Origin of the sequence: Bacillus sp. V3-13, assembly GCF_002860165.1 — a bacterium.
Taxonomy (GTDB): Bacteria; Bacillota; Bacilli; order Bacillales; family Cytobacillaceae; genus Bacillus_BJ.
On sequence record NZ_PGUZ01000005.1, the window covers coordinates 1 to 57,671 of the forward strand.

Annotated in this window: 60 protein-coding genes (1 of these 60 running past the window's edge); 21 read left to right on the forward strand and 39 right to left on the reverse strand. The window is 44.8% G+C overall.

The window, feature by feature from the left end:
* Positions 1-108 precede the first annotated feature (108 nt).
* The 5 genes from CU633_RS02030 to speE form a co-directional block, all read right to left on the reverse strand.
* Positions 109-288 carry a XapX domain-containing protein gene (locus CU633_RS02030; RefSeq protein WP_101658066.1) on the reverse strand — a complete coding sequence of 60 codons (180 nt, stop codon included), beginning with the start codon at positions 286-288 and terminating at the stop codon, positions 109-111.
* A gap of 153 nt (positions 289-441) precedes the next feature.
* Positions 442-2,112 (reverse strand): arginine--tRNA ligase, encoded by a 1,671-nt coding sequence (argS, locus tag CU633_RS02035; RefSeq protein WP_101658067.1) that lies wholly within the window; start codon positions 2,110-2,112, stop codon positions 442-444.
* On the reverse strand, positions 2,109-2,552 hold the full coding sequence (locus tag CU633_RS02040) for a DUF1934 domain-containing protein (protein WP_101658164.1): 444 nt from the start codon (positions 2,550-2,552) through the stop codon (positions 2,109-2,111). The genes argS and CU633_RS02040 overlap by 4 nt, the downstream gene beginning before the upstream one ends.
* A gap of 128 nt (positions 2,553-2,680) precedes the next feature.
* Complete coding sequence (gene speB, locus CU633_RS02045; RefSeq protein ID WP_101658068.1) at positions 2,681-3,553, reverse strand: agmatinase; 873 nt, start codon at positions 3,551-3,553, stop codon at positions 2,681-2,683.
* A 71-nt stretch (positions 3,554-3,624) separates the two neighbouring features.
* The gene (gene speE, locus CU633_RS02050) at positions 3,625-4,452 is read right to left on the reverse strand and encodes a spermidine synthase (RefSeq protein ID WP_101658069.1); all 828 of its coding nucleotides are present in this window, start codon (positions 4,450-4,452) and stop codon (positions 3,625-3,627) included.
* 241 nt (positions 4,453-4,693) lie between these two features.
* On the opposite strand from speE, the gene CU633_RS02055 reads away from it, so the two are divergent.
* On the forward strand, positions 4,694-6,763 hold the full coding sequence (locus CU633_RS02055; RefSeq protein WP_101658165.1) for a transglycosylase domain-containing protein: 2,070 nt from the start codon (positions 4,694-4,696) through the stop codon (positions 6,761-6,763).
* Between the two features lie 166 nt (positions 6,764-6,929).
* Here the strand turns inward: CU633_RS02055 and CU633_RS02060 are convergent, their stop codons facing one another.
* Positions 6,930-7,445 (reverse strand): YwhD family protein, encoded by a 516-nt coding sequence (locus CU633_RS02060; RefSeq protein ID WP_101658070.1) that lies wholly within the window; start codon positions 7,443-7,445, stop codon positions 6,930-6,932.
* Positions 7,446-7,475: 30 nt separating this feature from the next.
* Positions 7,476-8,132 (reverse strand): site-2 protease family protein, encoded by a 657-nt coding sequence (locus CU633_RS02065; protein ID WP_101658071.1) that lies wholly within the window; start codon positions 8,130-8,132, stop codon positions 7,476-7,478.
* 276 nt (positions 8,133-8,408) lie between these two features.
* On the opposite strand from CU633_RS02065, the gene CU633_RS02070 reads away from it, so the two are divergent.
* Positions 8,409-8,594 carry a 2-hydroxymuconate tautomerase gene (locus CU633_RS02070; protein ID WP_101658072.1) on the forward strand — a complete coding sequence of 62 codons (186 nt, stop codon included), beginning with the start codon at positions 8,409-8,411 and terminating at the stop codon, positions 8,592-8,594.
* 27 nt (positions 8,595-8,621) lie between these two features.
* Here the strand turns inward: CU633_RS02070 and CU633_RS02075 are convergent, their stop codons facing one another.
* From CU633_RS02075 to CU633_RS02085, 3 genes are all read right to left on the reverse strand, one after another.
* A complete protein-coding gene (locus tag CU633_RS02075; RefSeq protein WP_101658073.1) occupies positions 8,622-9,131 on the reverse strand; it encodes a YwgA family protein in 510 nt (169 codons plus the stop codon).
* Positions 9,132-9,226: 95 nt separating this feature from the next.
* Entirely contained in the window at positions 9,227-10,525 is a 1,299-nt protein-coding gene (locus tag CU633_RS02080; RefSeq protein ID WP_101658074.1) for an HD domain-containing protein, read from the reverse strand.
* Positions 10,526-10,759: 234 nt separating this feature from the next.
* Entirely contained in the window at positions 10,760-10,984 is a 225-nt protein-coding gene (locus CU633_RS02085) for a DUF1450 domain-containing protein (protein WP_101658075.1), read from the reverse strand.
* A gap of 274 nt (positions 10,985-11,258) precedes the next feature.
* On the opposite strand from CU633_RS02085, the gene CU633_RS02090 reads away from it, so the two are divergent.
* Positions 11,259-11,996 carry an RsfA family transcriptional regulator gene (locus CU633_RS02090; protein ID WP_101658076.1) on the forward strand — a complete coding sequence of 246 codons (738 nt, stop codon included), beginning with the start codon at positions 11,259-11,261 and terminating at the stop codon, positions 11,994-11,996.
* Between the two features lie 140 nt (positions 11,997-12,136).
* Here CU633_RS02090 and CU633_RS02095 read toward each other — a convergent pair whose 3' ends face one another.
* Positions 12,137-12,982, reverse strand: a complete 846-nt coding sequence (locus CU633_RS02095) for a lipoate--protein ligase family protein (RefSeq protein WP_101658077.1) — start codon at positions 12,980-12,982, stop codon at positions 12,137-12,139.
* A 144-nt stretch (positions 12,983-13,126) separates the two neighbouring features.
* Positions 13,127-14,101 carry a phosphate acetyltransferase gene (gene pta / locus CU633_RS02100; RefSeq protein ID WP_101658078.1) on the reverse strand — a complete coding sequence of 325 codons (975 nt, stop codon included), beginning with the start codon at positions 14,099-14,101 and terminating at the stop codon, positions 13,127-13,129.
* Positions 14,102-14,391: 290 nt separating this feature from the next.
* On the opposite strand from pta, the gene hemQ reads away from it, so the two are divergent.
* Entirely contained in the window at positions 14,392-15,138 is a 747-nt protein-coding gene (gene hemQ, locus CU633_RS02105) for a hydrogen peroxide-dependent heme synthase (RefSeq protein WP_101658079.1), read from the forward strand.
* Between the two features lie 201 nt (positions 15,139-15,339).
* Positions 15,340-15,834, forward strand: coding sequence for a spore coat protein GerQ (gene gerQ / locus CU633_RS02110; protein WP_257958410.1), 495 nt, complete (start codon positions 15,340-15,342; stop codon positions 15,832-15,834).
* 60 nt (positions 15,835-15,894) lie between these two features.
* Here the strand turns inward: gerQ and CU633_RS02115 are convergent, their stop codons facing one another.
* The 3 genes from CU633_RS02115 to CU633_RS02130 form a co-directional block, all read right to left on the reverse strand.
* Positions 15,895-16,266: a DUF423 domain-containing protein gene (locus tag CU633_RS02115; protein WP_101658080.1), complete on the reverse strand. Its 372-nt coding sequence runs from the start codon at positions 16,264-16,266 to the stop codon at positions 15,895-15,897.
* Positions 16,267-16,292: 26 nt separating this feature from the next.
* Positions 16,293-16,568 carry a YwdI family protein gene (locus CU633_RS02120; protein WP_101658081.1) on the reverse strand — a complete coding sequence of 92 codons (276 nt, stop codon included), beginning with the start codon at positions 16,566-16,568 and terminating at the stop codon, positions 16,293-16,295.
* 318 nt (positions 16,569-16,886) lie between these two features.
* Entirely contained in the window at positions 16,887-17,564 is a 678-nt protein-coding gene (locus tag CU633_RS02130; RefSeq protein ID WP_101658083.1) for a uracil-DNA glycosylase, read from the reverse strand.
* A 202-nt stretch (positions 17,565-17,766) separates the two neighbouring features.
* Here CU633_RS02130 and CU633_RS02135 point away from each other — a divergent pair, with 202 nt between their 5' ends.
* Complete coding sequence (locus CU633_RS02135) at positions 17,767-18,099, forward strand: general stress protein (protein ID WP_101658084.1); 333 nt, start codon at positions 17,767-17,769, stop codon at positions 18,097-18,099.
* Positions 18,100-18,305: 206 nt separating this feature from the next.
* Here the strand turns inward: CU633_RS02135 and CU633_RS02140 are convergent, their stop codons facing one another.
* The 11 genes from CU633_RS02140 to fdhD all read right to left on the reverse strand — a co-directional run bounded on the left by CU633_RS02140 (position 18,306) and on the right by fdhD (position 30,115).
* Positions 18,306-19,325 (reverse strand): thiazole biosynthesis adenylyltransferase ThiF, encoded by a 1,020-nt coding sequence (locus CU633_RS02140; protein ID WP_101658085.1) that lies wholly within the window; start codon positions 19,323-19,325, stop codon positions 18,306-18,308.
* A gap of 73 nt (positions 19,326-19,398) precedes the next feature.
* On the reverse strand, positions 19,399-19,632 hold the full coding sequence (gene moaD, locus CU633_RS02145) for a molybdopterin converting factor subunit 1 (RefSeq protein ID WP_101658086.1): 234 nt from the start codon (positions 19,630-19,632) through the stop codon (positions 19,399-19,401).
* The gene (locus CU633_RS02150; RefSeq protein ID WP_101658087.1) at positions 19,625-20,089 is read right to left on the reverse strand and encodes a molybdenum cofactor biosynthesis protein MoaE; all 465 of its coding nucleotides are present in this window, start codon (positions 20,087-20,089) and stop codon (positions 19,625-19,627) included. The genes moaD and CU633_RS02150 overlap by 8 nt, the downstream gene beginning before the upstream one ends.
* A gap of 31 nt (positions 20,090-20,120) precedes the next feature.
* The gene (locus CU633_RS02155) at positions 20,121-22,040 is read right to left on the reverse strand and encodes a molybdopterin biosynthesis protein (protein WP_101658088.1); all 1,920 of its coding nucleotides are present in this window, start codon (positions 22,038-22,040) and stop codon (positions 20,121-20,123) included.
* Between the two features lie 12 nt (positions 22,041-22,052).
* A complete protein-coding gene (locus CU633_RS02160; protein ID WP_101658089.1) occupies positions 22,053-23,282 on the reverse strand; it encodes a molybdopterin molybdotransferase MoeA in 1,230 nt (409 codons plus the stop codon).
* Entirely contained in the window at positions 23,279-23,902 is a 624-nt protein-coding gene (mobA, locus tag CU633_RS02165; protein ID WP_101658090.1) for a molybdenum cofactor guanylyltransferase, read from the reverse strand. The genes CU633_RS02160 and mobA overlap by 4 nt, the downstream gene beginning before the upstream one ends.
* A gap of 20 nt (positions 23,903-23,922) precedes the next feature.
* Positions 23,923-24,726: a formate dehydrogenase accessory protein FdhE gene (locus CU633_RS02170; protein WP_101658091.1), complete on the reverse strand. Its 804-nt coding sequence runs from the start codon at positions 24,724-24,726 to the stop codon at positions 23,923-23,925.
* A gap of 103 nt (positions 24,727-24,829) precedes the next feature.
* Positions 24,830-25,507, reverse strand: coding sequence for a formate dehydrogenase subunit gamma (locus tag CU633_RS02175; RefSeq protein WP_180954826.1), 678 nt, complete (start codon positions 25,505-25,507; stop codon positions 24,830-24,832).
* On the reverse strand, positions 25,494-26,318 hold the full coding sequence (locus CU633_RS02180) for a 4Fe-4S dicluster domain-containing protein (protein ID WP_101658093.1): 825 nt from the start codon (positions 26,316-26,318) through the stop codon (positions 25,494-25,496). The genes CU633_RS02175 and CU633_RS02180 overlap by 14 nt, the downstream gene beginning before the upstream one ends.
* Positions 26,319-26,320: 2 nt before the next feature.
* Positions 26,321-29,299 (reverse strand): formate dehydrogenase-N subunit alpha, encoded by a 2,979-nt coding sequence (gene fdnG, locus CU633_RS02185; protein WP_101658094.1) that lies wholly within the window; start codon positions 29,297-29,299, stop codon positions 26,321-26,323.
* Between the two features lie 54 nt (positions 29,300-29,353).
* On the reverse strand, positions 29,354-30,115 hold the full coding sequence (fdhD, locus tag CU633_RS02190; protein WP_101658095.1) for a formate dehydrogenase accessory sulfurtransferase FdhD: 762 nt from the start codon (positions 30,113-30,115) through the stop codon (positions 29,354-29,356).
* Between the two features lie 395 nt (positions 30,116-30,510).
* Here fdhD and pdxK point away from each other — a divergent pair, with 395 nt between their 5' ends.
* The 3 genes from pdxK to bshB2 all read left to right on the forward strand — a co-directional run bounded on the left by pdxK (position 30,511) and on the right by bshB2 (position 32,591).
* Entirely contained in the window at positions 30,511-31,329 is an 819-nt protein-coding gene (gene pdxK / locus CU633_RS02195) for a pyridoxine/pyridoxal/pyridoxamine kinase (protein ID WP_101658096.1), read from the forward strand.
* A 215-nt stretch (positions 31,330-31,544) separates the two neighbouring features.
* Positions 31,545-31,895 carry a YojF family protein gene (locus tag CU633_RS02200; protein ID WP_101658097.1) on the forward strand — a complete coding sequence of 117 codons (351 nt, stop codon included), beginning with the start codon at positions 31,545-31,547 and terminating at the stop codon, positions 31,893-31,895.
* 30 nt (positions 31,896-31,925) lie between these two features.
* Positions 31,926-32,591 (forward strand): bacillithiol biosynthesis deacetylase BshB2, encoded by a 666-nt coding sequence (bshB2, locus tag CU633_RS02205; protein ID WP_101658098.1) that lies wholly within the window; start codon positions 31,926-31,928, stop codon positions 32,589-32,591.
* 33 nt (positions 32,592-32,624) lie between these two features.
* On the opposite strand, the gene CU633_RS02210 is transcribed toward bshB2, so the two are convergent.
* Positions 32,625-33,107, reverse strand: a complete 483-nt coding sequence (locus tag CU633_RS02210) for an SRPBCC family protein (protein ID WP_257958413.1) — start codon at positions 33,105-33,107, stop codon at positions 32,625-32,627.
* 173 nt (positions 33,108-33,280) lie between these two features.
* Positions 33,281-34,027, reverse strand: coding sequence for a Crp/Fnr family transcriptional regulator (locus CU633_RS02215; RefSeq protein WP_101658099.1), 747 nt, complete (start codon positions 34,025-34,027; stop codon positions 33,281-33,283).
* A gap of 224 nt (positions 34,028-34,251) precedes the next feature.
* Here CU633_RS02215 and CU633_RS02220 point away from each other — a divergent pair, with 224 nt between their 5' ends.
* From CU633_RS02220 to CU633_RS02265, 10 genes are all read left to right on the forward strand, one after another.
* Entirely contained in the window at positions 34,252-34,719 is a 468-nt protein-coding gene (locus CU633_RS02220; protein ID WP_101658100.1) for a cytochrome C, read from the forward strand.
* A 21-nt stretch (positions 34,720-34,740) separates the two neighbouring features.
* On the forward strand, positions 34,741-36,615 hold the full coding sequence (gene nosZ / locus CU633_RS02225; protein WP_101658101.1) for a Sec-dependent nitrous-oxide reductase: 1,875 nt from the start codon (positions 34,741-34,743) through the stop codon (positions 36,613-36,615).
* A 55-nt stretch (positions 36,616-36,670) separates the two neighbouring features.
* Complete coding sequence (locus CU633_RS02230; RefSeq protein ID WP_308314685.1) at positions 36,671-37,246, forward strand: hypothetical protein; 576 nt, start codon at positions 36,671-36,673, stop codon at positions 37,244-37,246.
* On the forward strand, positions 37,243-38,580 hold the full coding sequence (nosD, locus tag CU633_RS02235) for a nitrous oxide reductase family maturation protein NosD (RefSeq protein ID WP_101658103.1): 1,338 nt from the start codon (positions 37,243-37,245) through the stop codon (positions 38,578-38,580). Before CU633_RS02230 ends, nosD begins: the two co-directional genes overlap by 4 nt.
* On the forward strand, positions 38,544-39,341 hold the full coding sequence (locus CU633_RS02240; protein WP_101658104.1) for an ABC transporter permease: 798 nt from the start codon (positions 38,544-38,546) through the stop codon (positions 39,339-39,341). The genes nosD and CU633_RS02240 overlap by 37 nt, the downstream gene beginning before the upstream one ends.
* Positions 39,338-40,027 carry an ABC transporter ATP-binding protein gene (locus tag CU633_RS02245; RefSeq protein WP_101658105.1) on the forward strand — a complete coding sequence of 230 codons (690 nt, stop codon included), beginning with the start codon at positions 39,338-39,340 and terminating at the stop codon, positions 40,025-40,027. Before CU633_RS02240 ends, CU633_RS02245 begins: the two co-directional genes overlap by 4 nt.
* The gene (locus CU633_RS02250; RefSeq protein WP_101658106.1) at positions 40,011-40,913 is read left to right on the forward strand and encodes a FixH family protein; all 903 of its coding nucleotides are present in this window, start codon (positions 40,011-40,013) and stop codon (positions 40,911-40,913) included. Before CU633_RS02245 ends, CU633_RS02250 begins: the two co-directional genes overlap by 17 nt.
* A gap of 135 nt (positions 40,914-41,048) precedes the next feature.
* On the forward strand, positions 41,049-41,771 hold the full coding sequence (locus tag CU633_RS02255) for an ABC transporter ATP-binding protein (protein WP_101658107.1): 723 nt from the start codon (positions 41,049-41,051) through the stop codon (positions 41,769-41,771).
* Positions 41,771-42,796, forward strand: coding sequence for an ABC transporter permease (locus tag CU633_RS02260; RefSeq protein ID WP_101658108.1), 1,026 nt, complete (start codon positions 41,771-41,773; stop codon positions 42,794-42,796). The genes CU633_RS02255 and CU633_RS02260 overlap by 1 nt, the downstream gene beginning before the upstream one ends.
* Before the next feature lie 79 nt (positions 42,797-42,875).
* Positions 42,876-43,529 carry a TetR/AcrR family transcriptional regulator gene (locus CU633_RS02265; RefSeq protein ID WP_101658109.1) on the forward strand — a complete coding sequence of 218 codons (654 nt, stop codon included), beginning with the start codon at positions 42,876-42,878 and terminating at the stop codon, positions 43,527-43,529.
* 149 nt (positions 43,530-43,678) lie between these two features.
* Here CU633_RS02265 and CU633_RS02270 read toward each other — a convergent pair whose 3' ends face one another.
* From CU633_RS02270 to ybaK, 4 genes are all read right to left on the reverse strand, one after another.
* The gene (locus CU633_RS02270) at positions 43,679-44,755 is read right to left on the reverse strand and encodes a PQQ-dependent sugar dehydrogenase (RefSeq protein ID WP_101658110.1); all 1,077 of its coding nucleotides are present in this window, start codon (positions 44,753-44,755) and stop codon (positions 43,679-43,681) included.
* A gap of 35 nt (positions 44,756-44,790) precedes the next feature.
* Positions 44,791-45,666, reverse strand: coding sequence for a Cof-type HAD-IIB family hydrolase (locus CU633_RS02275; RefSeq protein ID WP_101658111.1), 876 nt, complete (start codon positions 45,664-45,666; stop codon positions 44,791-44,793).
* A gap of 148 nt (positions 45,667-45,814) precedes the next feature.
* On the reverse strand, positions 45,815-46,942 hold the full coding sequence (locus CU633_RS02280) for a PRK06851 family protein (RefSeq protein ID WP_101658112.1): 1,128 nt from the start codon (positions 46,940-46,942) through the stop codon (positions 45,815-45,817).
* Between the two features lie 103 nt (positions 46,943-47,045).
* Positions 47,046-47,531 (reverse strand): Cys-tRNA(Pro) deacylase, encoded by a 486-nt coding sequence (ybaK, locus tag CU633_RS02285; RefSeq protein WP_101658113.1) that lies wholly within the window; start codon positions 47,529-47,531, stop codon positions 47,046-47,048.
* Positions 47,532-47,718: 187 nt separating this feature from the next.
* Between ybaK and CU633_RS02290 the strand changes: the two genes are divergently transcribed.
* Together CU633_RS02290 and CU633_RS02295 are read left to right on the forward strand one after the other, a co-directional pair.
* Positions 47,719-49,260 carry an FAD-dependent oxidoreductase gene (locus CU633_RS02290; RefSeq protein WP_257958416.1) on the forward strand — a complete coding sequence of 514 codons (1,542 nt, stop codon included), beginning with the start codon at positions 47,719-47,721 and terminating at the stop codon, positions 49,258-49,260.
* 151 nt (positions 49,261-49,411) lie between these two features.
* Positions 49,412-50,986, forward strand: coding sequence for a sensor domain-containing diguanylate cyclase (locus tag CU633_RS02295; protein ID WP_101658114.1), 1,575 nt, complete (start codon positions 49,412-49,414; stop codon positions 50,984-50,986).
* Positions 50,987-51,042: 56 nt separating this feature from the next.
* Here CU633_RS02295 and CU633_RS02300 read toward each other — a convergent pair whose 3' ends face one another.
* The 7 genes from CU633_RS02300 to CU633_RS02330 all read right to left on the reverse strand — a co-directional run.
* Positions 51,043-51,936 (reverse strand): NAD(P)/FAD-dependent oxidoreductase, encoded by an 894-nt coding sequence (locus tag CU633_RS02300; protein ID WP_101658169.1) that lies wholly within the window; start codon positions 51,934-51,936, stop codon positions 51,043-51,045.
* A 173-nt stretch (positions 51,937-52,109) separates the two neighbouring features.
* On the reverse strand, positions 52,110-54,089 hold the full coding sequence (locus CU633_RS02305; RefSeq protein WP_101658115.1) for a TRAP transporter permease: 1,980 nt from the start codon (positions 54,087-54,089) through the stop codon (positions 52,110-52,112).
* Positions 54,082-54,531 (reverse strand): DUF1850 domain-containing protein, encoded by a 450-nt coding sequence (locus tag CU633_RS02310; protein ID WP_180954827.1) that lies wholly within the window; start codon positions 54,529-54,531, stop codon positions 54,082-54,084. The genes CU633_RS02305 and CU633_RS02310 overlap by 8 nt, the downstream gene beginning before the upstream one ends.
* A gap of 104 nt (positions 54,532-54,635) precedes the next feature.
* On the reverse strand, positions 54,636-55,628 hold the full coding sequence (locus CU633_RS02315; RefSeq protein ID WP_257958417.1) for a TAXI family TRAP transporter solute-binding subunit: 993 nt from the start codon (positions 55,626-55,628) through the stop codon (positions 54,636-54,638).
* 147 nt (positions 55,629-55,775) lie between these two features.
* Positions 55,776-56,504, reverse strand: coding sequence for an amino acid ABC transporter ATP-binding protein (locus tag CU633_RS02320; protein ID WP_101658117.1), 729 nt, complete (start codon positions 56,502-56,504; stop codon positions 55,776-55,778).
* Positions 56,501-57,145, reverse strand: coding sequence for an amino acid ABC transporter permease (locus CU633_RS02325; RefSeq protein ID WP_101658118.1), 645 nt, complete (start codon positions 57,143-57,145; stop codon positions 56,501-56,503). The genes CU633_RS02320 and CU633_RS02325 overlap by 4 nt, the downstream gene beginning before the upstream one ends.
* Before the next feature lie 63 nt (positions 57,146-57,208).
* On the reverse strand, positions 57,209-57,671 hold the 3' portion of the coding sequence (locus tag CU633_RS02330) for a transporter substrate-binding domain-containing protein (protein WP_101658119.1). 320 nt of this gene lie beyond the right edge of the window; the window shows 463 of its 783 coding nt (coding positions 321-783); its start codon lies off the right edge, out of view — the gene reads right to left on this strand; the stop codon is at positions 57,209-57,211.

Consider the following 57,671-nt stretch of genomic DNA (forward strand, 5'->3'; position numbering starts at 1 on the left):
TCTTGACACTTACTCGGGTTGGACTTTCACCAACTAGCAATTAACGGCTTGCTGGGCACGCGCCAACCTAAAAAGAGACTGGCCTTTTCGCGCCAGTCTCTTTTGTGATTATTTAGTGAGGTTTTGAATCCACGGCGTGATCATTTCAAATACTTTAAAGCCCAAGTAAATCCCGACGATCCCTGTTATGCCAGCCAGTGCCGGCGGTGCTGGGATCGGCAGCTTGAATAACGCAAAAATAAAGCCGACTATAAACCCCGTAAGCAACGCCAAAAAAACAACTTTCATATTTTTTCCTTCCTCTCATCGCTGCTCATATGGCAATTCTATTTGAAGCTAAGCTTATCGTTCCCTTTATTGCAAAATTCGATTAAAGCTTAAGCTGCACCCAAGCTTCGGCATACTAAAGGCTTCCGCGGCAAACGGAAGCCCGATTTAATTCTACATTTTTTCCGGTGCTGAAACGCCGATTAAGGCAAGGGCATTTCTTAACGCGATTTGAACCGATTTCACTAAAGCCAATCGCGCTTTTGTCAGGGCTTCCTGTTCTGGATCAAGCACCTTTTCGGCATTATAAAAGCTGTGGAACGCTGAAGCCAGTTCGAAAATATAGTTTGTAATCCGATGCGGCATCCGTTTTTCGGCAGCCTCTGCGACAGCCTGCGGGAATTCACCCAGCTTTTTCAAAAGATCGATTTCTTTTTCGGCTTGAATGAGCGAGAAATCCGCCTCATCTGTATACGTCAGCCCATTTTCGACAGCCTGGCGCAAAATGCTGCTGATGCGGGCATGCGCATATTGGGCATAGTATACAGGATTTTCATTCGACTGGGATACGGCCAGGTCAAGATCAAAGTCCAAATGGGTATCGGGACTTCGCATCGCGAAGAAGTATCGGGTCGCATCGAGGCCGACCTCATCAACAAGGTCACGCATCGTGACGGCTTTGCCTGTCCGCTTGCTCATCTTCATCTTCTCGCCATTTTTATAAAGGTGGACGAGCTGGATAATCTCCACCTCGAGGGCATCCCGCTCGTAACCGAGCGCTTGAATTGCCGCTTTCATGCGCGGGATATAGCCATGGTGATCGGCTCCCCATATATTAATCAGCTTTTCAAACCCTCTCTCAAGCTTATCTTTGTGGTAAGCAATATCCGGTGTTAAATACGTATAGGACCCATCCTGCTTGATCAACACCCGGTCTTTGTCATCGCCAAGCTCGGTGGAACGGAACCAGACAGCGCCATCCTGTTCATATATATAGCCGTTATCCTTCAGTGTTTGCAGGGCGGCCTCAATTTTACCATTATGGTACAAAGACGTCTCTGAATACCAGACATCGAATGAGACCCGGAAGTTTTCAAGATCATTCTTCAGCTTTTCCATCTCATACTTCAATCCGTATTCGCGGAAAAAATCGAATCTTTCCTGCTCGTCTGCAGTAACATATTTATCGCCAAATTCCCCGGCCAGCGCTTTCCCGATCCTGATGATATCTTCTCCGTGGTAGCCATCCTCAGGCATCGGCTTGTCCAGCCCAAGCGCCTGGAAGTAACGGGCTTCCACCGAGAGGGCCAGATTGTTGATTTGATTGCCGGCGTCATTAATATAATATTCACGGGATACATCATAACCCGCTTTTGCCAATATGTTGCACAGCGAGTCACCAACAGCGGCACCCCTTGCATGGCCAAGATGGAGATCACCGGTTGGATTGGCTGAAACGAACTCGACCTGGATTTTCTGGCCGTTTCCGGTATTCGTTTCGCCATATTTATGATCCTGATCAATAATGGTTGGAATCAAGCCGGTCAGGTAGCTGTTATTCATGTGAAAATTAATAAAGCCGGGTCCCGCAATGTCTATTTTCTCAATCGAGGCTTTTGAACGGTCAAAATGGCTGATCAATTCTTCCGCAATGGCACGCGGAGCTTTTTTAGCGATTCGCGCCAGCTGCATCGCCATATTCGTCGAATAATCGCCATGCGTTTTTTCTTTTGGAATTTCCAAAACGACGTCGGGAACATCCTGTTCCGCTGCCAGATTGGCTTTTACAACCGCGGCTTTTATTTCTTGCTTTAGCTTGCTTTGGACTTGCTCAACTATGTTCATTGCCCTTCCTCCTCGTATGTAATCGTCATTTGGTAGGTCCCGGCCCTGGCACCCTCCATGAAAAAATCGTATAACAGTTCGAGCGACCCGGAGCGAATCTGGTCATGAAAGATATGGTCCAGTCGTTTCACAGTGGCCGAGGTTCGGAAAGTTCCGTACGGGGTTTCATAGCTGCCCGCTCGATTTTGGCCGCGGCTCAGTGCGAGCCTCATTTTGACGGCACCGCTTCTTAAGATCAGCGCATCGCTTTCAGCTATTTTTACAATCGTTTTTATTTGGCCTTCTTCCATTGCCTCTTCATATTGAAGATAGGTGTCGTTATCCTTGTGAAAGTGTTTGCCAAACGTGGTCAGTTCATAAGTCTCCTGATCGTTGTCCTGGTGAATCACTGTTTTTACGTTTATTTTAACAGGCATTTGTTCCGCTGGGTTGTTCGGCAACGGCAACACGTCCTTTTTCCTCTTTATTATAACTTTATAAGTATAATTATTCTCCTCTAAAAGTGCAAGGAAGCCTCCGTTTTCCGCAAAAAAAAAACGAAGACGATTCGTCTCCGTTTTACTTTTTCTTATTTAATCCAGCCGAGAATCATTTCGCGAAGAAGCTTGCTTGCCGTGTTGGCTGTTTGCTCGGACGGGTCGTAGATCGGGGCGACTTCGACGAGGTCGGCACCCACAACATGAACATCTGATCCGGCAATTTCGTGGATGGACGCGAGCAGTTCCCTTGATGTTATTCCGCCAGCATCGACTGTTCCGGTTCCCGGCGCATGGGCGGGGTCCAATACATCAATATCAATCGTGACGTATACAGGGCGGCCGGCAAGCTTCGGCAGGATTTCCTGTAACGGCTTATGAACTTCAAATTTTGAAATATGAAGGCCGGCTTCTTTGGCCCAGTCAAACTCCTCTTTCATTCCGGAACGAATTCCAAAGGAATAAATGTTCCCGGGACCGATTAATGCCGCTGCCTTCCGAATCGGTGTGGCGTGGGAAAGAGGCTCGCCTTCGTAATGCTCGCGCAAATCTGCATGGGCGTCCATATGGATAATGGCAAGATCCGGATATTTTTTGTACATCGCTTTTATGACCGGCCATGATACTAAATGCTCGCCGCCCATTCCGAGCGGAAACTTTCCGTCGGCAAGAATCTTCCCGACAAACTCTTCGATCGCTTCAATGCTTTTTTGCGGATTTCCGAATGGCAGCGGAATATCTCCGGCATCAAAGTATTTAACATCGTCAAGCTCCCTGTCGAGATATGGGCTGTACTCTTCAAGACCGATTGACACTTCCCTGATCCGGGACGGGCCAAACCGGGAGCCGGGGCGAAAGCTGACTGTCCAATCCATCGGCATTCCATAGATGACGGCTTTGCTTTCTTCATAATCCGGATGGCTCTTAATAAAGACATTGCCTGAATATGCTTCATCAAAACGCATGCAAAAAAACCCCACTTCATATGTAATCCGGACGGCCCTCTATCGTATCGCCGTCCTGCCTGAAAATTTTCCTACTTTGTTAAGTCGCTGACGAACTTTGGCAATACGAAGGCTGCTTTATGAAGCTCTTTCGTATAATACTTCGTATCGATTTCATGAAAGCGGTCGTCGCTTACCTCGAGTGGATCATACTTTTTCGATCCGATCGTAAACGCCCATAACCCGCTTGGATATGTCGGGATATTCGCTGTATAAAGCCGGGTAATCGGGAATATTTCTTTGACGTCTTTTTGGACACTGCGGATCAGGTCCGCCTTAAACCACGGATTATCTGACTGCGCGACAAAAATGCCATCTTCTTTCAACGCTTTTGAAATTCCGGCATAAAACCCTCTTGTAAACAAGTTGACAGCAGGTCCGACTGGCTCTGTCGAATCAACCATGATGACATCATATTCATTCTCACTTTCGGCGATATGCATAAAGCCGTCGCCAACCTTGACTTCGACGCGCTCATCATCAAGCTTGCCGGCGATTTCGGGCAAATATTTTTTCGAGTATTCAATGACTTTACCGTCAATATCAACGAGTGTCACTTTTTTAACGCTTGGATGCTTCAACACTTCGCGAACGACACCACCGTCACCGCCGCCGACGACAAGGACATTTTCAGGGTTCGGGTGCGTAAATAAAGGCACATGCGCCACCATCTCATGGTAAACAAATTCATCCTTGACAGAAGTCATTACCATATCGTCAAGAAGAAGCATATTGCCCCATTCTTCTGTTTCGACCATGTCAAGCTTTTGAAAGTCGGTTTGTTCTGTATGTAAAGTGCGTTTTACCTTCATCGTAATTCCAAAATTGTCTGTTTGTTTTTCTGTAAACCAAAGTCCCATATTGATCATCCTTTCTTTATTAAGCTTTCATCTATGTATAACACCGGCTGGACTTTATTTATAATGTTCCCCAACCGGTTAATTACAAACATGAGAAAAAGTATAGAGGAATCTAGCAAAATTGCAAGGAAAAAATATTGTTTTTTCATAGGCAATGTTTAAAACCCGGCTGTTTTTTTCATACTGATAATAGCTTCGTGGCTGAGCATTTTTATTATGAAAAAACAGGGGGGTGATTCCCATCGAGATTATGACCGACCGGCGGCTGCGCAAAACAATCAAGTACGTAAGAGCTTTTTTGATCATCAGTTTAATAGCAATTGCCTTCATGCTTGTTCTTATTGCCGGTATATTGGGATATGCAAAAATATTGGGAGCGCCGCCGCTCGCAGTCCCGCAATCGACATTGTATTACGCGGATGATGGAACCGTTATTGGTGAAAGCAACAGCGGCCAGAAACGCTATTGGGTTCCGCTTGAAGATATTGCCCCTGCGTTGATTGAAGCAACGGTCTCGATTGAGGATAAAAGCTTCCGTGACCATCATGGTTTTGATTACAAACGAATCGCCGGTGCGGCCCTGGCTGATCTAAAAGCACTTTCCAAAGTGCAGGGCGCAAGCACGATTACCCAGCAATATGCGCGAAACTTGTTTCTTGAGCACGAGAAGACGTGGAAACGAAAAATTCTTGAGGCCTTTTATACGATTCGTTTAGAAATGAATTATTCAAAAAAAGATATTTTGGAAGGATATTTAAATACGATTTATTATGGAAACGGTGCATACGGAGTCGAAGCCGCAAGCCAATTTTATTTTGGCAAAAGCGCCGGTGAATTATCCGTAGGCGAAGCGGCTTTGCTCGCAGGAATTCCGAAGGGTCCCGCTGTTTATTCCCCGTTTGCATCAATGGAAAAAGCAAAGGAACGGCAAAAAGTGATATTAAACTCAATGGCCGAGGACGGCTATCTGGAGAAAGAAGCAGCTGAGCAAGCCGCAGCTGAGCCATTTACACTTAAGGGACAACATCTCCATTTACAAACCGAAACCGCTGCATATTTCCAGGATGCAGTCAGGAACGCGTTGAAAACCGAGTTGAAGCTTGATGACCGCACGATTGCCCTTGGCGGTCTCAAAGTGTATACAACCCTTGATCTCGAACAGCAGGAAATCGCGGAAAAGACCGTTGAAAAACTGATTTCAAAGGAATCCGGGATTCAGCTTGGTCTTGTCGCGATGAATCCAGGCAACGGCCATGTTAAAGCCATGGTCGGGGGCAGGGATTACCGCCAAAGCCCTTTTAACCGGGCCGTGCAGGCAGTGCGCCAGCCCGGCTCAACGATCAAGCCGTTGCTGTATTACCAGGCACTTGAAGAGGGATTCACACCTTCAAGTACAATGAGAAGCGAAAAAACAACCTTTCAATTTGGAGACGGGATGGCGGATTACACACCGCACAATTATAACAACCTTTACGCAGACAGCGATATTACGATGGCCCAGGCACTGGCGCTTTCAGACAACGTATTTGCCGTAAAAACCCATCTCTTATTGGGAGAAAAATCGCTTGTTGAGACAATAAAGGATTTTGGCATCTCTACTAAAATGTCGGATGTACCATCCCTTGCTCTCGGGACTTCCGGAGTGCGCGTCATTGAAATGGCCAATGCATACAGCCTGCTTGCCAACGGCGGAAAAAAGGTATCTCCCGTGTTCATTAAACGAGTCGAAAACCACCGCGGTGAACTGATTTATGAGCATCAAAAAGCGAAGGAAACGATTCTCCGCCCGGATCTTGCTTTTGTGATGACCCATATGATGACCGGTATGTTTGACAGGAAGCTTAACGGCTATACGACCGTAACAGGGGATACGATCATTAAGGACATGACCCGGTTGTATGCAGGAAAATCAGGTTCCACCGATACGGATAGCTGGATGGTCGGCTTTGCCCCGCAGCTCGTTACAGCGGTCTGGACAGGGTATGATAAAGGGAAACCGATTGAGCTCACCGCCGAAAAATCGTATGCGAAAAACGTCTGGGTCCATTTTATGGAACAGGCACTGGAGGATGAGCCAATCAAAGCGTTCAAACCCCCAAAAGGGGTTGTCGGCGTACATGTGAATCCCGCAAATGGAAAGCTGGCGACGGAAGACTGTCCAGTAAAGCGGTTAACCTATTTCGTGGCTGGTACTGAACCGGTCGATTATTGTACAGACCATATTGAAGATGGAAACAATGGATCAGGGGAGCCGAAACATCCGAAAGCAAAAGCCCCATGGTACAAGCGAATATTTGAATGGATACCGTAATTTTTTACGCATGGAAAACCCCCGGGAGATGGTTCCCCGGGGGTTTTCCTGTCCTAGTTCTAACGTGTTCACGTTGATAAATAGTTTACTTTTTTTATGAAAATTGGGCAAGTACTTATGGCCATTAGTTCACCAATTTGTCACAGATTCGACAAATAACTGGTATTTATTGTGCGCTGTTTAAACCGGCCCGCAGCACCGGTTCCGAGCGGTTCCACATACCTTCATCGTGGTTTTTCAGGAAGTTTGCTAAAACCTCTTTTGACCTGTCGTCCATATGCTCAACGATGATGTGGCGCTTAATCGATTTATCCAAACGGTTGACATGCTCCGGGAGCGATTTGTAACCCCGTCTGATCGCCCGGTCAACTGTCATTTCACAGGCTGTCACCCCGGCATAGTACGGTCCTGCTTCTTTCCTGTCTATCGTTACCCAAACGAGCCAATATGGTTTGCCGTTTGGAACCTCTTCCTTGTTTGCAAGGAACTTGATTCCTTTTTCGACAGCACTTCTGGCATGCATCGCGCCAACATCTACGGCGGCTTCGCCTGCTTCTACATCAATAATGACCGGCGAAACATTGTCAAGGCTTAAAGATCCTGTACCAAAACCGCCGTGTCCATCGGTTGGGTCACTTTTAATAATATTAAAACCGATCGATTTCTTTTTCTTCTCTTCCATATGTGCATCCTCCTTGTAACAGGTCCCTTATCATAGAAATAACTGATAAAAAAACTGGTCAAGCCCGTTAAAAATCGCTGGAAAAAAGATATTAAAAACGGGTTGAATCGTATAATCACCGAGCGGTGTAATGACCAGGATAATAAAAATTAGCGAACCGTATGCTTCGAACTGCGTCATTTTGGCACGAAGATTCCGGGGTGCCAGGTCTTCAATAATCCGGTAGCCGTCCAATGGCGGAAGCGGCAGTAAATTGAATATAAACAGCATTAAGTTTAGCCGGATAAACATTTCGAAAAACTCGGGGATGAACGCCGGCACACTGTTGGCCAGGCCGGCTCCGGCCAAACCATACAATAGGGCAAAGCCAATCACTGTGAGCACGAGATTGCTGAGCGGACCGGCAAATGAAACAGTGATGCCGGCAAGCCTTGGGTTTTTAAAGAAAAACCGGTTGACCGGAACAGGCCGGGCCCAACCGAACCCCGCAATAAAAATCAAAATCGTTCCGATGGGATCGAGGTGCTGAACCGGATTTAAAGTCAGCCTGCCCTGTTTTTTTGCGGTCTCATCACCAAATTTATAGGCTGTATATGCGTGGGCAAATTCATGTACCGAAAAAGCAATGATAAGCGCTGCCGCCACATAGGGAATTTTCTCGAGTGGAAAGGCAAGAAATTGTTCCAATGATCCCGTCTCCTTTATGCACGTTTCGTTCTTTTGTGCGTTCGTAATTCAATCATTTCGCCCGCTCTAATCTTGCTTTAAGTGGTACAAGATAGGAAATCACAATTATAAGTAAAGTATACATGAAACCTGGCTTAAAGTGAAAAAGGGAGATAACGAAAAACCCTTGGCAAACTTTGATGAAGGTTAGGAGGGGAAATAATCCCGTTCGATATGGTAAAATCGTAAAAACGGACAAAATCGGCCGTGAATAAAATCATTTGGAGGAAACCAACCATGCCATATGTCACCGTTAAAATGCTGGAAGGAAGAAGTGAAGAGCAAAAAAAGGCGTTAGTCGAAAAAGTTACCGAAGCTGTTAGTGAAACAACCGGTGCTGCACCCGAGAAAATTGTTGTTTTTATCGAAGAAATGTCGAAAAACCATTATGGTGTCGCCGGAAAAAGGTTAAGCGACGAATAGGCTGGGTAATAAAAAAGCTAAGCTCCCTTATTGGAGTTTAGCTTTTTTCTTTAGATTTTCAATATACTGATAGGCACTTTCAATTTCTTCTTCTGTATAGTGCTGCGTGCTTTTAAGCGTAATTACTTTTTCGCTGACCTCAGCCCGTGAAAGATTATCAAAATACAATACAGTCGAAACAAGCTCAAGAAATCTAGCATTCTGGCTGTTCATATCAATTAGGCAATCTTCAAGGCAGGGTATGACCACTTCATTGGAACTCAAAAATTCTTTCCCTGACTCTGTTAAAGAATAGCGGTATTGATAATAGCCGCCCGTTTTCTCTTTCTGCTCATTCAGAAACCCCATATTGCACAGTTCCTCCACTCTTAGAGTAAGCTCCTCCGAATATGGTCCGTAAAAATGAAACTGGAATCTTTCCTGAAAAGGAAACGATACTTTCTTGGCAATATAAATGATTTTCTGCAGTTTTTTTCTGCCGGTTATTTCTTCAGCAACTGAAACTGCATACATTAATTTAGCATGGTCTTTTAGCAAATCCGTCATCTCCTACTTCAATTCATGCAGATGTCCTTTTATATGTAGAGCGTTATGTAATGAGCCTGCAATCACTGCAACTCCTGGAATTTTTCCTATAGTTCGAGAAGCTCGCGAATGTGTTGTTTAACATTCTGGTTCGCAGTCTCATCCATTAGCAAATCTTCCGGAAAATAGAGCTTATGGTCGGTTCTTCTTTTTCCAGATACGGATTCAACAATTTCCGAGAGCCTTGACAGTTCGCGAATTTCACCGTTTTTCAATTGCAGATGAATCGGCAGCCTTTCCTCCTCTTCGCCCGGGCGATAGAAATCATATGGAAGATCTGAAGAAGAGTCGACCACCAAATAATATTCCGGATCAATTCCTGCCTCCATGAACAAAGAAGACAACTCATTAAGCTTTTTGTATTCTTTTGCAGGATCGAATTCTATATATTTAAAGAGGTTCCGGTTCATAAAGCGCCTGCAAAGATCGCTTAAAATTTCATCCTCTTCATCCTGCCATATTTGAAAATAGTAAAAAAATACAGCTTCATCCAACTTCAAGTAATCTTCGAGAGTCACTTTCCCTTCAAAAAGGGAATAGAAATGGACGGGATCGAACTTAAAAGAGTAGGATTGTTCATGCAGATCCTTGGCCCGGTGAAGGATTTTGGTGAGGACCACTTCGGCGCTTCGCGTTACTGGATGAAAATAAACCTGCCAGTACATTTGGTAGCGGCTCATAATATAGTCTTCCACCGCGTGCATTCCGCTCTGTTTAAAAACGACCTGGTCCTCGCGCGGCCGCATGACCCGGAGGATCCGTTCCATATCAAAATGGCCGTAGCTAACTCCCGTATAATAGGCATCACGCTGGAGGTAATCCATCCGGTCAGCATCAATCTGGCTTGAAATCAAACTGACAACCAGTTTGTTTTGATATGTTTTCGCAATCACTTCAGCGACTTTTTTCGGAAAATCGCCGGCTACTTTCGCTAACACGTGATTGACTTCTGTATCCCCCAAGAGAATCTGCCGGGTAAATTGTTCATGATCAAGGCCAAATACCTTTTCGAAAGAATGGGAAAACGGGCCATGTCCCAAATCGTGCAGGAGTCCGGCACACAATGAAAGCAAGCGCTCGCCACTGTCCCACTCCGGCCTTCCAGTAAATACACCGTCAACGATGCGGCGGATAATCTCATAAACTCCGAGAGAATGATTAAAACGGCTGTGCTCAGCACCATGGAACGTTAAATACGTCGTTCCCAGCTGTTTAATCCTGCGGAGGCGCTGAAACTCCTTCGTGCCAATCAAATCCCAGATCACCCGGTCGCGAACATGAATATAGCGGTGAACCGGGTCTTTGAACACCTTTTCTTCACTTAATTTCTCAGCCGAATAAGCCATTCTTTCGCCTCTCTCTATGTATCCGTTCTATGGGGCGAAAATCCCCATGCTCATGGAAGCTTATATATTGATATTATATCCGGTTTTTTCCGGCAAATCACCTTGTATTTCTGCAAAATCCGACATATTTCTGGAAAATTAAACAAGCACTGCGAAAATAAGCCCTTATTTATAAATTCGTTAAAATAAAAAATCACCTGAGGACCAATCTCCAAAGGTGATTTATTTATTTATTTATTTATTTAGCTTCTTTTGTATTTTTTCGATTAATTCAGGTTCTGTTAAGGCAGCCAAAGGGCGGTTATTTACAAAAGCGAATGTTTTTTTTCGGCCTGGCCCACAATAGGATTGGCAACCAATCTCGATTTTCGCTTCTGGATCCACTTCTTTTAAATGAGGGATCAGCGTCTTTAAGTTTACTGCCTGACAATCGTCGCAAACACGAAATTCGTTTGCCATCTATTTTACAACCCTTTCCCCGGTAAGCATAAAACCTTGTTACTGACTAAAGGGTATTTTACATTTTATCGCAGCTTAATGCAAGCCGAAAACATGAATATAGCAGGGTGGAACTGCTATTTTTTCCAGTATAATTAGCTATTTCTATCGAAACAGAAAAATATTTTATTAAAAAATCTACTATCCTTTCAACTCCTTTGTATAAAAACGGAAAAAGTCGGAAAAGATTAGATTAGAACATGAATTATGCAAAGATGTAAAAGGGAGTGTAGAAATGAAAATTCGTCAAGATGCATGGACAGAAGAAAATGATTTATTGCTGGCGGAAACCGTTTTGCGCCACGTCAGGGAAGGCAGTACCCAATTAAACGCTTTTGAAGAGGTCGGGGACAAACTTAATAGAACATCCGCAGCGTGCGGTTTTAGATGGAATGCAGTCGTCCGCCTCCGTTATGAAAAAGCGCTTCAGCTCGCAAAAAAGCAACGTAAACAAAGGCAAAGAATTCTCGGAAAAGACCAGAGCGGCAAGAAAAAGCTGCTTTACAATCCTCCAGTCCCGACGATAGATGTGTTTACACCTGTTGAAACGGGAGAGCCGGTTGAAACAGCTGATTCTGCCGAAATTGTGGAAACGGTCGAAACCCACGAAGCATATGTCCCTGAATTTGATTACGCGCCTGCTGTTTCAGCCGGCACAACCACAGCACTTAATCTGGATATGGTCATTGCCTACTTGCAAAACTTAAATAGTTCGAATTTGCACGTTGACATTTTAAAGAGCGAGAATGAAAGATTAAAACGGGAAATTGCCGAATTGAAAAAGGCCAATGAAGAGTTGACCGGAAAAATCGAACATCTTGAACAGGATACGGTTACGATTCAGGAAGATTACGAGATGTTAATGAAAATTATGAATCGAGCCAGAAAACTCGCGTTATTTGAAGAAGAAGAACGTCCAGCCACAAAATTTAAGATGGATAGAAACGGCAACCTTGAAAAGGTTGCAGAATAACGCCGAAATAGGATCACGTTATTTTATTTTTAAACTTAATAGAAACGTGGAGATGGAGAGAGGCAGCACATGCCGATTCCAAGAAAAGCCGTGAACTTTTACTGTTCACGGCTTTTCTGATCTTAGATTTGGATACTCCGTTACACCGGGTGCGCAAGAATTTTATGATTGCGTTCAGCCACTCTCATGTAGTAACTCTCAAAAAGTGGAATTTCTTCCGGGGTAAGCTGGCCGCTGGTGAGCTGTTCGCTCTGTTGTTTCAATACTTTCATAAAGCGCAGCATCACTTCCGGCACCGTCAGGCTTACACCGAGCAGCTCCGAAAGGGAGGCCATGACAAGAGGGTCAATTTCCGGATATTGAAACTTTGTTGGCACGCCCTTTTTAGCCTTTGAATAAAATTCTTTAAGCAGCACCGCCCTTGCTGCACCGCTGCCCGAAATACATAAATAGATTTGAACTGCAACCCCGTTTCGAATGCGGCGCTGGGAAATTCCCGCGAACTTCTTGCCGCCAATGCTTAAATCATAGCTGCCGGGACAATAAGAACCGGCAATTTCTCCCGCCTCGATATTTTTGTTAAAACCGGCAAACATCTCTTTGATGAGGAGCCAGACCGCCTCATATCCGCGATTGATATCAATCCCTTTTTCCGTATCCGGGACAATAAGCGACAGGTTTAGGACCCCTTCGTCAAGAACAACCGCCAAACCTCCCGAATTCCGGACAATAGATTGATAACCTGCCGATTCCAGAAAATCGATGCCAGCCTGCAGAAAAGGAAGCCTGCTATCCTGTATCCCCAAAACGACCGTATTATGATGGACCCACGCTCTCGCGGTTGCCGGCGATGAACCTGATCCAACAGAAGCACATAATGTATCATCCATGCCAAACGATTGAAGGGCGTTAAAATGGACCCCGACACTCGATTGGTCAATTAATCTCCATTGTTTTTGACGCAATAATCCAAGCGCCTCTTCCATTTCTGTTACTCCTTTTAAAAATACATACTATCCCGTTTATTATATCATAGACCCCTGCAAAACCCTGTACACAGGACCTCTTCCATTTATATAAAAGAGCCAGCCTTTTCGGGGGCTGACTCAGTTTTGGTTTTCATTTGTTAATTATTGAAGTGTCTGGGCAGCCGTAATCAAGGCAAGCTTGTATACATCTTCCTCATTACAGCCGCGCGACAAGTCGTTTACCGGGCGGTTCAGTCCCTGCAGGATCGGGCCGACCGCTTCAAAATTTCCTAAGCGCTGTGCAATTTTATAGCCGATATTTCCAGCTTCAAGGCTTGGGAAGATAAACACGTTCGCATCTCCTTGCAGAGGAGAATCAGGTGCCTTCTTCTTGGCCACAGAAGGAACGAATGCTGCATCAAATTGAAATTCTCCATCAAGAACAAGATGTGGGTCACGCTGCTTCGCCTCTTGAACCGCTGCTGCCACCTTTTCCGTTTCAGGCGATTTGGCCGAACCTTTTGTAGAAAAGCTTAGCATCGCGACACGAGGTTCAATATCAAACATTTTTGCAGTTTTTGCACTTTCGATAGCAATTTCAGCTAAATCCTGGCTGTCAGGAGCAATATTAATCGCACAATCGGCAAAAATGTACTTTTCATCGTCGCGTACCATGATGAAGACACCCGATGTTTTGCGCACGCCTTCTTTTGTTTTAATAATCTGCAGGGCTGGCCTTACCGTATCTGCCGTTGAATGGGCCGCTCCGCTGACAAGCCCGTCTGCCCGATTGGTGTAGACGAGCATCGTGCCAAAGTAATTTTCATCAAGAAGAATTTGCCGTGCCTCTTCTTCCGTTGCTTTTCCTTTTCGCCTTTCCACGAAAGAAGCAACGAGTTCATCCATCATCGTAAAGTTGTTCGGATCATAAATTTCTACAGCATCAAGAGATACGCCAAGATCTTTTGCCTTTGCCTGGATTTCCTCGATATTTCCGATCAAAATAGGGCTTAATACTTTTTCGGCAGCTAATCTTCCTGCTGCTGCCAGAATCCGCTCATCCAAACCTTCAGGAAAAACAATTTTTTTATTTTGGCCGCTAACTTTTTCCTTTAGGCCTGTAAATAAATCGCTCATATGTACTCCTCCTTCATTTCTCTATCCTTTTAGGATACTTTAACCCGCTCAAATTTCAAGAAGTTAAGTCACTGACAACGTTTCCACAGCAAATGTTTTTGTATTCTAAAAGTTTTTAATAATCACTTATCTTCATCTGGATCACCTTTAATATTTGCACTCTCTTAGAAAATATCCTTTTCACGGCGTTTCTAAACGGGATTGTATCTAGCGTTCAGGTTTTGTTTACACGCTTGGTGGCGAAACTATGGTATAGTATTGTTTGAATTTAGATATTAGGAGTGATATGAATGAGTGAAGCAGCACAAACTCTCGACGGCTGGTATTGCTTGCATGATTTCCGTGCTATCGATTGGACTACCTGGAAAATGCTTTCAAGCGATGAGCGTCAGGCAGCCATTCATGAATATTTAAGCCTTGTTGAAAAATGGAATGCCGTTCAAGACCGCAAAGAGGGCAGCCATGCGTTATACACAATTGTTGGCCAAAAAGCAGATTTTATGATGATGATTTTAAGGCCGACGATGGAAGAATTAAACGAAATTGAAACAGAATTCAATAAAACAAAGCTGGCTGAATTCACAACTCCGGCCCATTCTTACGTATCTGTAGTCGAATTGAGCAACTATTTGCCTGCCGATGAAGATCCGTATCAAAACCCGCAAGTCCAGGCCCGTTTGTATCCGATTCTGCCAAAAACAAAACATGTTTGCTTTTATCCAATGGACAAGCGCCGCCAAGGCAATGATAACTGGTATATGCTGCCAATGGAAGAACGCCGCAGCCTGATGCGCAGCCATGGCATGATCGGCCGCAAATATGCCGGCGTCGTAAAACAAGTGATCACAGGCTCAGTCGGCTTTGACGATTATGAGTGGGGCGTTACACTGTTTTCAGATGAAGTCCTGCAGTTTAAGAAGCTTGTTTACGAAATGCGTTTTGATGAAGTAAGCGCGCGCTACGGTGAATTTGGCGCTTTCTTCGTCGGTAACCTTTTGGAAGAAGAAAAGATTGAAAAGTTTCTTCATGTAAACTAATTTTTCCTGAGCTCCCGGCCATGCCGGGGGCTTTTTTTTGCATTAATCTTTAAAGCCTCTCATATGAATGAAATAGTGAGGGTTTTAATGCCGAACTCATCTCACCACTACAGGACGGGTTGCAGAGAGAGATGCAAGGATGGCAGTTATTTCCCATAACAGGAGTTATGAATCAATTTCAAATGAATGTCAGGAGGGAAAATGATGAAGCCTATGAACTCTAACCCATACGAAAACTATGGCGGCTATCGGCAAATTCAACAGCCTTATTACGGAAACGCCGGCGTCGGGCCCACACAGCCTTACGGCGCCCAAGGTTTAGTGTCACCGGGGGTCTATCCGCAAATGACACCAGGCGGACCGGCTCAACCAGGAACAGTACCCACCGGGGGACCTCAAATTCCTGGGATGCTGCCTCTGGAGGAATCATACGTTGAAAATATCTTACGGTTGAACAGAGGAAAGCTGGCAACGGTTTATATGACCTTTGAAAACAATCCTGAGTGGAATGCGAAAGTTTTCAAAGGGATCATTGAAGCGGCTGGACGCGATCATCTGATCCTGAGTGATCCCCAGACAGGCATGCGCTATTTGCTGCTTATGGTAAATCTCGATTATGTTACTTTTGAGGAAGAAATTGAATATGAATATCCATTTGGCGCTACGCCGGGATTGGCCTCCTATTCTCCGCGGTAGGAGAGGAAATACTTATCTATCAAAAAAGCTTTGCCTGTTTTCGGCAAAGCTTTTTTCATGTCACAAAGATTTGATGGCGAATATCATCAACAGGAGCCATGCGGCTAAAAATGATAGTCCGCCGAACGGGGTAATGGCGCCGAGCATGCCAATGCGGGTGACACTGAGGACGTATAGGCTGCCCGAGAATAATATGATACCGATCAGCATCAGCCAGCCCGACCAGGTTAATAAAGAGCTGGCAGGTACCTTTCCTAATAGGATGGCGACGATCAACAAGCCTGTAGCATGAAACATTTGATAGGTTACCCCTGTTTGCCAAGTTTCCAAATACTTCGGTTCAATCCTGCCTTCAAGCCCATGCGCGCCAAACGCTCCCAAAGCGACAGATAAAAACGCATTAATGGCGCCAATGATTATAAAAAGTTTCATATACTATCTCCTCACATCCCGACTTTTTAGAAATCAAACAATGAATCACCGTTGGCCCCGTCTTCCATCTCAAGTTTTTTTGGCTGCTGCACCGCCAGCGGCGCAGGCTGGAATTCATGCCGTGCAGCTGCAGATTCGTGGGGCTGATGCCGCTTCGGGGCGTGATCATCAAGAATGATTTCACATAAGGCTTTTATAGCATAAATTCGTTCACGCACGCGAGCTTCGGCACTCTCCCGTTTTGCCAGCACCAATTCTTCCTCTATTTTCCCGATTAACTTCTGAATCGATATATCGTTCATTCTGCACCTCTATATTTAAACAAGATCGAGCTTCTGTTGCTATTTCGTTTCATGGCGAAGACATGGCTGCCCGGAAGCCCGGAACACTTCGAGGGATGGCAGGTTCCTGGATTTAAATTCGTATGCTTTACAACCCTTTGGAAATTTCGAATCCCATGTCACATAATAATAACGGCACTTTATACAGTTTATCCGTTGTTTATCCAAAAATAACCATCCTTATTCTCCAACCTTTTTCTTTTATTGTAACGTATAATCGATTATCTTAACATCGGTGACATACTGATAGCAGTTTCACGTGAAACATGTCGTTTCCCGTCAAATATTCTCAATTTGCCAGTCTATTTCTTTTTCACCCATTTGTTTTAATATCCGGTTTACTTTCGAAAAGGGACGGCTTCCAAAGAAGCCCCTGTTTGCCGACAATGGACTTGGATGGGGTGACTGGATAATGTAATGCCTGTTTGTATCGATAAGCTTTCGCTTCTCTTGAGCCGGGCGCCCCCACAATAAAAAGATCACCGGTTTCTCCCGCTCGCTTAACAACGTAATAATCCGGTCAGTAAACAACTCCCAGCCCATTCCGCGATGAGAGTTTGCTTCACCTTCGCGGACGGTTAACACGGCATTTAGCAGCAACACACCCTGGTCGGCCCATTTTCGCAAGTACCCGTTGTTCGGAATCGGACAGCCGAGATCATCTTGCAGCTCTTTATAAATATTTTTCAACGAGGGGGGAATTGCGACTCCGGGTTTGACCGAGAAACTCAAACCGTGCGCCTGGTTCGGGCCATGATAAGGGTCCTGTCCAAGCAGAACCACTTTCACATTTTGATAGGGTGTATAGCGAAGCGCGTTAAAAATATCGTATTTATCCGGGTATACGGTGTGTTGTTGATATTCTTTCTTCAAAAACTCCCTCAGCTTCAAATAATAGGGGCTCTTAAATTCCGGCTCAAGCAGCTCCGCCCAGTCATTATTCAGTATGATTCCCATAGGTTGGAATTCCTCCTCCTTGTCCATCTTTATATGTTACAAGATCATTCTCTTATACATACTACCAAACTACCCTATTCTTATCAGCAAAATCCTCATCTGAAAACAAGAAGTTTATTTTTCTGTATAGCGGTTATAAACATACTATACGAGGAAACAGTTGATCAAGTTTCCCACTATTAATGAGAAGGAGGAATTTTTCATGTACAAAGTACAATTGGTTGAAAACGGTGTTCAGGCAACTGATATGATCGGGGCCCTGCAGTCAGAAGGCTATTCGAAAGACAACATTTATATTTTTGCCCACGACAAGGACCGTTCAGGGCACTTAACCGATGCAACTGACACAGGAGACGTCGGTTTACAAGAACAAGGGTTGCTTGATTCTGTTGGCAATATGTTTAAATCACGCGGTGATGAACTTCGTTCAAAGTTCCGTTCACTCGGCTTAAGTGAATCGGAAGTTGATCAATATGAAGTGGAATTGGATAAAGGTAAGCTCGTGATTGTCGCTTCAGATGAAGCCGTCCATTAAAACGAAAAGCGGAAGCGCCTTGCGGAAACAAACCAAAAGCCGTTTGTTCCTATCGTTCAGCCCCGACAGGCGCTGGCCGACTAAGAGCGCCACGTCCTGTGGCAACGTCGGCACTAGTACGTCCTGTACGTCGGAGCTGGATATCGAAAAGCGCGGATTACAAAGAACATTATGTAATCCGCGCTTTTTTATTGTACCAATCTTGTTTAACCGAGCAGCCTCTGATAAATAGCCTTGGCTTGGGATAAATCTTTTGTGCCGTGGATAAGGGCCCTTCCATCGCGAAAAATGACGATCCGCTTTTCGTCCACTTCAGCCGAAATCAAATATGGGTTGCCATTGACACGGTATCCGAGGCGTTGAAGCTGGCCTGCCAAATCGTTTAAATTGAGTTGTTCCTTGTGCGGCGGCCGAATTTGAACCGTATCCCTCCCGCAAAGTACCGTTGTTTTGGTGTGGTTTTCACTTTTCAAATACGGGAAGGTTTTTATGTCGCCGCATGATAGGCAGCCTTTGTCTTTCGCCTTTCCCATTTTCATTCTTGTATATTGATTACGCCATAAATCAAAGCTGACAAAAGAGGTTCGGACGGCTCCCCAATCCTCCACTAATATTTTCAGGGCTTCGGCTGTTTGATGGGCAATGACCATCTGGACCGCTGGAGCAATGATTCCGGCCGTATCGCAAGTAAGTCCTTGAAACGGGACGGTTTTAAGCAAACAGTTCAAGCATGGAGTGCGTCCAGGCAATACCGAAAAGCTCATGCCGAAGCTGCTGACGCATGCACCATAAATCCACGGGATATTGTATTTTTGCGATATATCATTAATAGCCATCCTCGTTTCAAAATTATCGGTGGAATCAAGAATTAAGTTGACTCCCGCGATAAGTTCCTCGAGCATTTCCGGTGTGGCATCACCAATGATCGCACGAATTGATACCTCAGAGTTAATCGCTCTCAGGCGCTTTTCTGCCGCAACCGCTTTCGGAAGCTTTTCAGCGGCATCTGTTTCTGTATAAAGCTGCTGGCGCTGAAGGTTGCTGGCTTCTACATAATCCCTGTCTACAATTGTCAGCCTGCCTATTCCTGCTCTTACCAGTGTTTCAGCATTTCCTGATCCCAATGCACCGGCTCCAATAATCAATACATGTTTTTGGCTGATTTTTTGCTGGCCAGCTTCTCCAATCGAAGGAAATAATACTTGCCGCGAATATCGTTCTGACATGATAACAACTCCCAATATGTTTACGAGACGTTCCTTGTTTTATTATTTTTGCCAAGGCCATTGCCCGGCTGTTTTAGCCGCCGCTGACCGGAGGGATGAAGGCAATCACATCGCCATCGTAGATGATTTCTTCACTGCTCGCGAATTCTTCATTAATAGCCGTCATAACTGTATCGAGCTTGTCGACAGAGTATTTCTCAGAGATTATCTCTTTTAACTCGGAAACGGTTTTTCCGGCTACATTTAACATAATTGATTCTTCCCCGGCTATATCGCGGAGATGGGCAAAAAAAAGGATTTTATTCATCCAAATCACCTTCCTGCGGCCTGCCTGCCGGATATTGAACGGTTTCGAGCTGATTGCCGACCCATTCTTCGCCGTCTTCCCAATGCTCTTTTTTCCAGATTGGGACAATTTCCTTGATGCGCTCAATCGCATAGCGGTTCGCCTCATAAGCGTCTGCCCGGTGCGGGGTCGACACTGCTATCACAACGGCAACATCGGTAATGTCGAGGCGGCCGGTGCGGTGGGTAATCGCTGTTTGCGCTTTCGGCCAGCGCTCTTCAATCTCTTTGCCTATTTGCTCAAGCTTCTTTACTGCCATCGCCTCATATGATTCATAAACGAGGTAAAGAGTTTTTTTTCCGTGCGTTAATTCGCGGACCGTGCCAATAAAAGTCGTGATTGCGCCGGCTTCGCGCTGGACAACCTTATCGATAACCGATTGGATATTAATCGGTTCCTTTGTCATCTCAAATCTCATCATTGTCACCTCTTCATTTGCCGATTGATAATTATATTATAATCGGTTTTGCATCCACTTGCAGTGAATAGCCGCCAATTCCATTAACTTGTTGCTGGAATTCCCCTGACCTTATTATCGAAATTAACCAACTGCCCTGTTCACTTTCAAAAAACTCTCTTGTCATCAGCAAATCATAGCTTTCATCTGAAACTGGAACAAAATCGAGACCCATTGCTTTTGCAGCGGGGTAAATACCCAATCCGACAGCATTCGTATTATTTTTCACTTCTGCTGCTACGCTCAAATGGGAGAACATTTCCCGATCATAACCGTTTACCTGTTCAGGAGTATAGCCCGCGTCCTTCAAAAGAAGATCGAACAGGACTCTCGTACCGGCACCATTTTGCCTGTTCACATAATCTGCCTTTTTTTCTATTATATCTTTTATCGTTTGAATAGAAAGTGGATTGCCCGGCGGGAGAAGCCACCCTTGTTTCCGTTTCAAAAAAGGGTAGAGAACAAGCTCATGGCCGGGCAGGAACCTTTTAATATAGGGAAGGTTGTATTGTTTTGTTTCCGGGTCAAGAAGATGGGTCCCGGCTATATGTGCCTCCCCTTTTTTAATCGCGATTAAACCGGCCATACTTCCGACATGGGAAGAGATAATTTTCGTGTGGGGATTATGCTTTTTAACTGCTGCTGACAACAGGTCGATCGTTAAATCGTGGCTGCCATTAAACACAATCGCTCCCGCTATTTCGCTTACCGGCTTAAATAGCTCCACTTCAACGGTCTCGCCCTGCTCGTAGCCGAGCTGGTTTGGCGGTACGACCAGGATGCCATCGGCACGGACAAACGACATTGTCACTCCCGCTGCCCTCGTCAGCGGGTTGGCGATATACTTCCCGTTTACATAGCCAATGCTCATCCGGATAAAATCCTCGGCACCCATCGTTGAAACAATCCGCCTTCCGAGCGTTACCGGCAGTTTCTGGCGCTCTGGTTCATGTATGTACAAATGCTTGCAGATGAGCGGCCTGACAAACCATTCGAGCGCCAAATACGCTGAAACAGGATAACCCGGAACACCGACAACGGTTGTCCCGTTAATTTTGCCGAGAATCACTGGTTTTCCCGGGCGCGTTGCCACTCCGTGAGTGTATACTGTGCCCAGCTCCCCGATAATATGGACGGTGTAATCGCGTGAACCTGCTGAAGATCCGGCATTAATGACCACGATATCAGAACTTTCGACAGCTTTTAATAACGCTGCACGAAGCAGGGCCGGCTCATCTTTGACGATCTCTTCGATCACAGGCTCCCCGCCCCATTCGCGAATAAAATTGGCAAAAACGGTCCCGTTAAATTCAATGAGTTTTTCCGGGACGGGAGCAAGCTCTGCCGGGACAAGCTCATTTCCGGTCGGAATAATCGTTACCAGCGGTTTTTTTATAACCGGGATTTCAAGCGCACCTGAAGCAAGCAGGGCACCGATATCCGCCGGCCTGACTTTATGCCCTTGCGGAAAGAGCATTTCCTCCTGGACAATATCCTCCCCGATCGGGCGGATATGTTGCCATGGTGCAGCAGGCTCGATAATTTCAACAGTCTCTTCATCAATTTCTTCGACATTTTCGATCATGATGACCGCGTTATAAGGCGAAGGAACCGGATTGCCTGTATCAACAAAGACAAAGTCTTCACTTCGTTTTAGCTGAACCGGGTTTGATTCATGGGCGGAAAAAGTGGTTTCTGCCTTTACTGCAATCCCATCCATCGCGGCTGCATGGAAGTGAGGCATCGAAAAATGGGCAAAAATCGGCTCTGCGGTAACCCGGCCCAGCGAATCTGCGCTTTTCAGATATTCTATTAACCTGGCTGGCTCATATCTGTCGAGCAGTTCCTTTTTCGCTTGTTCGCGTGGCGTGTTCTGGAGATATATTTTTCGATTATAGTTATGTTTGGCCATTCTTCTCACACCTTATTTAAATAATCTGACCGGGACGGTCTCTCCTTTTTGAACCCCTTCACTCGGCGAAGAAATTTCAATCAGTCCTTCACTTTTTAAAAGTGTCGAGATAAGGCCTGATTTACCAAGAACAGGCTCTGCCTGCCATTCTCCATCCTTTAGAAAAAGGGAAGCGCGGATATAATCCGTACGGCCAGGTGTAGATGCGATATTTTTTGTGGCTTTTGCATAAGTAAGCTGTTTTTCAGAAGAGCCATCCCCTTCCAGATGGGATAGTACTGCTTTTCCAAACAGCTCAAAAATGATCAGCGCCGAAGCAGGATGCCCCGGTAAGCCGATAACCGGCTTGCCATTCGCATTGGCAAGAATCGTCGGCTTCCCGGGTTTGATTGAAATACCGTGAACAAATACGCCCGGAGCGCCAAGGGATTGAATAACACCGGCTGAGTAGTCCTTCGTTCCGACTGAACTGCCGCCGGAGATAACTAAACAATCAGCCTGTTCAAGCAGCTCTCTCGACCTTTTTTCAAGCTCCTGATAGTCGTCCTTGACAATGCCTCCATAGCGGAAGTCCAATCCCCATTCAGCCACCTTGGCACCAAGCGTCACTCCGTTCATGTCCCTTACTTTGCCATAACCAGCCGCTTCAGTTTCAACCGGAACAATTTCGTCTCCCGAAGACAAATAGGCAACCGTCGGCTTCCGGTAAACCGTAACATCGGTAATTCCTTGTGAGGCGAGTGCGCCAAGCTCCTGGGAACGAAGCTTCGTTCCTTCAGCAAGCAAAAGCTCACCTTTTCTTAAGTCTTCTCCCACTGAAATCACGTTCTCCCCGGGAGCAACCTGGCGGTACAGATTGATCAGGCCATCCAGATTTTCACAGTGTTCAATCATGATCACCGCATCACTGCCTTCCGGAAGCATTCCTCCTGTTGGAACATAGATGGCTTCTCCGGGCTTTAGGGGAAAAGGCGGGACCTCACCCATCTGTACCTCAGCTGTTAATTTTAAAAACCCCGGCATGCTTTCAGATGAACCGAAAGTATCCCTGGCACAGCAGGCAAAACCGTCAACGGAGGAACGGCGAAACTCCGGGACATTTTCTTTTACATATATATCTTCAGCTAAGACGCAGTGAAGTGCTTCCAATAACGGCTTAGTCTTTTTATCTGCAATTGGCTGAATATTTTCGTGAATCAACTGGAACGTTTCCTCAACTGATTTAACCTGGAAAAATTTCATCGCTCATCGCTGCCTTTTTGTCCGTCTTGCTTGAATTGATTTACTAATCGCAAAGCTTGTGTGTACTCATCGGGATTATTCATATTATACAACGAGGCCTCATCAAGTCCGAGACCGGAAAGTTCTTCTTCTTTGCATATTTTCGTGTTGATCTTGTGGAGAAAGCTTCTAATTTTGAGCTGTTCCTCTGCCAATGATTCCTGGATGGCCGGCACAGCCTCTTTTCGGTAAGCTGCAAAAAGGGGATGGAGACGGCTGTTTATTTCCGGCACAGCTGCGTCGTATTGATCAAGCTGTGCAAGTAAAAATTCACCGAGTTTAACAGATATGAAAGGCATGTCGCAAGCAACGACCAGATTTTTATCATGCTTTGATGCCAAAAGGCCTGCTTCTATCCCGGCAAGCGGCCCTTTTCCTTTCCAGTTGTCCTCAATCATCGGGAGACCTAAAGATTGATATTCTGTAAAGTTGTTGGTCACGACAACAAGGTCACTGGCTATTTTCGACAGCTCAGCACTAATCCGTTCGATAACAGCCCGGTCACCGATCTTCAAAAATGCCTTGTTCGTTCCCATTCTGCTTGATTTCCCGCCTGCAAGAATAATTCCGGTCGCTTGCAAATCGATCACCCCATTGCTGTTTAATGTGTTTCACTGGAACCGGGAATCCCATACCCTCTTTCCTGCGCTATATAATCAAGATGGATCGACTTCAGGTCCAATATCGCAGGGTGTTCTTTCTTGAGCAGCCTTTTTGTATCGACTACTTTTGTATATCCATTGCACGCTTTGCAGACTTGGATTTGCATACTTTCATCATCTTCCACTTTAAGTATGAGCATTTGAGCATGATCATCATTTCCACACTGGGCACAGCTGATTTTCTTCTCCTCCCAGCTATAGCAGCAACGGGGGCATGTGAGCTCTTTTTTTCCTTTTTTCCCAATGACCGCAAGACGGGCCGGCTCTCCGCATGCCGGGCAGCCATGTGAGTGTTCAGCCGGTTTCAGCCAGCTGCGAAGCTCGGCGGCAGCCTTCTGTAAATAAGGGCGCACAGCGTGCTCTGCAGCAAAAAAAGGCAGCCATTGCGGAATATCATAATCATGCGAAAATTTTTCAAAATAAAAGCTGTTCATTGAAATTGCCTGATGAAACCAGGATTCTGCCGTCTCATCTGTTAAAAGAGCAGGAAGGTTCTTTGCTTTCTTCATCGTTTCCGGCTGCTTGCCGCCAAGGAGATCCAATAATTCTATTATAAACTGTTTATATTGTTGATAGTTGACCGAAAGCTTCAACCCGGGAATTACCGGGTATTCGAATTTTGCCGGATGCGGCTCCGCAATCAATTGATTTTCAGATATCCGCCCAAGCCACTGCTCATGCAATGCCATAATATCAGCCTGGAGCTGTTCATAATCTGCCGTGAGTACATTTGTTTTTCCCATCGTTTCCCCTCTTTTCCTTCTATTAAGCTATGAAGGGCCGCCCATCCGGGCAGCACCTTCATTCTGTCATATGAATCGTTTTTTGACAGGTTCCACTTTTCTGTTAAGCCTGCTTTTTCTTCGGTGACTCCGCTTGCTTTAGCTCATCATACCAGCGGCCGTGATGATCTTTCACGTAAGCTTCGGGAACGTCTCCCTTCGTCATTCCGCGCAGAGAAACGCGTGAATTGGGATGGCCGACCGATAAATAGATATGGCCAACCACGACAGCAATTGACAGTCCCAAGCCGATATTGTGAATCGGGTACGCCCACATGACAACAGTTTGTGAGAAATATGCAGGAAACCACATAATGAAACCGGAACCAATTAACATGATGGTCGTTATGATCGCCAGCAATGAATTGAGCTTCTCACCGGCATTATAAAAGTCCTGCTTCGGAACTTTCGGATGTCCGCCGAAAAACTCTTTCGGAAACTGAAGTAAGAATTTAAAGTCATGAGACTTCCAGGTCAGGATCTGCCTGATCCAATGAAAAAAGCTTTTCGGATCGGCGAACAAAATATAGACAACAGGCAGAATAAACAGGACGGCGCCAATCCGGTGGACAAGCCTTGCTCCTGCCGGCCCTCCGAAGACAACATAGACCCAATCGAAAAATTCGGTGTACATAGGCAAGCCCGTTAGATAGAGAAGAAAGAAGGCTCCTGCATTTAGCCAGTGGGCAAAAATAACCGGTTTGCTAAAACGCTTTACCATTTTTGGATTATTCTCGGTCATGGTCATGGCCTCCTTGTTCAGGGTCTTTCTTTTTCAAAAACGAGTTTGATATGACTGCCCCGATAACCGCCATTGTTGTCGCCCCAAGCATTGCTTTCCCGATTGGCTGCGCATAGTCTTTCCAGACCACCTGTGAAAGCGGGATTTTCGGATCCTCAGGAAGACCGTAAACAGCCGGCTTATCTGCAAGTAAATAGACTGTCACAGTCCCATCTATACCTTGCGGATTATAAATATTTGCATTCGGGTAGCGATCCTTGATTTTAGCAAGACGCTTTTGAGCTTCTGCCAACACTTCTGCCTTTTCCCCATAAACAAGGCAATCAGTATGACAGGCTGTTACGCAGGCTGGCTGAAGGCCCTGCTCAAGGCGGTCCGTACAGAGCGTACATTTTTGCGCTTTCCGATATTCCTTGCCATTCTTGTCGTGATAAGTTGCCAGCTTTACTACATCAAAGGTGCAGTTTTGCACGCAGTAACCGCAGCCAACACACTTATCTGCGTCAATCACGACCGAACCAAATTCGGTATGGCTGATCGCATCCTCCGGACATGCTTTTTCACAAGCGGCCTGGACACAGTGCAGGCAGGATGAATGCCGGAACAGCCAGTCAAAGCCGCCATCAGAAATTTCTTGTTCGTTGAAGGTCAGGACATTCCATGTGTTTGCTGTTATCTTTTCATGAGATTGATAGCTTCCTTGAAAGTCTTCAAATTCTGCAGGAAGGTCATTCCAGTTTTTGCACGCTACCATGCATGCCCGGCACCCATCGCATTTTGTCACATCGACGAATTTAATGTAATCTGCCATGATCACGCCCTCCTTACATCGCACAGGAATGCTTTATATTCCGGTATATTCGTATTAGCATCACCAATATGAGGAGTGAGGCGGTTGGCTGTCCCACCGGTGACGATACCCTTGTAGCCAAAATGCCATGGCATTCCAACCTGGTGCACCTTTTTGCCTTGCAAGGTATAAGGTTTAAAGCGTTTTGTAACCATTGCGAAAGCCTCGATTTCACCCCGGGCTGAAGAGACAATGATTTTATCCTTATTGCTGATTCCTTTTTCTTTGGCAAGCTCTTCGCCGATTTCGATATACATGTGGGACATCAGCTCTGAGAGCCATTCCTGGTTCCTGGTCATCGACCCGGACTGCCAGTGCTCAGAAACCCGGTACGTGGTTGCAATATACGGATATTTCGCGACATCGCCCTTTGGATTCAATTCTTCCAAACCAAATTTGACCGCAGGATTTAGCTGTATGCTTGAGAAAGCGTTTGGAATCGGGCTTTCGAACGGCTCGTAATGTTCAGGGAACGGCCCTTCGTTCACCCCGGCAAATATCCCGCCAAGGCCAGTCGGCAACATAAAGAATGCATCTTTTCCGCCTGCAGCATCAGGAGCACGGTCTTTCGTGAAATCGGGAACATCGTTTCCTGTCCACTGATTTTTCGAAGCATCCCAGTAAATTCCTACCCTGAGCTCTGACCACGGCTTGCCGCTCGGATCGGTCGATGCCCGGTTGTAAAGTATCCGCCGGTTTGCCGGCCATGCAAACGACCAGTTTAAGAAGTTGCCCATGCCTGTATCTTTATTATCGCGGCTCTTTGCAAGGTTTTTTCCTTCTTCGGGATAAAACCCGCTGTATATCCAGTTGCCGCTGCAAGTAGAGCCATCATCGGCGAGCTTCGCAAAGCCCGGCACCAGTTTTTTCGTTGCCGTATCATACCCGTTGATTTCGCGGCATACAAGATCAATGTCGGGATGGTCGCCATGCCCATAATCCCAGGTCATTGCTTTAATCGGTTCGTCTGCTGGATTGCTGCTGTTTTTGTACAATTCCTTGATGCGGGTCGCAAGCATATGAACAATTTCCAGGTCGGCTTTTGATTCATGCTTCGGTTTGATCGCCTGCCAGCGGTATTGCATCCAGCGGCTGCTGTTTGTAATCGACCCTTCTTTTTCAAATGATGAACAGGCCGGCAGATGGAAAACTTCGGTTTGAATCGACGCGGGATCGGAGCCAGCCTCTTTTTGCCAGAAGGCGGATGTTTCCGTTTCCCAAAGGTCGATCGCGACCATCCATTTTAATTTGCTCAACGCTTCTTTTTCTTTGCCTGCGTTCGGTCCGCCGACAACAGGGTTTGTACCGAACAGGAACAAGCCCTCAAGCTCGCCTCTATACATCGCTTCGAACAGTTTCATATGCGAATAATCTTTTTTCGGTGTCAGCTTTGGCAAATAGTGATAGCCAAACTCATTATTCTGATTGGCGTTATCCCCGTAGTAAGCTTTCAGCATGCTGACATAAAATTTCGGTTTATTTGTCCAGTAACCCGCCTTCGGTGTAACCTTTTCCAGGAAGCCCTTTAATGTCGCTTCTTCAGCAGTGGCTGTTGGAACTTCCATATAACCGTTTACGTTATTGTAGAGCAGCGCAAAATCGGTCGACCCCTGGACATTTGACTCGCCGCGCATCGCATTGATGCCGCCGCCCTGTATCCCGATATTGCCGAGCAGAAGCTGCAAAATTGTGTAAGCCCGTACGTTTTGCGTTCCAACCGTATGCTGGGTTGTACCCATAGCATACAAAATGGTTCCGGCTTTTCCAGGTTTTCCGGTTGACGCGAAAGTCTCAGCTACCCTCAAATATGCATCCTTCGGTGTTCCGGTTACAGCCGTCACCGTGTCGATGTCGTATCTTGAATAATGCTTTTTCAACAGCTGGAAAACACAGCGGGGATCTTGCAATGTTTCATCTCTTAAATACTTGTCGTCCGGACCTTTTTTGAATGTCCATTTGTTTTTATCATAGCTTCGTGTTGATTGATCATAGCCGCTGAATATTCCATCATTAAACGAGTAGCTGTCGGCTACGATTAAAGAGGCATTCGTATAGGCTGCCACATATTCCTTATGGTATAAATGATTTTCAAGAACATAATTGATCAACCCGCCGATAAAGGCGATATCCCCGCCTGACCGTATTGGTGCATAAACATCTGCCTGCGTGGATGTCCGTGTATAGCGCGGATCGACAGAAATTACTTTTCCGCCTTTTTGTTTTGCTTTTAAAATCCATCTCATGCTGATCGGATGATTCTCAGCAGGGTTCGCACCGATAATCATTGCTACATCGGTATGCTGAAGATCGTTCCAGTGATTTGTCATTGCTCCTCGACCCAATGTTGGTGCCAGACCGGCAACCGTTGAGCTGTGTCATATTCGGGCCTGGTGTTCAATATAGGTTAACCCAAGGCCGGCGCGCATCAGCTTGCCGATTAAATAAGTTTCCTCATTATCGAGAGCTGCACCGCCAAGGCTTGCGATCGCTTCCGTTTTATTGACGGTCAAGCCATTTTCTTTCATTTTGAACGTGCGGTCGCGCGTTTCCTTTGTTTTTTCAGCGATGCGGTTGAGCGCCCAATCCCAATCGACTTCTTCCCACTTGCTGCTTCCGGGCGCCCGGTAGAGCGGTTTTTTCATCCGGCGCTCCGAGGTATAAACCTGGCGGACCGTTGTCCCTTTACTGCAAAGACTCCCTTCATTGATCGGATGATCGGGATCCCCTTCTGTATAGATGACATCGTCTCCTTTTGAATAGACAAGAATCCCGCAGCCTACCCCGCAGTATGGGCAAATCGTTGGTGTCGGCTTCAACTCCGCAATCTTAAATTGCTTCGACTCCGCCCAGGCTTTTTTATCATCAAAGCCAAGTTCAACTACTGCAACGGTAGCGGCCATCGCACCGGACAATTTTAAAAATTGCCTTCTGGTAACCTCCATTTACAATCCCCCTCTTCTTACTTGAATAGAACATATATTGATTAATCCTAAAATTTAGGATGAACCCCCGGCAGCAACTTTACGTAAATCGTTGATCACGCGGCCTGATGAAGTATAAGGAACCGCCATTTTCCCCCGCAAATAGCCCACTACCTCAATATTTAAAAACTTGGCGAGCTGGACAGCCTGCTTTGTGGCAGCCGTCCGCGAACCGATTACAGCAAAACCAAACCGCGCTGCTTTTGAAAGCATTTCGTATGAAATCCTACCGGTCGTCAGCAGGATGAGTCCTTCAGGATTTAAGCGCTTTCTTAGCGCATGACCAATCATTTTATCGACAGCATTGTGGCGGCCTATGTCCTCGCGGATCGTCATCTTTCCGTCCGCCTCGATCAGGCATGCCCCGTGCATCCCGCCTGTTTCCAGATACAAAGGCGAGTTTCGGGCAAATTCACTTTGTTTTTTGAGCAGATAGCTTAAGTGATATGTGACAAAAGAATGAACTTTTTCAAATTTCTTCACATCCGTCATTGAAAAAAAAGTCACACCTCTGCCGCAGCCTGCGGTATAGTGTTTCTTTTTTGTAAAAAAAGCTTCTTCTGCAAACTCCTTTTTCAATGAGGCATGCAGTGTCAGCTTTTCTTCGTTGATGTGAATTTCTTCAATATCATCTGCCGACTCAATCAATCCCTCCGAAAATAAATAACCGTATGCCCAATCTTCAAGATCCTGGTTGGTCAGCTGGAATACAGCTATTTCATAACCGTTTACGATCAGAGTAATCGGATATTCTTCAGGACATCCTTTCCCGTTCATGCTTCCACCCCTTAGCCGTACTTTTGAAGATATATCAAAAATAACCTTCCTCCCTCTTCCATTTTAAGAAATTAAAAATCAAACAATCTGCGACATTTGTCACAATGAATAATTACGCATTATTTTTAAGGTCAAAATGAGAAAAAACGGTTGTTACGCGTTTTTCCAATGTTCTTAGCGAAAAAGAACAAAAAAATTTTGTCGCAAACGTGACAAAATCTCTTAATCAGTGTTCATTTTTTGCGCACGCTTTTCTTTGCAATGGAGCGGTTCGTTACATGTTTGTCTGAAAAACCAGACGTTGGTGATTTTATTAATTGTGATATTCCTTGTTATTGTTATAATTTCTATAAGACATGCAATGCTCTATTATCTTCAAGGAGGAACAAAAACAGATGAGTATGAAAAAAGTACTAACGATCGCCGGATCGGATTCGAGCGGCGGGGCCGGAATCCAGGCAGACTTAAAAACATTTCAGGAGCTCGGTGTATACGGGATGACCGCGTTAACGACAATCGTGACAATGGATCCGAAAAACGGCTGGCACCACAATGTTTTTCCGATTGACATAAAGACGATTGAAGCTCAGCTGGAAACGATTCTTTCCGTCGGGATTGATGCGATGAAAACAGGCATGCTCGGTTCGGTCGAGATTATTGAGCTTGCCGCAAAAACAATCGATGAGAACCAGTTTACGGGCGTTGTGATCGACCCTGTCATGGTTTGTAAAGGGGAGGATGAAGTGCTGCATCCGGAGACCGCGGAAGCTTTGCGTGACATTTTAGTTCCTCGGGCAACGGTGGTAACTCCCAACCTTTTTGAAGCATGGCAGCTTGCCGGGACAGGTCCGATCAAGACGGTTGACGATATGAAAGAAGCGGCTGCCAAAATCCATGAATTAGGGGCAAAATACGTCCTTATTAAAGGAGGAAGCAAGCTGGAGCATGAAAAAGCGGTTGATCTTCTTTTTGACGGATCGGAATTTAAGCTTTACGAATCTGAACGGATCGAAACCACCTACACGCACGGGGCCGGCTGTACTTATTCCTCTGCCATTGCAGCTGAACTCGCAAAGGGAAAATCGGTTCTCGAAGCGGTCGAAGTGGCGAAGGATTTTATCACTGCAGCAATCCGCCATGGATTCCAGCTCAACCAATATGTGGGGCCGACGATGCACGGAGCCTACCGCAATTTTGGCGCAGGAAAAAACTGATCATCGATAAAATCATGGAGTCAGGCAGGGCCGTTTATGTGGCCCTGTTTTTTGACATAGAGATTTTTTCACATAGAGAAACAGCAGCAATCATCTTCCAAAAGCGGCTGCTTCGCAATTCACTTTATTTTTTAGTAAGATAAAGTAGCACTTACGTTTAAAATAATGGTTTTTTATAAAGCTTATATGAAAGAGTTCTGAAAGGGGGAATACACGTGGAGGCTGTCACTCAAAAAGAAGCGGTCCAGAAAGCGATTGATCGCTTGGCCAATCAACCAGTGTTTGTCCATATAGAGACGACAAACGGGGCATATGCTTCCCATGTTGACCAATCATTTTTCTCAGCGGGAGCTTATATCCGCAATGCGAAAATTCAATATGGACACGGGAAAATTACTGGGCCCGGGCCATTCCGCGTCGGCCTGAAGCTAGAGTATGGCTGGGTATACGCAGAAGGAATTACCCACTATGAATTTGACGGCTCGGACCGTCTGCTAATGGCCGGCCATGATGCGACCGGGAAGCTGGCTGTTGCCCTGCAAATTAGCCGGACTCCTTTTCAATAATCGATTTCCGCCCAGAAAGGAATGTATCTTATGGAAAAAGAAAGACATGTACTTGTCGTATTCCCGCACCCGGACGATGAAGCATTCGGAGTCTCCGGAACGATTGCCACCCATGTCAAGCAAGGAACCCCGGTAACTTATGCTTGTTTGACTCTTGGTGAAATGGGGCGGAACATGGGGAACCCTCCATTTGCAACGCGGGAAACACTGCCGATGATTCGCAAGCAAGAGTTGCAAAACGCGGCGAAAATCCTTGGGATTGCCGATTTAAGAATGATGGGTCTGCGCGATAAAACGGTTGAATTTGAGGAAGAAACAAAGCTGACAGATATGGTCACATCGATGATTGATGAATTAAATCCGTCGCTGGTGATTACTTTTTATCCCGGCTATTCCGTACATCCCGATCACGACGCGTGCGGGGCAGCGGTCGTTCGTGCTCTTGAAAAAATTCCCGCGCCAAGCCGTCCAAAGCTTCACTGTGTAGCTTTTTCGAATAATTGTGTCGAAGAACTCGGCCAGGCGGACATTATCAATGATGTGAGCAAAGTCGCCGATATAAAAATCAAAACGATAAAAGCACATCGTTCCCAAACCCAGCTAATGGCTGCAGATATGGAAGAAAAACTAAAGAATAACGATCCGCAAGCGTTGGCATGGATTAATAACGAGCGGTTTTGGACTTACAAGTTTTAAAAGGAAAAATTAAAAGAGCCGGCCGGCTCTTTTTTAGTTTTCTTCCAATACGTCTTTCAAATACTGAAGCTGATTGCCGTCTTCCCGTTTAATCATTTTGACGAGCAGCGGTTTCGTGAGCTTCATCATCAAGCCGGTCGTTTCAATGGTCGCGGTGAGCTCTACCCGTGTCGCTTCGTCCACTTCTTGAAACGTATAATGGAAAATGACGCCGAACCCGTTTGTCTCGCTATTAACCGTATATGACCGGTTCTCTTTAAATCCGGTGAAAACAACTTCCGCCTGCGTCTCGCGGCCGCTGATATATCTTGTCTCCAAATATTTGGTTCCGGCGCTGGTCGGCCCATCGGTTATTTTTTCAGATTTTATGACGTTCGGCATAAATTCCGGGGAATTTTCCAAATTTACCATAAAAGCAAATACTTCGTTTAAAGGCTTGTCGATCGTAATACTTGTTTGGAAATCAGCCATTTGGACAATGTCTCCTTTATTGCTGGCAACGCGCTGAATAAGCACTGTCAGTTATCTGCTTATATTATACCCGATTGTGAAATAACGGCACAGTTGTGCAAACTTTCCGCTTAAAAAAGAAAAGCCCTGACCACAGTTCCATGTCAGGATTGATTGGCGGCGCAAAATAGAACGGTATATTCGAAGATTAATCTAAAGCTGCACCAAAGTACATGCTGTTATAAGCTCGGATGAAACAATGAGCAAAACCGGCACCAGTCGATAATCACGATTTCTTTACTGCGCACATCAATGATGCCATCCTTTCTAAGCTTGGAGAAAACGCGGCTGACACTTTCCCGCGATGTTCCAACGAGAGAAGCAAATTCCTGGACTGTGATCGGCAGCTCTATATGCATGCGATTACACCGGTTTGCACCGAATTTGCCGGCGAGCCGCTCGAGTGTTTTTAAAGTTTTTGTATAAACATCCAACAGAGCCAGGTCCCTCATGATTGAAGTCATTTCACGAAGCTCCGCGCTCATATAACGGATAATTTCAATAGAAAGCTCAGGGGACATCATTAACTCGTATTCTAAATCAACCGTATTTAAGAAAAAGATTTCTCCGTCCTTGACCATCTTCGCCGTGGCCGGGTAATGGCTCCCTGGCTGGTTGAACAAACAAGCTTCGGCAAAAAGATCCCCTTTCTTTTTCATACAGACAATGATCTCGTTGCCTGCTTCGTCCTGCTTCGTTAATTTTACGATTCCGGAATGGACAAAAAACACCCCTTGTGCTTCATCATACTCGGAAATAATTTGCTCGCCTTTTTTATAGCTTTTCTTGATAATCTGCTTATCTATCACTTGGATTGATTGTCTCGGAAAATTTTTAAACACTTCTATTTTCCGCAAAAAATCTTCAATATCATTTTTTGCCCGGGCCACCTGGCTTGACCCTGTTCCTTCTTTATGATTGGTCATTTGTCTACCCCCTTCGACCATATCGTTATCCATTTAATTCTAGCCAAGTCCGCGTCTTTAGAAAGTGAGATTTATCACGATGAGTATCCAGGGGCATTTCAGCTTGATCATTTGCACTTCACAGAAATTTCACAATCATAGCTGCAAACTGTGCTTTCCGTCACTATGTCGATGATGGCAACCAGCTAGGATAAACATTGAAACAACATAAAGGGGGGAAACCAATGCAAAAAGCGGCAGCCAGTTTCGTGATATTTGCATTATTGGGGCTTGGACTCGGTTATTTGGTTTTTGATGTGTTTTCCGGAAAAACGGCGGATACGCCTGAATCAGCAGCCCCGGCCGAGCAGCAGGAAGAGCCATCGAATGAAGCCGATAATGCCGCAAAGAGCAGTCCAGACAGCGAGGGCAACAAGGAAGCGAAAACCGTTGCAGCGGATGGTAATATCCTTCAAACAAAAGGCTGCCTTGGATGCCACTCCGCAGCTTCGCTCGATCTTAAAGGCGGAGCAACAGGCCCGGATCTATCCCAGGCCTTCAATAATGTTGAAGGCAAGCACGGAAAACCGCTCGAAGAGTTCTTAAAAGAACCAACGTCGGCTGTTATGTCGGGTGTCATTGGTGGCAATCCATTAACAGACGAAGAAATCAGCCAGATTGCAGAATTATTGAAAGAAGCTTCAGAAAAATAAGATGAAGGTGGTGCAGCCTGAATGAAAAAGTGGATTCCTGCCGCTTCGGGGCTAATAGCCGGTTTTATGGCGGCAACGGTATTCTTTGCTGATTTTTCACCCGGACCGCGCAGCGAAGCAACAAATGACAGCAATCATAAAAGCAATGCTGAAAAGGTGTATGTGCCTTTTGGCGAACAGGATGAGTATTATTTATTCGCCTCCGGCGGCCATTCCGGACAAATGTTTATTTACGGGGTGCCTTCGATGCGCCATATCCGCACGGTTCCGGTATTCTCCAAAGATTCAGCAACCGGTTATGGCTGGGATACTCATACGAAAGAAATGCTCGGCGATTACACATGGGGTGACCTCCATCACCCGGCGTTTTCTGAAACAAAGGGTGAATATGACGGAAAATACATGTTTGCCACAGATGTTGGCAACAGCCGTGCCGCAGCGATGAACTTGGAAACGTTTACAGTCAAGGATATTATCGATGTTCCAAATACAAGCGGCCCCCATTGTGCAGCGTTTGTAACTGAAAATACCGAGTACATGTTCCTGCCGACCCGCTTTGCCGTTCCGATTGGCAGAGAGTACGCAACTCTTGATGAGTACAGCGAGAAGTACCGCGGCGTTATGTCGGCTGTCACATTTGACCAGAGCAGTGAAAAGCTGAACATTGCCTATCAAGTGGCTCTTCCGCCATGGTCTTATGATTTATCGGATGCCGGGAAAAAGGGATCAGCTGATTGGGCCGTCTTGACGACTTACAATACTGAAGAAGCGACAACAAACCTTGAAATCAATGCTTCCCAGGCGGACCGCGATTATATCGTTCTATTTAACTGGAAAGAGCTTGAACAGATGGTCAAGGATGGACAATATGATGAAGTAACCGGACAAAAAATGATTTTCCCGGAAAAGCATAAAGGCGGAATTTATTTGGTCCCTGTAGCGAAGTCGCCTCACGGAGTCGATGTTACGCCGGATGGTAAATACTTTATTGCTTCCGGCAAACTCGCACCTGCGATGACTGTATTTTCCTTTGAAAAAGCGTTCAAAGCGATTGAAAAAGGTGATTTTGCCGAAGAGCGCAACGGCATTCCAGTTTTAAAATATGAATCTGTCATGGAAAGAGAAGTAAATCCGGAGAATGCGCTTGGACCGCTTCATACCCAGTTTGATGATAAAGGAATGGCCTATACAACGATGTTCATCTCCTCTGAAATCGTCAAATGGGATCCGGCTACAGGGGAAACATTGGACCGCGTCCCTGTCCAATATTCACCCGGTCATGCTGCTGCAGCTGAAGGGGATAGTGTTTCTCCTGATGGAAAGTATATTGTCGCATTAAATAAAATTGCCAAGGACAGCTATCTGTCTGTCGGTCCTTCCCATCCGGAATCAATGCAGCTGATTGATTTACGCGGCAAGAAGATGGAGGTCATTCAATCGGCTCCCGTAAATCCTGAGCCGCATTATGCACAGATGATCAAAGCCGACAAAATTAAAACGATCTCCGTCTATCCGAAGGATGAGCAAAACAAAGATGCGGTTTATAAACAGGAGGATACAAAAATTGTCCGCAACGGCAATGAAGTTCACGTTTACGGAATTGCGATGCGTTCGAAATTTATCTTTGATGCAAAAGCGGAGCGCCCTGATGAAATCGCGGTTAACGAAGGGGATAAAGTGTTTATCCACTTAACCAACATCGATTTCGACCAGGATATCACTCATGGGTTTGCGATTAACGGCTATGACCTGAATATTGAAGTACAGCCCGGACAGACAAATACAGTCGAATTTACGGCCAATAAAGCCGGAACATTCCCGCTTTACTGTACGAATTTCTGCTCAGCCCTGCATCAGGAAATGACCGGTTATTTTCTGGTAAAACCAAAGAACTAAATCCGGAAAAGGGTATCTATCCACACTTGATACCCTTATCCTTTTTCAGGAAGGTGTGATTACCTTGAAACAACAGCGATTATCCGGCATCTCGTCACTTTTTCTTATTTGTGCGGCAATACTGGTCACAGCATCAATTTTCTTTCCGTGGTGGAGAATGGAGTTTTTTGCTCCGCAATATCCGGAAGGACTGAATATTATCGTCTATCCGAATAAATTGGACGGTCAAATTGATATCGTCAATGGACTGAATCATTACATCGGCATGGCCGGATTCAGCGAAGAAAACTTTCCTGAGCTAAATTATTTAGTTTATATGATCGGCGGTCTGGCGGCTTTAACGGTGGTGACAGCTTTGCTGCGCAGGAAATCAATCCTGTATGGCCTCATTGCTGTTTTTATGGCGGGCGGATTGCTTGGTGTTTATGATTTATACCGCTGGCTCAACAATTTTGGTACGAACTTAAGCCCGACGGCTCCGATCAAGGTAGATCCTTTCGTCCCGCCTATTTTGGGAGAAAACCAGATTGCCAACTTTATTACAACGAGCTATTTGGGGATACGATCGTACTTGATCATGGCTGCGTTTGTTCTGATTTTGATTCCGCTATGGAAGGACCGGCGCAGATGAAAAAGTTGACCGCCTTTTTCTTTCTGACCGCCATTGTCATATTCGGATGGCCTGATGATCGGGTTGCAGCCGCAGAAGATCTGCAGGCGCTGATTGATTCAGCCGAAGAAGGCGCCGTCCTCAAGCTGGAAAACAAGATTTATCATGGCAATATCACGATTTCTAAACCACTGACGCTAACCGGTTCGGCACGGACCATCATTGAAGGGGACGGTACAGGAAATGTTGTTTCGATTGATGCCACTGGAGTTGAACTGCACGATCTTACTGTCAGTGGCAGCAGCATGAATCGAAACTCAGCCGAGGAATATGCGGCCGTTAAAATCTACTCGGACCACAACATATTGGACAATTTAACAGTTAAGAATTCGTATCACGGCATTTATTTAAGCGAAGCAGATCATAATACGATCAAAAACACCGTCATTTCCGGGAGCGGAAAAGGAGAAATTGCCGGACAGGGCAACGGTCTCCATGTGTATTACTCAAATAACAATACGTTTGAAAACAACCGGATCTCAGGCTCAAGGGACGGAATGTTTTTTGATTACGCAAACGATAACCGAACCATTGACAATCACATTAGTGAAACACGATATGGGCTCCATTATATGTACTCTGATGATAATATCTTTGAAGGCAACGTCTTTACCCTGAATGGCGGCGGTGCCGCTGTGATGCATTCCAACCGGCTGAAATTGACCAACAACGAATTTATTTTCAATTATGGCCACAAGTCTTTCGGTCTGCTGATTTTATCAGCTAATGACAATGAAATTGAGAATAACACTTTCTATCTGAATAAAAGAGGGTTATATATAGATCAATCTTCGCGAAACATGATTACCAATAATCGCATCATCCAAAATCAAATTGGCATTGAACTGTGGGCCAGCTCAAACGAACAGGTTTTTTCAGGGAACCAAATTCATACAAATTCGATCCCTGCGATCACCCTGGGCGGGAGCGGCGATCATTCATGGGGTGCAAATGGAACAGGAAACGATTGGGGATCGCAGTTTCCGTTAACTGACTTGGACCAAAACGGGATTGGCGATCAGCCGGTTTCCTATTATTCTTCGCTTTATGAACAAATCGAAGATCAGGAATTAACCTATTTATTTTTCAAAAGCCCGGCATTAAAGCTGTTTGACAGAATCAACGGGCTTTTGCAAAAAAATGACAAAATGCTGGAAGACCCCGATCCGCTTGTGAAAACAACACACAATCAAAAGGGTTGGCTTATATTCGCCGGCGTGATTGCTCTGCTCATATTATTAAAAGGGAGAAATCGACTATGTATTACATTTGGAAGGAATGGAAGGAAAGCATAAGAGGAAAAGGATTCTGGCTCGCTGGTATCATCATTGTCGTGCTTTCGGCCGCCTTGCTGTTCCAGTCTTCTGTTCTTTCATTTGACAAGGGATTCTACATCGTCCTGATCAACCTGTTTGATGCATTTATTTATGTGATTCCCGTGCTCTGCCTGTTTCTCAGCGCCTTTTCAGTCTATCAGGAAAAAGAACAAAAAACGCTGATCATGCTGCTCTCCAAACAGGAAAGCTATTTCACGTTTCTCGTCAAAAAAAGCCTGGCTATCCACGTTGTATTAACCGGCTTGATATTGATATGGTTCTTTATCTATTTAGTGCCGCTGAAATTTTATTTTCAACCCGATTTAAGCGCCTATTTAACCTTTATCTTCGCGGTTCTCTGCTTAATGATCGTTTTCATTCAAATCGGGGCCTTCATTGGCAGCATCGGCAGGTCGAAAATCCAAATTGTTGGCTTTACCGTTCTTATTTGGTTCTATTTTTTCTTTTTACACGATATCGTCCTGCTCTCCCTGCTTCCTGACGTATCCTATGAAAATGTCAAACTCTTTTCGGCCGCTTTTTTTCTAAACCCGATTCAAGCTGTTCGCGTTTACCTGGAATCAGGGCTTGGCGTTTACACATCCGGGCATATGTCCAAGCTGTTCGAATCGTTTTTATGGACAAAACCCGCGATCTTTTTAACAGCAAATCTGGTGATCTGGCTGACAATCTCTATGGCAGCCTCGGTCACGATGCACCGCAAGGAGGGATATGAATGATTGAAGTAACCGGATTGACGCAGGGATTTGGCAAAAAAATCGTTCTCGCCGATGTCGACCTGCGGATTGAAAAAAATGAGATTTGTGCTCTGGTCGGAAGAAATGGAGCCGGGAAATCGACTTTTATCAACAGCCTGCTTGGCCTCCTCCCTGTTAAAAAGGGAATGGTGAAAATTAATAATATCGTCCGAACGGGAAAGAAGCGAACATTGCGGAACGAAATTGCCTTTCTTCCTGAAAAATTCATGCTTTATCCTGCGTTAACAGGCATGGAAAATATGTTGTTTTTCGCCGGAACTGGAAGCGGAAAGCCCGATCTGACGGAAATCGAAAATGCGTTAAAAGCAGTGAATCTTTGGAAAGACCGCGATGTAAAGGTCAAAAAATATTCGAAAGGAATGCTGCAGCGGCTCGGGCTTGCGGTTACACTTTACCAGGATGCAGATATTCTGATTCTTGATGAACCGACAAGCGGGATTGATCCGATGGGACGGCAGGAAATCCTCGAAGTGTTGAAATCGTTGTCCGGAAAAACGATCCTCCTCTCATCCCACCATCTTGACGAAATCAAGCAGGTATGCACACATGTCGCATTTTTGGAAAACAGCATCATCAAAAAGTATACGGTAAATGAATTTATGCAAGTACAAAGATTGGGGGATTACGATAATGAAAAAGTTGTATAGCGGATTGATCATCTTCCTCTTGATCCTGTTATCCGGCTGCAGTGAAAGTAATGATTGGGAAGTAAATTTTACAAAGCCGCTCTATTTTTCAAAAGATAAGCCGGTCCCTTTTGAAATCAAGGTAACCGATGGAGATAAAGCAGTCGAAGGATTGCAGGTTTCGGCCGCGCTTTCGATGGTCAATATGGATCATGGCAGCTTTGACATTGCCCTTGCCGAAAAAGGAGATGGCGTTTATGCCGGAGAGGCAGAGCTGCCAATGGGCGGCGAGTGGGAAATCGTTTTTACGATGGAAAAGGACGGCAAAGAAACGGAGAAAGTTGTTCAATATGAAGTGAAGGATGCCAAGGGAGTTGCCACCTTAAACGGTGAGTGGATTACCAATGATGACCTTGAGTTTTACCGTTTTATTAACAAGCTTCATATCGAAATGAGCCGCGAAGCCGATACGGAAAAATATAAAGGAAAAGCTTTGGAAGAAGCCATGGCCTACTGGGATGCGCAGGAAAAATTGAATGAAGACAAAAACCAGCTGTTAACGCAAATTATCCGCCTTCGTTCCATGGCATTGCTCGCGCGTGAAAAGGGTCATAAAGCTTCGCCGGATGAAGTAAAGGCTGAGATTGACCAAGCCCGGGAGCAATATCAGCAATCGGAAGCAGCCAAAAAATTAATCAATGACTTTGGCGAAGATAAATTTTGGGATATCGAACAGAAGCAATATGAGATGATCGTGCTCTCGCAAAAGGTTCAACAGGATTTGATCGAAAGAGTAACAAAAGAAAATCCTGAAGCAGATGAACAGGAAATCCAATATCTTGCACAAAAAGAATACGAAGAATTGCTTGTTTCACAGGTTAATTCGATGGAGATTATGTTCTTATAATATTAAAATGCCTTTGATGGGCATTTTTTGTTTTTTTAATAATTTTGTGAGTGATTACTCACTTTACAAATAAATCATTTCGTTTTAGAATAACAGTGAGTGATTACTCACTTTCATAAAGGAGATGACCTTCGTATGGAAAAGAACATTATATCCATCCAGAATGTTTCCAAGTCTTTTGGGAATCAGCAAGTGCTCATTGATATTAACCTGGATATAAAAATGGGCGAAATTTTTGGGTTTCTTGGTCCTTCCGGGGCAGGAAAGACGACACTCGTAAAGCAGTTAGTCGGTCTCGACATTCCTACAGAAGGAAGCAATTTTATTTTCAATCAAAAAATGCCGTCCTTGTCCCTGATTGAAAGGATCGGGTATATGGCTCAGTCCGACGCCCTGTATGGTGAATTGTCCGCAAAGGAAAACCTGGAGTTTTTCGCTTCTCTTTATCGTTTAAAAGGCCGAGAACGCCAGCAAAGAATGAATGAAGTAATGGAAATCGTTCAGCTCTCAGAACATATGACAAAGCTCGTATCCAATTATTCCGGGGGGATGAAGCGCCGCTTGTCGCTGGCGATTGCATTGCTTCATGAACCCGAGCTGCTTATTCTCGATGAACCGACCGTCGGCATTGACCCTGTATTAAGAAAAAACATTTGGGAAAGCTTCTATGCGCTTAAAAGAAAAGGAACGACTATCATTGTCACGACCCATGTCATGGACGAAGCGGAAAAATGCGACCGGCTTGGCATGATTCGCTACGGACGGCTGATTGCGGTTGGATCTCCGGCAGAATTAAAAGCAAATACCGGGACTGCCAATATCGAAGAAGCATTTTTAAGCTATGGAGGTGCTAAATAATGAGAATTGGTGCATTGGTGCTAAGAATTTTGCGGCAATTTTTGCGTGATAAGCGGACGATGGCGTTGATGATTTTAGCCCCGATCTTGATACTATCAATGCTTCATCTTGTCTTTAATGGCGATGATTACACTCCGAAAATCGGACTGGTTGGCTTTCCCGGGCAAGTTATTAATCAACTGGACTTGGAAGATGCCAAAATATCAGAATATGAATCTGCCAAACTGGCAAAAATAGATTTATCGGAACAAGAAATAGATGCATATCTAAAACTCGATGGGCAAACACCTTCTGTCGTTTTGGAAGGAAGTGATCCGAGCGTAAATGGAGCTGTTATGAAATGGATGCAAAAGGCGCTTAAACCTCTCCAGCCAGATCGTGCACCTGAACCGGAGGTCGATTATTACCACGGCTCCAGCGAAATGGGACAGTTTGATTATTTTGGCCCCGTTCTGCTTGGATTTTTCGCCTTTTTCTTTGTTTTTTTGATCGCCGGTGTCTCGTTCCTGCGCGAAAGAACAACTGGAACATTGGAGAGGCTTCTATCGAGTCCACTGCGGCGCTGGGAAATTGTCATCGGCTATGTGCTTGGCTTCGGAATCTTCACGATGCTCCAGGCGGGAATCATCGCCTGGTATGCAATTTATGTTTTAAATATGATGATGGAAGGGTCCTTCTTCTACGTGCTGCTCATTACGCTGATTTTGTCTTTGTCGGCACTTACACTCGGAATCCTTTTATCGGCCTTTGCAAACAATGAACTGCAAATGATTCAGTTTATTCCAATCGTCGTCGTTCCGCAAATTTTCTTTTCCGGGCTATTTAATCTGGAGACGGTTTCTGATTGGTTGAGCTGGATTGGCCCGTTCACACCACTTTATTATGCAGCTGATGCTTTAAGGGACGTCATGGTGCGCGGGTATGGACTCGGTGAGATTTATATAAATTTACTTGTGCTGGCCGGATTCTCCACCCTATTTATGTTCTTGAACATCATTACATTGAAAAGATACCGAAAAATATAAAATCAACTCTGATTCACTTTTAAAATAATTTCCTTTACAATGTTATTTAATGGACAAAAATGTGATGAGGGAGCAAAAAATGTCGGACCAGGATTCTATCATTGAAGAATTTTTTGAAGAGGAAAAGGAAGGCTTAACGGAGAAACAGAAAAAAATCATCGCCGCCGCGGTTGAGTCTTTTTCAGAAAAAGGCTTTGCCGCCACTTCAACGAGCGAGATTGCCAAGAAAGCCGGCGTTGCGGAAGGAACGATTTTCCGGCATTATAAAACGAAAAAAGACTTGTTAATGTCAATCGTTGTTCCAATGATGGCCAAATTTATCGCTCCGTTTGTGATAAACGATTTAAATAAGGTTCTGAATACGAGGTATGAGAACTATGAAGATTTTTTAAGGGCGATGATCGAAAACAGGATATTATTTTTTAAAAATAATTTGCCGCTTTTCAAGATCCTGTTACAGGAAATACCGTTCCATCCAGAACTAAAAAAACTCTTTAAAGAACATTTAGGAGAAAAGGTTTACGAGCGCTTCAGAGAGCTTATCCTTTTCTATCAGGCCAAAGGCCAAATTATCGACATACCCCCATACAGCGTTGTCCGGCTTACAGCATCATCGATATTTGGTTATTTGATCGGCCGCTACCTGCTGTTTCCGGAAGAGGACTGGGATGAAGATTCAGAGATTGAACGGACCATCCAATTTATTATGCATGGCTTATCCCCGAAAGAGTGAAGGCCCGGATCTGAGCGGATCCGGGCCTTTATTTTATTCGATTTCAGATTTCGCGGAAATGTCGTCTGTTTTCGCGGATAAAATGTTAACGCCAACCAGATTAAGGGCCTGAAATCGACTTTCTTTCCGATGGTTTAAGAGAATCTCACTTATGGCAGCTCAACTTTATAAAGCTTATCATCATCTTCATCCGGAGTACCCCGTCCGTCGGTATTATTGCTGACGAAGTATAAAGTAGTTCCGTCCATAAATACATCACGGATGCGCCCGAGTCCTGAAATGAATTCACTGGTCGTATTTTGTTCGAGGTCAAACTGGCGGACTGCATTGCCACGCAATGTCGCGACAAAAAGTCTGCCTTTATAAAAAGCGATTCCCGATGGGGCCCATGTATCGTTTCCGGACTGGAATAGCGGTGTTTCCATGTCAGGCTCTGTTTCATCCCCGACAATTTCTGGCCAGCCATAATTTAAGCCAGCTTCAATCCTGTTAATTTCATCATGTGCAGATGGCCCATGTTCACTTGCATATAACGTGCCCGCTTCGCTCCATGCCAACCCCTGAGGATTCCGGTGGCCATAGCTATAAACATATGAACCGGAAAACGGATTGTCATTAGGAACCGACCCATCAAGGTTAATGCGCAAAATTTTTCCGCCCAATGACTCAAGATCCTGGGCGATTTCCGGTTGTGTTGCATCGCCCGTGGTCGCGTACAGCTTGCCGTCCGGGCCGATTTTCAAGCGCCCGCCATGATGGTATTGGCCGCTCGGAATTTTGTCGAGCAGTACTTTTTGTTCCGACCATTGATCATCTGTGAGCACAAGCTCGATAATCCTGTTAAACTGCCCGCTTTCATCCTCATACGTATAGTAAGCAAATGCCCGGTTGGTTTCCTTGAAATCCGGAGCAAGGACAAAGCCAAGCAATCCAGCTTCAGACGCGGTTGCCAATGGTTTGGCAAGCTTTACTGGCTGCCTGTTTTTCTCGCCATTTTTGATTTGAACAATACTGCCTGTCCGTTCGCTTATATAAAAAGTATCTTCGCTTTTCGCGATCGACCACGGTATGTCGAGCTGATCAGCAATGATTTCCGGCTCCGTTACTTTTCCAGCTGTCTCTGCTTCTTGTGGAGCGGCCGGCTGTTCTCTTCCGTACTCATTATTTGAACACCCGAAAAGCATGAAAACCGACAATAATAATAAAAGAAACAGACTTTTTTTCATCGCATCTCCCTCGCACACTTAATAAATTCGTAAAATCAATAACGGACTCCGGCTGTGTTCAAGGCTTCCAAAATGGCTTTTCCAACACCGCTTTCTTCATTTGTTAATGTAACAAAATCACACTGTGCCTTAATAATGTCATCCGCATTTCCCATTGCCACTGAACGACCGACCCTTTTAAACATGGAAAGGTCATTGTAATTGTCACCAATCGCCATCGTCTCTGCTAATGATATTCCTTTATTGCTTGTAAACGCCTCGAGTGCAATTCCTTTTTGGGCTTTTTCATTTGTAATTTCAAGGTTTTCATGACCTGATGAACTGACTGCCAGTCCTTCCACATGTTCCAATGACTCCTTCGCCGCGGCGAGATGGTCAATATCATAGGAAAAAGCAAGCAGCTTGTAGATTTCGTACTGGTCACCGTTAAACAATTTGTCATAATGATCGACTATGTTGACAAAGCCCTTCGTTAAGCGCTGCCGGGCTACCTTGATCACTTCTTCCACGTCCGCCTCCGGATTTGCGCTCATAAAAATATCGACCAGGACAGAGACGCCTTTTTCGCTGTCACTCGTGTATGTACCTTTGTTTGTGTATACTTCAAAATACACATTGTTTTCCATCAATCTAACTGCCGCCTCTTTCGCCTTTTCTTTCTCAAGCGGGCTGGAGGCAACAATAGCTCCGTCTGCCGAGCGCACTTCCGCCCCATTGACGCAAATAACCGGACATTGAATCTCATTGTCATCTAAAACATACCTTGCTTCCTGATAGGACCTGCCGGTTGCAATGACTACTTCCACACCCATTTTCTGTGCCTTTTTGATAGCTTCTTCATTTTCTTTTGTAATTTGGTGGGAGCTTGTTAGTAATGTTCCATCCATATCGATCGCAATGCATTTAATCATTTTTACACCTTCTCTTGTTTTTTCAACCTATTTTGTTATTTTATCACGATTCCAATCGTTGATGCTTATCTTAAAACCTTGTTTATGTAAAATCACTCAAAAAAGAGGCAGAGCTTGGTTTCTGCCTCTTTTTTGCTGAAAAATCGGCTTAAACACGCAGGACTGGATTAGCCATTTCCTCCTGATGCTCAGCCTGGCGCAGAAAATCCGCCTGTATCTTTTCTGCAAAATCATCGACGACCGAAAAATCGACTGCTTTCACATAAATCTTCTCCAATTGATCATTGAGTTGCTTTGCCCTTGCCAAATGGGAGGCAGCTGTTGACATCCTCTCTTTATAGCGTTTAGCAACCCGTTCAATTTCATCGGCAAAAATTTCATCCGTTCCCGGAGCAATGACCGCTTTATACATATCAATAATTTCATCACCGTCACGGCTTGGAAAATATTCATGCGGAGCGGTGCTGTCAAAGATGCTAATCCCAATCTCCCTGATGATCACCATGTCCAGGCTTTCCGGATCGAACCCGCAATGATAAACCTCCACATCGAAGCCTCTTTCCTCCGCCTGTGCTGCGAGCTTCTTTAACATCGTTGATTTTCCGGAACCCGGGCGCCCTTTAATAAAATATCGTTTTGGGATGTCCTCTGTTAAGTTTTGAATATAATCAACCGGCCCTTTCGGAGTCGCCGCCCCTAAAAAGCGGTGCTTTACGGTAGACTTTTTATTTAAAACGATCGTGCCAAAAAACATGTCAATCAACCGGCTAGTAAGGTTGTTTGCCTTCTCAAAGTCGATATTGTTCATATAGATTTTTTCCCATTCGTCATGGATTCTTAATGCTTCGGCATAGGTGGAATAAGCTTCGGCAAAAGCATGCGAAATTTCTCTGGATAGCTTTACGATCTCCTGCTTGCTTTCAAGGAGAAGCCGGGAATCCCAGGCGTCACCCAAATTAACATAATCTTCAACGGCACCTGGCGTTTTCGGTTCAATCACATGTGGTGCTGTCCCGTCAACGATGCCCGCTTTCAAAGCCGGAATAATCACGCCGTCAATCGATTCATTGTCGGAAGCGCAATGGAGATACTCGACGTTATACCCTTTTTCCAGCCATTGCCTTGCTATTTTTTTCATAAGCGTTGATTTCCCAGTGCCGGGACCGCCTTTTAATATAAACAATCGTGTTAAATCTTTTAAATTGGAATCATATAAACTATAAAATCCCCGTGCTGTATTTCCGCCGGCAAAATAATGAAGGATCTTTCCAGCCATCTTAGACACTCCCTTTAATAAAATCGTGCACCTGCTTCTCTTTCATCAAGATATGCAGATTAAGTTAATTGGGTGAATGCCTATAAAAATATGCCGAAACTTCTTAATCTGCCTGCTTGATTAAGTCTGCTAATACGGCATCTGTTGCCTCGACCAGGTTTTCAACGGTCAGCTCCATTTGAACGCCTATTTTCCCTCCGCTCACGACAATCGTTTTAAGCTGCCCGGCCCGCCTATCTATAAACGTTGGATACTGTTTTTTCATTCCAACCGGAGAACAGCCGCCCCGGATATAACCTGTATACTTTTGAATATCCTTGACCGCGATCATTTCAATTTTCTTTTCTCCTGCTGCTTTTGCCGCTTTTTTCAGGTCGAGTTCTTCTGCTACAGGGATCACAAAGATGTTAATATTTTTATTTGCACTTTGCGCCACTAAAGTTTTATAGACTTGGCCGGGAGATTTGTTGATCTTTTCCGCAACGGAAATGCCATCTATCTTTCCGTCGATACGATCGTAGCTGATCAGCTCATAGCCGATGTTTTTCGCATCAAGAATCCGCATTGCATTTGTTTTTGTTTTAGCCATCAAATTCTCCCCCGTATACTTTTCCCTATATATTAACTTATTTTTTTCTGCTAAAAAAACCAATCCACTTGAGAAGCCGGATATGCTGTTTCGGATGAATAACTTTTCACTCTAAGGGTAATAGTTTGAAAAGAAACCCTGGCCATTTTAGGACTATAATCGAGTTTTTTACAAGGAGGGTAAGTGCATGACAGACCATGTCAATTCGCCGGGAAGGATGCCGCAATTCCCTGAGCCTTATTGGAGGGATTCAGCGGAGCTTCCGTCGTTTGAAAGATTAACAGAAGATATTGAGACAGATACGGTTATTATTGGAGGCGGAATTACCGGGGTAACGGCTGCCTATTTGCTTGCAAAAGAAGGGGCTAAGGTTGTCTTATTGGATGCGGGAAATATATTAAACGGGACAACCGGCCATACGACGGCTAAAATTACCGCACAACATCGACTCATTTATGAAGAGCTGATCAGCCATTTTGGTGAGGATACGGCCAGGCTCTATTATGAAGCAAACAATGAGGCTCTTCAATTTATTAAAAATACGGTAAATAAGCACAACATCGACTGCGATTTTAGTGAAGAGGATGCGTACGTCTATACCAATTCCAGCGAATATATTCAAAAATTGATTAACGAATATAAAGCGTATGAAAAGCTTGGTATTAACGGGGAGTATTTAGCCGAAATTCCGATTCCGGTGGAAATGAAGGCAGCGATTGTCATGAAAAATCAGGCTCAATTCCACCCTTTAAAATATTTAACGAACCTTGTCGATGAAATCGTTAAAGACGGCGGCAAAATTTATGAAAATACAACCGCGGAGCATATTGAGAAAGGGAAACATCCTGTCGTTATCACCCGCGATGGCAATCGCCTTACCTGCAGCAATGTGATCATCAGCTCACACTTCCCTTTTTATGATAAAACCGGCGGCTATTTTGCAAGAATGTATGCCGAACGCTCATATGTCCTCGCAGTTAAGCCTGAAAAGCCTTATCCGGGTGGAATGTTTATCAGCGCTGAGCAGCCAACCCGTTCACTGCGCTCAGCTTCAATTAATGGCGAACAGCTGATTCTCGTCGGTGGTGACGGCCATGTCACCGGTCATGGCATAAATATGTTTCAGCATTACGAAGCGCTTGAGGATTTTGCAGAAACAACATTTGGCATAAAGGAAATCCCATATAGATGGTCTACCCAGGATTTAAGCACCCTCGACAAAATCCCTTATATCGGGAATATCACGGATAATAATCCGAATATTCTCGTAGCAACCGGGTTCCGTAAATGGGGGATGACAAACGGAACGATTGCGGCATTGCTGCTGTGCGACTTAATTGCCGGCAGAAAAAATAAATACGAACAGCTTTTCACCCCATCGAGATTTAACACGGACCCGAGTTTAAAAAAACTAATTTCACAAAATGCCGAGGTTGCAAAATCATTTATCGGAGGCAAGCTCGACCATCCGGATAGAAAACCTGCCGAACTCAACCAGGATGAGGGCGCTGTTGTCACTATCAATGGGAAAAGAACTGGAGCCTATAAGGATAAAGATGGCGAAATTTACCTGATCGATACAACATGTACCCACATGGGCTGTGAACTCGAATGGAACAATGGGGAACGGACATGGGACTGCCCTTGCCATGGCTCCAGATTTAGCTACAAAGGTGATGTTGTTGAAGGCCCGGCGGTAAAACCGTTGAAAAGAGTAGAATCCTCTTAAAGTTTTGAAGACCTCTCCTCGCTGGAGAGGTTTTTTTTATGCGTTATTTAGGAAAAAAGTTTTATTAATCCTGTTTAAAAGCAAATTAAACTGGGTATATAGTAATGATTATTGTATATTTCGAAAAATTTAACAGAACCAGGTGCTCATTATGGCTCTTAGACAAAAATTGATTCTGCTCATGATTTGTTCCACTTTAATCGGACTTGCTTTTTTATATTTTGCAGCCCAGTCCTACATCATTGAAAGTTTTGCCGACATTGAAGATAAAAACATGAGGTTGAATATGAAGCGGGTGCTCAATGCTCTCGCAGATGATTTAACGGAGTTGGACAGCAAGGTGACAAGCTATGCCGCCTCGGATGATGTTTACAATTTTATGTACAGCAACGAACTATCCGAAATCGAGGCGAATATGGGCGATGACATGTTCAATGTTAACCGTTTGAATTTTTTGATGATCATCAACACTGACGGGGAAGTCGTTTATGAAAAAGGTTTTAACTTGCAAACATCAAGAAGCAAGAGCATTCCTGACAACTTAAAAAACAGCATAAATCATGATCCTTTTCTTACGGCACATCGAAACGAAAAAGACATTCACTCGGGCATTATGATGCACCCTGAAGGGCCTATATTGGTTGCAGCGCATCCGATTGTGGGCAGCAGCTTTTCCGGGCCAGTCGCGGGCTCGCTGGTAGCGGGAAGATTTATCGACTCTGCCAAGATAAATAACTTGTCTGAAGCAACCCTTTCCTCACTGGAAGTGATCCCGTACCAACGCACTCTTTTACCTGAAGGAACTGATGTAAAAGCACCGGATTCCTTAAAAGCAGCGGCGATTTGGACTGAACTTATCGACAAGGAAAATGCAGCTGCTTATGCGCTTGTTCATGATCTTGATGGAAAGCCGGCTGTTATTCTAAAAATAAACGAAAAGCGCGAAATTTTTATGCGTGGAAACAAAAGCTTGATGTACTTCTACATATTCATACTGCTGGCAGTAGTCTGCCTGATTATCTTTGTCATGTATATATTGGATAAACTGTTCCTAAAGAGGTGGGGCAAACTGATTCACCGCGTTATCACAATAAGGGAACGCCGGGATTTTTCAGCAAGAGCCGAAATTACCGGAAATGATGAGATTTCGAAATTGGAAAAAGAATTTAACGGAATGATGAATGCCCTGGAACAATCGCAGCAGGAAATTATGGCGCTGGCCTACCATGATAGTTTAACAATGCTCCCCAACCGCACCTTATTTTATGACAAGCTTAATGGTGAGCTTCAGGAAGCACAGGAGCAGCAAAAGCATGTCGGAATTTTGTTTATTGACCTGGATAATTTTAAAACTGTCAATGATACATATGGACATGAAATTGGCGATTTGCTTCTGCAAAAAGTGGCCGGGCTTCTAAAGGAAAGCATCCGTAAGCAAGACACCGTTTCCCGGCTTGGAGGCGATGAGTTTACCGTTCTGCTGCCAGGAGTTTCAAATCACGCTGAAATGGAAGAGGTCGCAAGAAGAATCCAGGAACGGCTCTCCGATCCGATTTTGATTGGCGGCAAACAATTATACGTAACAGCAAGCATCGGGGCAAGCCTGTATCCCGATGATGGCGAGGATTCGGAAACATTGATCCGCAATGCCGACCGTGCAATGTTCCAAGTTAAAAGGATCGGCAAAAACAATTATACGCCGTACAAAAATGACATCGATAGCTAAAAGGTGCAGGAGATCCTTCCTGCACCTTTTTACAGATTAATTGTGTTGCCAAGACTTCACATCAAGCTTTTGTGGATCCAGATGGCGGAATGGGAACCGTCCCCCATTGCAATCGTGACCTGTTCAGAGTGGGCAGCAACATCACCTGCTGCCCAAACATTTTGAACATTGGTCATTTTCGTTCTCGGATCAATCGGAATATGACGGTTTTCCAATGTTTTAACGCCGAGCTGCTTTGCGAGACCTGATTTGACTTCATTGCCGCCAAAAGCGATAAAACCGCGACTGCCAAGGAGTTTTTCTCCATTCTTCAAAACAGCCCCTTGAAAGTTCTCACCATCAACGATAATGTTGTCAATCGGCTCCTCGATATATCGAATCGAATGGTCCTTTAATTTTTGGAGAAGTTCGGCATCTACCGGCTGTTGTTCATGGTTAATAAAGGTGAGCTTGTTCGTCCAATAAAGGAGAGTCAAGGCCATATTGGCGCCGGGATTTCCCGATCCCAACACAACTGTTTCTTGATCTTTGACCTCATATCCATCGCAATCGGGACAAATATATACACTCATGCCGAGGCACGGGTAAATCTCCGGGAAGCCGGGAATGCGATCCATTACCCCTGTAGCAAGCAGCAGCCGTTTTCCCGTAAAGCTTTCCCCCGTATCGGCCTTAATGATGAATTCATCTTCGTTTATAGCTTCAGCTTGTTCTGCTTTACCAGTGAAAAACTCAACGCCGTATTGTTCAGCCTGTTTTCGGCCTATTTTTCTCAGTTCTTCGCCGCTAATACCATCGGGATAGCCCAGGACATTATGATAGCCCTTGCATATAGTTGATCTGCCGTCATTTGCATCGATGACAAGAACTCTGTGTTTGTATCTGCCTAACTGGATAGCCGCTTGTAAGCCTGCTATTCCGCCTCCTATAATAATACAGTCGTACATGATTTGAGCGTCTCCTTCCGATCTGAAAATTCCAGCTTCCGCCTGCGGGAACAATCTGCGTCATCAAACTGCTATCTAAAATTCTCTCTATTTCATACTTCCCTAAAAACTACTGCTTAACCTTTTTGAAAAGATAAAAAGATCGAAGGAAACCCCCTCGATCTTCGCAGGTAATGTTAATTTGATAAATCCTGACTCTCCTTTGATGTCCCCAGACCCGGTCCGCGCTGTAAAAATTTCTGGTATATAAATATGGCAACCATTAACACAGCGCCCATAATTGAGGAAACAAGCTCTGGAACAACCAATAAAACCCCGGCTATGACCAAAACTGCCCGCAACCACATAGGCATCGGCTTCACCCAATAACCGATCATTCCGGCCCCGACGCCAATCATTCCAATGGTGGAGCTGATCATAATGAGCGTAGCCCCGACCCAATCCGTATCGATCAGCAGCATTTGCGGCGAGAAAACAAAGATATAGGGAATGATGAAAGCTGCAATCGCCAAGCGTGTTGATTCCAGACCCGTTTTCAACGGGTCGCTTTGGCCAATTCCCGAAGCAGCAAAGGCAGCCAGCGCTACAGGTGGAGTAATATCCGCTAAAATCCCAAAATAAAACACAAACATATGCGCCGCCAGGAGTGGAAAGCCGAGTTCAACGAGGACAGGTGCCGCAATGGTTGAGGTGATAACATAGTTCGCTGTTGTTGGAACGCCCATGCCGAGAATCAAGCTGGCAATCATCGTCATGATCAAGGTAATAAATACATGTCCACCGGCAAGATCAATCAGCCCGTTTGCAAATTTCAGACCGATTCCAGTTAGAACAATAACCCCCACGATCATGCCGGCCGCCGCACAAGCAACAGCTACGCCCAAGGCAGCCCTCGCCCCTGTTTCAAGCGCTTCAATCAGCCCTTTAATCGTCAAACGTTTTTCACCCTGCTGGATAAACCCCGTTGCAATTGCGATAAACAACCCGTACAATGCCGCCCGCATCGGACTCATCCCCGTGCTTAACAGATAAATGATTGAAACAATCGGAACCAGTAAATAAAGCTTTTTTAATACGTATTTAACAGACGGCAGTTCTTCTTTCGTTAAACCGCGCAGTCCCAATCTTTTCGCTTCATAATGCGTCATGATCCAAATGCCGACAAAATACAGAATTGCCGGTATTGCGGCTGCTTTCACGATTTCCCAATAAGGAATGCCCGTAAATTCGGCCATCAAAAACGCGGCTGCTCCCATTACCGGAGGCATGATCTGTCCTCCGGTTGAGGATGTCGCTTCAACCCCGCCTGCAAATTCCTTGCGGTAACCAAGTTTTTTCATAAGCGGAATCGTAAATGCGCCTGATGTGACAACATTGGCCACTGAACTTCCGCTTATGGTCCCTTGCAGGGCACTTGAAAAAATCGTCACCTTGGCTGGACCGCCACTCGCCCGCCCAGCGATGACAAGGGCCAGATCGTTAAAATAATCTCCTACCCCAGTCTTATCGAGAATCGCCCCGAAGAGGACAAATAAGAAAATAAATGTAGCGGAAACGGCAAGCGGAGTGCCCAGGATCCCTTCCGTTGTAAAATACATATGCGTAAACAACCGCTCAAAGCTTATGCCGCCATGTCTTAAAAAAGAGGGGAAATACGGGCCAAACAAAGCAAACAAGAGAAATACGGAAACGATGATGGTGATCGGCAGGCCGACAACCCGCCTTGATCCTTCGAGAACGAGCAAGATAGCGAGCGCCCCGACAGTTAAATCAAGCGCAGTTGGCATCCCGATACGGCTCACCAGGTCATTATAAAATAACAGCCAGTATAATCCAACAAATATACCGATAAAAGCAAGTATCACATCGATAATCGGAATCTTTGTTTCACCAATTCTCTTTTTTGAAAATGGAAAGAGTAAAAAGATTAGGCCAAGGACAAACGCTAAATGAATCGAGCGCTGAAGCTGTGAGCTTAATCCGCCGATAAAGGCGGTGTATATATGAAATAATGAAAATGAGACAGCAAAAGCGGTAATGAGTTTGTTGACGATGCCGCTTAATCTTCTTGTACCGGCTTCCGGATCATATTCTGCGAGGAGATCCTGGAGATCCTTTTGCGAAAGAGTATTTTGTTCCTGTAAACCCTTATTCAAATTGAAACAACCTCCTTATCAATGATTGTATTGGACTCTCGTCTGTAACGGTGAATCGCAGAGAGGTGCCTGGTTCACTTAAATCTTTCAGAGGTATCGTTTCTCCCTTAAACAACAATGTATGGTTGGCAATAACCTGTCCAATCGAAAGATCAATAAACGGAACTTTCCGATTGATATTTTCAATGATAATTTTCCCGTTTTCCGTTCTCATTTTTTGTCCTTTTTCAATATCAAAAGGCAGCCCGGCCCCGAAGGATTCATATATGGTAGAATCAATAATTAATTCATCGCTTCCAACCCGGATCACTTCATCCACTTCTGTTTTTTCAACAGAATGAGTAAACCGAATCGTGAATAAATCACCTGTTGCAACAGGCTTGCTCCATAAAACTTTATTCGTTTCATTTGATGTGATGGTTAGGGCTGGGGATTGTTTCATATTCACTAACCAAAAAAGGAGCAGTAATGATATGGGGATTAAAAGATATTTCCTCATAAGATGTGTACAAGGGAGCTGACCAGCTCCCTTGTACTGTAGCCTCCTTACTTGCTAATACCCTTTTCTTTAAAGTACTTTTCTGCTCCAGGATGAACAGGAATCGTTAATCCTTCAAGTGCGGTATCGAGTTTAATTTCTTTCCCTTTGTCATGCTTGGCACCCAGAGTGTCAAGGTTCTCATAGATTGCTTTTGTCAGCTTATAAACAAAGTCTTCACTTAAATCGCTGTTAACGGTTAATGCCGCTAAAACAGCAACCGTCTTTGCATCCTCTTCCTGGCCATCATAAGATCCTTTTGGAACGACTTCATCGATAAAGAACGGATACTCCTCTTTAAGCTTTGAAATCACATCATCATCCAGGCTTACTACCCGGACTCCTTTTGTAACGGCAATGTCGGATACAGATGCGTTAGGGACTCCTGAAGTAACAAACATCGCATCAATCAGTCCGTCTTTAAAGCTGTCAGCTGAATCTGCATACGATTTTAATTCTTCTTCAATATCATCATATGATAAGCCTGCAGCTTTTAAAATCTGTTTACTATTCGCTTCGTTTCCGCTTCCTGGCGCACCGACCGAAACTTTCTTTCCTTTTAAGTCTTCTATCGAATTAATATCGCTGTCGGCTGCGACAACAAGCTGAATAATTTCAGGATATAATGTTGAAATGGCACTAATTCCGTTAAGCTTTTCTTTAAAGACTTCTGTCCCATTTACAGCATAATCGGCAATATCATTTTGTGTAAATGAAACCTGCACATCACCTTTGGAAAGCAGCTGCATATTCTCAACAGAAGCTCCAGTTACCTGGGCAGTCGCCGTAATATCGAGCTCACTTTCTAAAATCTCCGCGATTCCCCCACCCAATGGGTAATACACTCCACCTGTTCCTCCAGTCGCAATGGTGACCGCTGTTGGATCAGATTTGCCTTCTGAAGACGAAGATGGAGATGAATTCGATGAAGATGAAGATGAACAACCCGCCACGACTAGAACGAATACAGCCAATAACGAAAACAACCCTCTTTTCATCATTTCTTACTTCCCCCTTTTGTTGATTATTCTAAATTTTTCATCTATTATAGTTAATCATGGATAAGGTTTGGGTGTCAATTTTCAATACTAGAATAAGTTATTAGCAGGATGTTTTAGAAAAAAATCGAAGGGGTTACCTTCGATTTTTTACAATACTTTGCTTAAAAATGCTTTTGTTCGTTCATGCTGCGGATTTCCGAACAATTGATTCGGTTTGTTTTCCTCGACAATATAACCGCCATCCATGAAGATGACCCGGTCGCCGACTTCACGCGCGAATCCCATCTCGTGGGTGACGACAACCATGGTCATACCTTCTTTAGCCAGCTGCTTCATGACTTCGAGGACATCGCCGACCATTTCCGGATCGAGCGCTGATGTAGGTTCGTCAAAAAGCATGATTTTCGGATCCATCGCCAGAGCGCGGGCAATCGCAACACGCTGTTTTTGCCCTCCCGATAATTCTCCCGGATAACTGTCCGCCTTTTCGCGCAAGCCGACTTTATCAAGCAGCTCAAGTGCCCTTTTATTAGCCGTTTCTTTATCGACAGAACGTACTTTGGTTGGGGCGAGCGTAATATTTTCCAATACCGTTTTATGCGGGAACAGGTTGAATTGCTGAAAAACCATTCCCACTTCCTGCCTTACTTTATTAATGTCCAGTTTTGGATCGGTAATATCCTTGCCATCGACAACGACATGGCCGTCGGTTATATCCTCAAGGCGGTTCAGGCAGCGCAGGAATGTACTTTTCCCGGAACCAGAAGGGCCGATTACACAGACGACTTCCTTCTCCTTGATTTCCGCATTGATATCTTTTAACACTTCTAATGTCCCAAACGATTTTCGTAAATTTTTCACTTGGATGATGCTCATCGCAGCTCAAATCTCCTTTCAAGGAAATTGGCCAGTAATGTTAGCAGATAAATGATCACAAAATACATAACACCAACTGTAAGCCAAATATTAAATGCTTCGAACGTAGCTGAGGCTTGAATTTCCCCTTGTTGGGTCAGGTCAGCAATTCCGATAATGGAAAGAAGGGAGGTATCTTTTAAGCTGATAATTGATTGGTTTGTTATGGTAGGAAGCATTCTTCGAAACGCCTGGGGAAGAACAATATAGCGCATATTTTGAACACTTGTTAAGCCAAGCGATCTTGCTGCTTCAGATTGTCCCTTATCAATTGATTGGATGCCCGCCCTGATAATTTCAGCAAAATAAGCTCCAGCGTTAATTGCCACAGTAATAATCCCTGCCGTCGTGTTATCCAGCGTAATCCAATCAAACGAATTCAGGCCGAAGTAAATAAAAAACAACTGGACAATAAATGGCGTGCCGCGAATTGCATCGACAAATACGATGGCAATCCAATTCAACGGTTTTAACGGAGCCAACCGGAATAAAGCTATAACCAAACCGATGATAAAGCCTAAGATAATGGCAATCGCAAATATATAAAGAGTCACTTGAAGGCCTTCTACTAAATATGGAAAAACGGTAATAATCGTGTCCATCCATTCATCTCCTTTCAAAAAGAAGGCGCGCAGTCAGCGCGCCATGTTGTGTTCAAAAACGATCTATTCAGCAAGGTATTTGTTTACAATCTCATCATACTTGCCGTTTTCTTTAAGCTCTGCAAGACCCTTGTTGATTTTTTCCAACAGATCTTGATTTTCGCCTTTTAACACAGCAATTCCATATTTATCCCCATTTAAGCGGTCACCAACGATTTCCAATCCGAGATCGTCTTTGGCAATCGCATAGGCGATAACCGGATAATCTTCGATAAGCACGTCAGCATTGCCGTTTGCGACCTCCTGGAACATAGCCGGGCTGTCATTAAATTGAACCACTTCAAAGCCTTTATCTGCAGCATTATCTGTGGCAAATTTTGCACCAGTCGTTCCTTTTTTAACGGCTACTTTTTTGCCTTTCAAGTCGTCAACTGAAGTGATGTCTTTGTTGCCTTTCTTCACAACCAATGTGAGCCCGGCATCAAAATATGGCTCAGAGAAATCGACTACCTTTTTTCTTTCATCC

Excerpts from the sequence above, each read along its gene's own strand:
- CU633_RS02030 (WP_101658066.1), bottom strand. The coding sequence starts at position 288 with ATGAAAGTTGTTTTTTTGGCGTTGCTTACGGGGTTTATAGTCGGCTTT.
- argS (WP_101658067.1), bottom strand. The coding sequence starts at position 2,112 with ATGAACATAGTTGAGCAAGTCCAAAGCAAGCTAAAGCAAGAAATAAAA.
- speB (WP_101658068.1), bottom strand. The coding sequence starts at position 3,553 with ATGCGTTTTGATGAAGCATATTCAGGCAATGTCTTTATTAAGAGCCAT.
- speE (WP_101658069.1), bottom strand. The coding sequence starts at position 4,452 with ATGGGACTTTGGTTTACAGAAAAACAAACAGACAATTTTGGAATTACG.
- CU633_RS02060 (WP_101658070.1), bottom strand. The coding sequence starts at position 7,445 with ATGGAAGAGAAGAAAAAGAAATCGATCGGTTTTAATATTATTAAAAGT.
- CU633_RS02070 (WP_101658072.1), top strand. The coding sequence starts at position 8,409 with ATGCCATATGTCACCGTTAAAATGCTGGAAGGAAGAAGTGAAGAGCAA.
- CU633_RS02080 (WP_101658074.1), bottom strand. The coding sequence starts at position 10,525 with ATGGCTTATTCGGCTGAGAAATTAAGTGAAGAAAAGGTGTTCAAAGAC.
- CU633_RS02085 (WP_101658075.1), bottom strand. The coding sequence starts at position 10,984 with ATGGCAAACGAATTTCGTGTTTGCGACGATTGTCAGGCAGTAAACTTA.
- CU633_RS02090 (WP_101658076.1), top strand. The coding sequence starts at position 11,259 with ATGAAAATTCGTCAAGATGCATGGACAGAAGAAAATGATTTATTGCTG.
- CU633_RS02095 (WP_101658077.1), bottom strand. The coding sequence starts at position 12,982 with ATGGAAGAGGCGCTTGGATTATTGCGTCAAAAACAATGGAGATTAATT.
- pta (WP_101658078.1), bottom strand. The coding sequence starts at position 14,101 with ATGAGCGATTTATTTACAGGCCTAAAGGAAAAAGTTAGCGGCCAAAAT.
- hemQ (WP_101658079.1), top strand. The coding sequence starts at position 14,392 with ATGAGTGAAGCAGCACAAACTCTCGACGGCTGGTATTGCTTGCATGAT.
- gerQ (WP_257958410.1), top strand. The coding sequence starts at position 15,340 with ATGATGAAGCCTATGAACTCTAACCCATACGAAAACTATGGCGGCTAT.
- CU633_RS02115 (WP_101658080.1), bottom strand. The coding sequence starts at position 16,266 with ATGAAACTTTTTATAATCATTGGCGCCATTAATGCGTTTTTATCTGTC.
- CU633_RS02120 (WP_101658081.1), bottom strand. The coding sequence starts at position 16,568 with ATGAACGATATATCGATTCAGAAGTTAATCGGGAAAATAGAGGAAGAA.
- CU633_RS02130 (WP_101658083.1), bottom strand. The coding sequence starts at position 17,564 with ATGGGAATCATACTGAATAATGACTGGGCGGAGCTGCTTGAGCCGGAA.
- CU633_RS02135 (WP_101658084.1), top strand. The coding sequence starts at position 17,767 with ATGTACAAAGTACAATTGGTTGAAAACGGTGTTCAGGCAACTGATATG.
- CU633_RS02140 (WP_101658085.1), bottom strand. The coding sequence starts at position 19,325 with ATGTCAGAACGATATTCGCGGCAAGTATTATTTCCTTCGATTGGAGAA.
- moaD (WP_101658086.1), bottom strand. The coding sequence starts at position 19,632 with ATGAATAAAATCCTTTTTTTTGCCCATCTCCGCGATATAGCCGGGGAA.
- CU633_RS02150 (WP_101658087.1), bottom strand. The coding sequence starts at position 20,089 with ATGAGATTTGAGATGACAAAGGAACCGATTAATATCCAATCGGTTATC.
- CU633_RS02155 (WP_101658088.1), bottom strand. The coding sequence starts at position 22,040 with ATGGCCAAACATAACTATAATCGAAAAATATATCTCCAGAACACGCCA.
- CU633_RS02160 (WP_101658089.1), bottom strand. The coding sequence starts at position 23,282 with ATGAAATTTTTCCAGGTTAAATCAGTTGAGGAAACGTTCCAGTTGATT.
- CU633_RS02170 (WP_101658091.1), bottom strand. The coding sequence starts at position 24,726 with ATGGGAAAAACAAATGTACTCACGGCAGATTATGAACAGCTCCAGGCT.
- CU633_RS02175 (WP_180954826.1), bottom strand. The coding sequence starts at position 25,507 with ATGACCGAGAATAATCCAAAAATGGTAAAGCGTTTTAGCAAACCGGTT.
- CU633_RS02180 (WP_101658093.1), bottom strand. The coding sequence starts at position 26,318 with ATGGCAGATTACATTAAATTCGTCGATGTGACAAAATGCGATGGGTGC.
- fdhD (WP_101658095.1), bottom strand. The coding sequence starts at position 30,115 with ATGAACGGGAAAGGATGTCCTGAAGAATATCCGATTACTCTGATCGTA.
- pdxK (WP_101658096.1), top strand. The coding sequence starts at position 30,511 with ATGAGTATGAAAAAAGTACTAACGATCGCCGGATCGGATTCGAGCGGC.
- bshB2 (WP_101658098.1), top strand. The coding sequence starts at position 31,926 with ATGGAAAAAGAAAGACATGTACTTGTCGTATTCCCGCACCCGGACGAT.
- CU633_RS02215 (WP_101658099.1), bottom strand. The coding sequence starts at position 34,027 with ATGACCAATCATAAAGAAGGAACAGGGTCAAGCCAGGTGGCCCGGGCA.
- CU633_RS02220 (WP_101658100.1), top strand. The coding sequence starts at position 34,252 with ATGCAAAAAGCGGCAGCCAGTTTCGTGATATTTGCATTATTGGGGCTT.
- nosZ (WP_101658101.1), top strand. The coding sequence starts at position 34,741 with ATGAAAAAGTGGATTCCTGCCGCTTCGGGGCTAATAGCCGGTTTTATG.
- nosD (WP_101658103.1), top strand. The coding sequence starts at position 37,243 with ATGAAAAAGTTGACCGCCTTTTTCTTTCTGACCGCCATTGTCATATTC.
- CU633_RS02240 (WP_101658104.1), top strand. The coding sequence starts at position 38,544 with ATGTATTACATTTGGAAGGAATGGAAGGAAAGCATAAGAGGAAAAGGA.
- CU633_RS02245 (WP_101658105.1), top strand. The coding sequence starts at position 39,338 with ATGATTGAAGTAACCGGATTGACGCAGGGATTTGGCAAAAAAATCGTT.
- CU633_RS02250 (WP_101658106.1), top strand. The coding sequence starts at position 40,011 with ATGAAAAAGTTGTATAGCGGATTGATCATCTTCCTCTTGATCCTGTTA.
- CU633_RS02255 (WP_101658107.1), top strand. The coding sequence starts at position 41,049 with ATGGAAAAGAACATTATATCCATCCAGAATGTTTCCAAGTCTTTTGGG.
- CU633_RS02260 (WP_101658108.1), top strand. The coding sequence starts at position 41,771 with ATGAGAATTGGTGCATTGGTGCTAAGAATTTTGCGGCAATTTTTGCGT.
- CU633_RS02265 (WP_101658109.1), top strand. The coding sequence starts at position 42,876 with ATGTCGGACCAGGATTCTATCATTGAAGAATTTTTTGAAGAGGAAAAG.
- CU633_RS02270 (WP_101658110.1), bottom strand. The coding sequence starts at position 44,755 with ATGAAAAAAAGTCTGTTTCTTTTATTATTATTGTCGGTTTTCATGCTT.
- CU633_RS02275 (WP_101658111.1), bottom strand. The coding sequence starts at position 45,666 with ATGATTAAATGCATTGCGATCGATATGGATGGAACATTACTAACAAGC.
- CU633_RS02280 (WP_101658112.1), bottom strand. The coding sequence starts at position 46,942 with ATGGCTGGAAAGATCCTTCATTATTTTGCCGGCGGAAATACAGCACGG.
- ybaK (WP_101658113.1), bottom strand. The coding sequence starts at position 47,531 with ATGGCTAAAACAAAAACAAATGCAATGCGGATTCTTGATGCGAAAAAC.
- CU633_RS02290 (WP_257958416.1), top strand. The coding sequence starts at position 47,719 with ATGACAGACCATGTCAATTCGCCGGGAAGGATGCCGCAATTCCCTGAG.
- CU633_RS02295 (WP_101658114.1), top strand. The coding sequence starts at position 49,412 with ATGGCTCTTAGACAAAAATTGATTCTGCTCATGATTTGTTCCACTTTA.
- CU633_RS02310 (WP_180954827.1), bottom strand. The coding sequence starts at position 54,531 with ATGAAACAATCCCCAGCCCTAACCATCACATCAAATGAAACGAATAAA.
- CU633_RS02315 (WP_257958417.1), bottom strand. The coding sequence starts at position 55,628 with ATGATGAAAAGAGGGTTGTTTTCGTTATTGGCTGTATTCGTTCTAGTC.
- CU633_RS02320 (WP_101658117.1), bottom strand. The coding sequence starts at position 56,504 with ATGAGCATCATCCAAGTGAAAAATTTACGAAAATCGTTTGGGACATTA.
- CU633_RS02325 (WP_101658118.1), bottom strand. The coding sequence starts at position 57,145 with ATGGACACGATTATTACCGTTTTTCCATATTTAGTAGAAGGCCTTCAA.